43 protein-coding genes and 11 pseudogenes (1 of these 54 running past the window's edge) are annotated in these 57,671 nt (G+C 37.4%); 37 read left to right on the forward strand and 17 right to left on the reverse strand.

Features of this window, described 5'->3' with window-relative positions:
* A partial coding sequence (locus HX13_RS15920) for a DUF6909 family protein (protein WP_410493147.1) occupies positions 1-784 on the reverse strand: 784 nt, incomplete at its 3' end.
* 302 nt (positions 785-1,086) lie between these two features.
* Between HX13_RS15920 and HX13_RS15925 the strand changes: the two genes are divergently transcribed.
* Together HX13_RS15925 and HX13_RS15930 are read left to right on the forward strand one after the other, a co-directional pair.
* Positions 1,087-3,282: a glutamine synthetase III gene (locus HX13_RS15925; protein WP_050021912.1), complete on the forward strand. Its 2,196-nt coding sequence runs from the start codon at positions 1,087-1,089 to the stop codon at positions 3,280-3,282.
* A gap of 337 nt (positions 3,283-3,619) precedes the next feature.
* Positions 3,620-4,330, forward strand: coding sequence for a C40 family peptidase (locus HX13_RS15930; RefSeq protein WP_050021949.1), 711 nt, complete (start codon positions 3,620-3,622; stop codon positions 4,328-4,330).
* A 502-nt stretch (positions 4,331-4,832) separates the two neighbouring features.
* Here the strand turns inward: HX13_RS15930 and HX13_RS26080 are convergent.
* From HX13_RS26080 to HX13_RS15960, 7 genes are all read right to left on the reverse strand, one after another.
* A complete protein-coding gene (locus HX13_RS26080) occupies positions 4,833-5,075 on the reverse strand; it encodes a pentapeptide repeat-containing protein (RefSeq protein ID WP_316931330.1) in 243 nt (80 codons plus the stop codon).
* On the reverse strand, positions 5,068-5,403 hold the full coding sequence (locus HX13_RS26085; RefSeq protein ID WP_316931331.1) for a pentapeptide repeat-containing protein: 336 nt from the start codon (positions 5,401-5,403) through the stop codon (positions 5,068-5,070). Before HX13_RS26085 ends, HX13_RS26080 begins: the two co-directional genes overlap by 8 nt.
* Positions 5,404-5,493: 90 nt before the next feature.
* Entirely contained in the window at positions 5,494-6,723 is a 1,230-nt protein-coding gene (gene rodA, locus HX13_RS15940) for a rod shape-determining protein RodA (protein WP_050021913.1), read from the reverse strand.
* Positions 6,720-8,690: a peptidoglycan D,D-transpeptidase FtsI family protein gene (locus tag HX13_RS15945; protein WP_238555420.1), complete on the reverse strand. Its 1,971-nt coding sequence runs from the start codon at positions 8,688-8,690 to the stop codon at positions 6,720-6,722. Before HX13_RS15945 ends, rodA begins: the two co-directional genes overlap by 4 nt.
* A 54-nt stretch (positions 8,691-8,744) precedes the next feature.
* Complete coding sequence (locus tag HX13_RS15950; protein ID WP_050021915.1) at positions 8,745-9,251, reverse strand: hypothetical protein; 507 nt, start codon at positions 9,249-9,251, stop codon at positions 8,745-8,747.
* Positions 9,244-10,098: a rod shape-determining protein MreC gene (gene mreC, locus HX13_RS15955; RefSeq protein WP_050021916.1), complete on the reverse strand. Its 855-nt coding sequence runs from the start codon at positions 10,096-10,098 to the stop codon at positions 9,244-9,246. Before mreC ends, HX13_RS15950 begins: the two co-directional genes overlap by 8 nt.
* 28 nt (positions 10,099-10,126) lie before the next feature.
* Positions 10,127-11,152, reverse strand: coding sequence for a rod shape-determining protein (locus HX13_RS15960; protein WP_002982450.1), 1,026 nt, complete (start codon positions 11,150-11,152; stop codon positions 10,127-10,129).
* Positions 11,153-11,618: 466 nt separating this feature from the next.
* Here HX13_RS15960 and hemA point away from each other — a divergent pair, with 466 nt between their 5' ends.
* The 5 genes and pseudogenes from hemA to hemE all read left to right on the forward strand — a co-directional run.
* Entirely contained in the window at positions 11,619-12,893 is a 1,275-nt protein-coding gene (gene hemA / locus HX13_RS15965; protein ID WP_050021917.1) for a glutamyl-tRNA reductase, read from the forward strand.
* Positions 12,880-13,789 (forward strand): annotated as a pseudogene (hemC, locus tag HX13_RS15970) (hydroxymethylbilane synthase). The gene hemA and the pseudogene hemC overlap by 14 nt, the downstream one beginning before the upstream one ends.
* A gap of 63 nt (positions 13,790-13,852) precedes the next feature.
* Positions 13,853-14,353 carry a uroporphyrinogen-III synthase gene (locus tag HX13_RS15975; RefSeq protein WP_238555421.1) on the forward strand — a complete coding sequence of 167 codons (501 nt, stop codon included), beginning with the start codon at positions 13,853-13,855 and terminating at the stop codon, positions 14,351-14,353.
* Positions 14,334-14,537, forward strand: a complete 204-nt coding sequence (locus HX13_RS24585; RefSeq protein ID WP_238555422.1) for a hypothetical protein — start codon at positions 14,334-14,336, stop codon at positions 14,535-14,537. Before HX13_RS15975 ends, HX13_RS24585 begins: the two co-directional genes overlap by 20 nt.
* Positions 14,538-14,595: 58 nt before the next feature.
* A pseudogene (hemE, locus tag HX13_RS15980) lies at positions 14,596-15,624 on the forward strand (uroporphyrinogen decarboxylase); the annotation flags it as partial.
* Positions 15,625-15,717: 93 nt separating this feature from the next.
* Here the strand turns inward: hemE and HX13_RS15985 are convergent.
* The 5 genes and pseudogenes from HX13_RS15985 to HX13_RS16010 all read right to left on the reverse strand — a co-directional run bounded on the left by HX13_RS15985 (position 15,718) and on the right by HX13_RS16010 (position 21,748).
* Positions 15,718-16,938: an aminotransferase class V-fold PLP-dependent enzyme gene (locus HX13_RS15985; protein WP_050021918.1), complete on the reverse strand. Its 1,221-nt coding sequence runs from the start codon at positions 16,936-16,938 to the stop codon at positions 15,718-15,720.
* A 272-nt stretch (positions 16,939-17,210) separates the two neighbouring features.
* Positions 17,211-17,852: a 50S ribosomal protein L25/general stress protein Ctc gene (locus HX13_RS15995; protein WP_050021920.1), complete on the reverse strand. Its 642-nt coding sequence runs from the start codon at positions 17,850-17,852 to the stop codon at positions 17,211-17,213.
* Positions 17,853-17,908: 56 nt separating this feature from the next.
* Positions 17,909-18,847: a ribose-phosphate pyrophosphokinase gene (locus tag HX13_RS16000; protein WP_050021921.1), complete on the reverse strand. Its 939-nt coding sequence runs from the start codon at positions 18,845-18,847 to the stop codon at positions 17,909-17,911.
* An 85-nt stretch (positions 18,848-18,932) separates the two neighbouring features.
* Positions 18,933-20,483, reverse strand: a complete 1,551-nt coding sequence (locus HX13_RS16005) for a G-D-S-L family lipolytic protein (RefSeq protein WP_050021922.1) — start codon at positions 20,481-20,483, stop codon at positions 18,933-18,935.
* A 9-nt stretch (positions 20,484-20,492) separates the two neighbouring features.
* A pseudogene (locus tag HX13_RS16010) lies at positions 20,493-21,748 on the reverse strand (OmpP1/FadL family transporter).
* Positions 21,749-22,026: 278 nt separating this feature from the next.
* Between HX13_RS16010 and HX13_RS16015 the strand changes: the two are divergent.
* The 7 genes and pseudogenes from HX13_RS16015 (at position 22,027) to HX13_RS16040 (ending at position 30,779) form a co-directional block, all read left to right on the forward strand.
* On the forward strand, positions 22,027-23,397 hold the full coding sequence (locus HX13_RS16015; protein ID WP_050021923.1) for a stage 0 sporulation family protein: 1,371 nt from the start codon (positions 22,027-22,029) through the stop codon (positions 23,395-23,397).
* Positions 23,390-23,854, forward strand: a complete 465-nt coding sequence (locus HX13_RS16020) for a gliding motility lipoprotein GldH (RefSeq protein ID WP_050021924.1) — start codon at positions 23,390-23,392, stop codon at positions 23,852-23,854. Before HX13_RS16015 ends, HX13_RS16020 begins: the two co-directional genes overlap by 8 nt.
* Before the next feature lie 6 nt (positions 23,855-23,860).
* A pseudogene (locus HX13_RS16025) lies at positions 23,861-26,240 on the forward strand (transglycosylase domain-containing protein).
* A 75-nt stretch (positions 26,241-26,315) separates the two neighbouring features.
* Positions 26,316-26,534, forward strand: a complete 219-nt coding sequence (locus HX13_RS24590) for a hypothetical protein (protein ID WP_238555424.1) — start codon at positions 26,316-26,318, stop codon at positions 26,532-26,534.
* Entirely contained in the window at positions 26,497-27,858 is a 1,362-nt protein-coding gene (locus tag HX13_RS16030) for a protein adenylyltransferase SelO (protein WP_238555425.1), read from the forward strand. Before HX13_RS24590 ends, HX13_RS16030 begins: the two co-directional genes overlap by 38 nt.
* A gap of 81 nt (positions 27,859-27,939) precedes the next feature.
* Positions 27,940-29,265 carry a T9SS type A sorting domain-containing protein gene (locus HX13_RS16035; protein WP_050021925.1) on the forward strand — a complete coding sequence of 442 codons (1,326 nt, stop codon included), beginning with the start codon at positions 27,940-27,942 and terminating at the stop codon, positions 29,263-29,265.
* A gap of 74 nt (positions 29,266-29,339) precedes the next feature.
* The gene (locus tag HX13_RS16040) at positions 29,340-30,779 is read left to right on the forward strand and encodes a DUF6080 domain-containing protein (protein WP_238555426.1); all 1,440 of its coding nucleotides are present in this window, start codon (positions 29,340-29,342) and stop codon (positions 30,777-30,779) included.
* On the opposite strand, the gene HX13_RS16045 is transcribed toward HX13_RS16040, so the two are convergent.
* Positions 30,674-31,231 (reverse strand): SPOR domain-containing protein, encoded by a 558-nt coding sequence (locus HX13_RS16045; RefSeq protein ID WP_050021926.1) that lies wholly within the window; start codon positions 31,229-31,231, stop codon positions 30,674-30,676. The genes HX13_RS16040 and HX13_RS16045 overlap by 106 nt on opposite strands.
* 184 nt (positions 31,232-31,415) lie before the next feature.
* Here HX13_RS16045 and HX13_RS16050 point away from each other — a divergent pair.
* From HX13_RS16050 to HX13_RS16120, 17 genes and pseudogenes are all read left to right on the forward strand, one after another.
* Positions 31,416-32,781, forward strand: a pseudogene (locus HX13_RS16050) (c-type cytochrome).
* A 23-nt stretch (positions 32,782-32,804) separates the two neighbouring features.
* A pseudogene (locus HX13_RS16055) lies at positions 32,805-35,868 on the forward strand (TAT-variant-translocated molybdopterin oxidoreductase).
* Positions 35,869-35,893: 25 nt separating this feature from the next.
* Positions 35,894-37,291: an NrfD/PsrC family molybdoenzyme membrane anchor subunit gene (nrfD, locus tag HX13_RS16060; protein WP_050021927.1), complete on the forward strand. Its 1,398-nt coding sequence runs from the start codon at positions 35,894-35,896 to the stop codon at positions 37,289-37,291.
* A complete protein-coding gene (locus HX13_RS16065) occupies positions 37,278-37,799 on the forward strand; it encodes a DUF3341 domain-containing protein (RefSeq protein WP_050021928.1) in 522 nt (173 codons plus the stop codon). The genes nrfD and HX13_RS16065 overlap by 14 nt, the downstream gene beginning before the upstream one ends.
* Before the next feature lies 1 nt (position 37,800).
* The gene (locus tag HX13_RS16070; RefSeq protein ID WP_050021929.1) at positions 37,801-38,487 is read left to right on the forward strand and encodes a c-type cytochrome; all 687 of its coding nucleotides are present in this window, start codon (positions 37,801-37,803) and stop codon (positions 38,485-38,487) included.
* Positions 38,488-38,495: 8 nt separating this feature from the next.
* Positions 38,496-39,827, forward strand: a complete 1,332-nt coding sequence (locus tag HX13_RS16075; protein WP_050021930.1) for a hypothetical protein — start codon at positions 38,496-38,498, stop codon at positions 39,825-39,827.
* Positions 39,828-39,977: 150 nt separating this feature from the next.
* Positions 39,978-40,439 (forward strand): hypothetical protein, encoded by a 462-nt coding sequence (locus HX13_RS24595; RefSeq protein WP_238555427.1) that lies wholly within the window; start codon positions 39,978-39,980, stop codon positions 40,437-40,439.
* 151 nt (positions 40,440-40,590) lie between these two features.
* Entirely contained in the window at positions 40,591-40,995 is a 405-nt protein-coding gene (locus tag HX13_RS24600; protein WP_238555428.1) for a hypothetical protein, read from the forward strand.
* A 267-nt stretch (positions 40,996-41,262) separates the two neighbouring features.
* Positions 41,263-42,472, forward strand: a pseudogene (locus tag HX13_RS16085) (hypothetical protein).
* Positions 42,473-43,010: pseudogene (locus tag HX13_RS16090) on the forward strand (adenine phosphoribosyltransferase). It begins immediately after the preceding pseudogene.
* 158 nt (positions 43,011-43,168) lie between these two features.
* Positions 43,169-43,878 (forward strand): annotated as a pseudogene (locus HX13_RS16095) (tetratricopeptide repeat protein).
* Between the two features lie 3 nt (positions 43,879-43,881).
* On the forward strand, positions 43,882-44,400 hold the full coding sequence (ribH, locus tag HX13_RS16100) for a 6,7-dimethyl-8-ribityllumazine synthase (protein ID WP_050021931.1): 519 nt from the start codon (positions 43,882-43,884) through the stop codon (positions 44,398-44,400).
* A gap of 211 nt (positions 44,401-44,611) precedes the next feature.
* Positions 44,612-46,692: pseudogene (locus HX13_RS16105) on the forward strand (LTA synthase family protein).
* 87 nt (positions 46,693-46,779) lie between these two features.
* Positions 46,780-46,947 (forward strand): bacteriocin-like protein, encoded by a 168-nt coding sequence (locus HX13_RS26430; RefSeq protein WP_410493149.1) that lies wholly within the window; start codon positions 46,780-46,782, stop codon positions 46,945-46,947.
* A 709-nt stretch (positions 46,948-47,656) separates the two neighbouring features.
* Complete coding sequence (locus HX13_RS16110) at positions 47,657-47,860, forward strand: hypothetical protein (RefSeq protein ID WP_050021932.1); 204 nt, start codon at positions 47,657-47,659, stop codon at positions 47,858-47,860.
* Complete coding sequence (locus HX13_RS16115; RefSeq protein ID WP_128572447.1) at positions 47,853-48,680, forward strand: GLPGLI family protein; 828 nt, start codon at positions 47,853-47,855, stop codon at positions 48,678-48,680. Before HX13_RS16110 ends, HX13_RS16115 begins: the two co-directional genes overlap by 8 nt.
* A 48-nt stretch (positions 48,681-48,728) precedes the next feature.
* Positions 48,729-49,586 carry a neutral zinc metallopeptidase gene (locus tag HX13_RS16120; RefSeq protein ID WP_050021934.1) on the forward strand — a complete coding sequence of 286 codons (858 nt, stop codon included), beginning with the start codon at positions 48,729-48,731 and terminating at the stop codon, positions 49,584-49,586.
* Positions 49,587-49,672: 86 nt separating this feature from the next.
* Here the strand turns inward: HX13_RS16120 and HX13_RS16125 are convergent, their stop codons facing one another.
* A complete protein-coding gene (locus HX13_RS16125) occupies positions 49,673-50,518 on the reverse strand; it encodes a GLPGLI family protein (RefSeq protein WP_050021935.1) in 846 nt (281 codons plus the stop codon).
* Positions 50,519-50,788: 270 nt separating this feature from the next.
* Between HX13_RS16125 and HX13_RS16130 the strand changes: the two genes are divergently transcribed.
* From HX13_RS16130 to sufD, 6 genes and pseudogenes are all read left to right on the forward strand, one after another.
* Positions 50,789-51,118 carry a HesB/IscA family protein gene (locus HX13_RS16130; RefSeq protein ID WP_050021936.1) on the forward strand — a complete coding sequence of 110 codons (330 nt, stop codon included), beginning with the start codon at positions 50,789-50,791 and terminating at the stop codon, positions 51,116-51,118.
* Between the two features lie 174 nt (positions 51,119-51,292).
* Entirely contained in the window at positions 51,293-51,424 is a 132-nt protein-coding gene (locus HX13_RS24605; protein WP_238555429.1) for a four helix bundle protein, read from the forward strand.
* A gap of 137 nt (positions 51,425-51,561) precedes the next feature.
* Entirely contained in the window at positions 51,562-53,010 is a 1,449-nt protein-coding gene (gene sufB, locus HX13_RS16135; RefSeq protein ID WP_050021937.1) for a Fe-S cluster assembly protein SufB, read from the forward strand.
* 3 nt (positions 53,011-53,013) lie between these two features.
* Positions 53,014-53,520, forward strand: a complete 507-nt coding sequence (locus HX13_RS16140; protein ID WP_050021938.1) for a GNAT family N-acetyltransferase — start codon at positions 53,014-53,016, stop codon at positions 53,518-53,520.
* Positions 53,521-53,538: 18 nt separating this feature from the next.
* Positions 53,539-54,282 (forward strand): Fe-S cluster assembly ATPase SufC, encoded by a 744-nt coding sequence (sufC, locus tag HX13_RS16145; protein WP_050021939.1) that lies wholly within the window; start codon positions 53,539-53,541, stop codon positions 54,280-54,282.
* A 100-nt stretch (positions 54,283-54,382) separates the two neighbouring features.
* Positions 54,383-55,691: pseudogene (sufD, locus tag HX13_RS16150) on the forward strand (Fe-S cluster assembly protein SufD).
* 72 nt (positions 55,692-55,763) lie between these two features.
* Here the strand turns inward: sufD and HX13_RS16155 are convergent.
* Both HX13_RS16155 and HX13_RS16160 read right to left on the reverse strand, forming a co-directional pair.
* Positions 55,764-56,687 (reverse strand): DUF3078 domain-containing protein, encoded by a 924-nt coding sequence (locus HX13_RS16155; RefSeq protein ID WP_050021940.1) that lies wholly within the window; start codon positions 56,685-56,687, stop codon positions 55,764-55,766.
* A gap of 968 nt (positions 56,688-57,655) precedes the next feature.
* Positions 57,656-57,671: the end of a DUF5991 domain-containing protein gene (locus tag HX13_RS16160; protein ID WP_050021941.1), read on the reverse strand. The gene runs 500 nt beyond the window's last position; the window shows 16 of its 516 coding nt (coding positions 501-516); its start codon lies beyond the right edge, outside the window; the stop codon is at positions 57,656-57,658.

The following is a 57,671-nucleotide window of genomic DNA, read 5'->3' on the forward strand; positions in this document are numbered from 1 at the left end:
AAACTTCTTTTACTTTATTGGCCCATTTTTCACCAAAGTAATGGTGTCCCACCCTTTCCTTTAATATGGCACTAAAATAAATTTCTCTTTCTCTGGCACCTTTTGCGTCTTCAAGGCTTACCTTTCCCAGATTGTAGATGATTTTAAATAGACGGTCAGGGTTATTATCATCTCCAAAGGTATTATAAGCCCTCAAGGTTTCATCAAAAGATCTCCCGATTAAAGAAGAAAGATGGATAAGAGCAACCTCTTTTTCTTTCCTGCTGAATTTTTTCTCTCCTTTTACTACCTCTTCAATAATTTTAAAGGCCCTTGTTGGTTTCCAGTTTTCATCCTGGATGAAAGCCAGATTACGGATTTTATCCGCTTCTATAAACAGGAATGTCAGGTGGGTAAGTATGTCATAAATTTCGGAACGGCCCAAAAGAACCTCAATATTCATCTGGTGTTCGTCTATTCTATAACAGTTTCTTCTTCTTTTCTTTGGAACAATAGGTTCGAAACTTCCTTTATCAAACCCTTCATCTGATGTAAGATGAATAAAAGCGCATTCTTCAATCCCCTCAGGAAGTCTGTCTAAAACATACATCAAACCGTCAAGCTCCAGTTTATTCGGAATATTCATTGTCCCGTAAATCTCCGGATTGATGGTTTTTAACAAGCTCCTGATACTCTCTCCTGAAACACCCGCTGGCTTGAAAAATCCTCTATAAAATAAATGTCTCATAGAGATATATAGTCTTTCAATAGCCTCTGTTGTTTCTCTTGCTCTAGAATTTGTCATAAAATAAATTTCACACAAATATACAAAATCTTTGAGCATTTTATTTTAACTATCTTTTAATAAGTAGCTTAATACGTACCGTATTCTACCCTCCATACAATAAATGTATTTGATGTCATGCCCCTTTAAAATCTGACCTGGACAGTAATTTTTTAAGTTCTGCATTATGATCACCCCTATTGAAGAACACCAAACACACGTTTAAATAATGTAAATTTTAATTAGACCCCTTATTTTTTTAGGGTCAAAATGATTTTGTTTTGTTTTTTTTGTAAATTTGCCCTATCAAAATCAACCCAAATATGTCAACCTTACGATTCAAAGCATTAGAAACCCTGCCATTTAAGGACTTCAGAAAAGATAATTCTGTTGAAATCCCGGCAAAACTATCAGAGCTATTCTGCAAAAATGTTTTCTCTGAAGAAACGATGAGAGAATATTTAACGAAAGAGGCTTTCAGCTCTATTATGGACGCGATCAAGAAAGGAACTAAAATCCAGAGACATATCGCAGACCAGGTAGCCGTAGCAATGAAAGACTGGGCAATGAGTAAAGGAGTAACGCATTATACTCACTGGTTCCAACCTTTGACAGGAACTACAGCAGAAAAGCACGATTCATTCTTTACCCCGATTGAAGGTGGAAGAGCCATTGAAAGATTCAGCGGGAATATGCTGATTCAGCAAGAACCTGATGCTTCTTCTTTCCCGAACGGAGGAATCAGAAATACATTTGAAGCAAGAGGTTATACTGCCTGGGATCCGACTTCTCCGGCATTCATTATGGGAACTACATTATGTATTCCATCCATATTTATCTCTTATACAGGAGAAACTTTGGATTATAAGGCCCCACTTCTGAGAGCTTTGAACGCTGTAGATGAAGCAGCAACCAGCGTAATGCAGTATTTTGATAAAAATGTAACGAAAGTAACCCCTACTTTAGGTTGGGAACAAGAATATTTCCTTGTAGATTCAGCATTATACCAATCCCGTCCGGACCTTGTTCTGACAGGAAAGACTTTACTGGGACATTCTCCTGCAAAAGGACAACAGCTGGATGACCACTATTTCGGTTCTATCCCGACAAGGGTGATGAACTTCATGAAAGAGCTGGAAATTGAATGTATGAAACTGGGTATCCCTGCAACTACAAGACACAACGAGGTTGCCCCTAACCAGTTTGAACTTGCTCCAATGTTTGAGGAAGTAAACGTTGCTGTAGACCATAACTCTTTATTGATGGACATCATGGCAAGAGTAGCTCACAAACACCACTTCCATATTCTTTTCCACGAAAAGCCATTCGCCGGAGTAAACGGAAGCGGTAAGCACAACAACTGGTCTTTAGCTACTGATACTGGTGAAAACCTGTTAAGCCCAGGAAAAAACCCTAAGAAAAACCTTCAGTTCTTAACGTTCTTCGTGAATACCATTAAGGCTGTTCATGAATATGCAGATCTTTTAAGAGCAAGTATTGCCTCTGCAAGTAATGATCACAGACTTGGTGCTAACGAAGCTCCACCGGCAATTATTTCCGTATTCATCGGAAGCCAGCTGTTCAGTGTTTTGGAAGAACTTGAAAAAGTAACAAACGGAAAATTATCTCCGGAAGAAAAAACAGAATTGAAATTAAATGTAGTGGGGAAAATTCCTGAAATCCTACTAGATAATACGGATAGAAACAGAACCTCTCCATTTGCCTTTACAGGAAATAAATTTGAAATCAGAGCCGTAGGATCTTCTGCCAACTGTGCGGAATCTATGACGGTGATGAATACCATCGCTGCTAAACAGCTTAATGACTTCAAAAAAGAAGTAGATGCTCTTATCGAAGGAGGATTAAAGAAAGATGAAGCCATCTTCAATGTATTAAGAGAATACATCAAACAATCCAAGAATATAATGTTTGAAGGCGACGGGTATTCTGATGATTGGGCTAAAGAAGCGAAGAAAAGAGGATTAAATAACCTTAAAACCACTCCTGAAGCTCTTAAGCAGGAAATGGACAAAAAATTCTTAGACCTGTATGAAGAGATGGGAATCTTCACCCACAGGGAAGTGGAAGCAAGAAATGAAATCAAGCTGGAAAAATACTCTACCGTTATTGATATCGAAGCAAGAGTTTTAAGTGATATCGCAAGAAACCATATTATCCCTTCTGCTTTAAACTATCAGAACAGATTGATTGAAAACGTTAAAGGTCTTAAAGAGATCTTTGGAGATAAAGAATTTAAACCATTGGCAAAAGAACAAATGAGTTTAATTACCAGCATTTCCGAAAATGTTTCTAAAATTAAGCTTGGAGTTGAAGATCTTATTAAAGCCAGAGAAGCGGCAAAAAGCATATCCGACAGCCAGAAGCAGGCAGAAGAATACTGCAATAAAGTTAAACCATTATTCGACGGAATCAGAGAAGCATCAGATGCTCTTGAAATGATGGTGGATGATGAGCTTTGGCCTATGACAAAATACAGAGAAATGTTGTTTACAAAATAGTATCTGTAAAGTTCCATATTAGTTTAAATTCCTCGGTTTTCCGGGGAATTTTTTTATTTTTTTAACAACCCTGAAATTTAGAGTTTTAATTGAGAATCTCCGGTTTATAGAAGAATATCTACATATTTTGTTAAAGAATCTTAATAAAAAAAACCGCTTACTTGCCAAAAAAAGGCAGTTGCGGTTTATTTTTCTTTAACATACGTAAATAATATGTTAAAGTGTGTTAAAGTCAGATCCTGATAATAATCATATCAAGGGTCTTTTACTCGGAATCTATACTTTTGTAATGCTTTTGAAAATAAATATTCCTTTTAACACGGTTAATCAAATATATATGAAGAAAAGAGTTTTGTTTTATTTAGTTGCTATTGTTACTACAGTGTCAATGCAATCGTGTGCTACGAATTATGTAGTTTCAAAACCAGCAACTTACGCTAAAGAATACAAAACAGATGCCAAACTAGCTTCTATTGATAACAAAAAACTAGAGCAGGATAAGCAAAAATTGATCGACTCTTTCCTTGCGGAAAAGGCTGCTTCTATAGCTAGTGCTAAAAAGGCAATTAAGAATTCCGAGATTGCAAAAGCAATCAAATACAACAAAACAATTGATGGTATCCTTGCAGAAGCTGAAACATACCTGGGAACTCCTTACCGATATGGAGGGACCACCAGAAGAGGTATAGATTGTTCAGCTTTCGTTCTTTCTGTATTTGGAGCTGCAGCAGGACTTAATCTGCCAAGAGTGGCCGCTTCTCAGGCTCAGGAAGGCGAAAGAATAGAAAAAGGAGACCTTCAGAAAGGAGATTTAATCTTCTTTTCTCATGGAAGAAGAATTTCTCACGTAGGTATTGTAGAAAGTGTTTCTGAAGATGGTGAGGTTAAATTTATTCATGCAGCAACGTCAAAAGGAGTTATGATTTCTTCATTAAATGATTCATATTGGGGTCCTAAATACAGATTTGCCAAGAGAGTAATCAACGAAGAAGGAGATGCTTATAACAATTTAGCAGCAACAACTCCAGCTACTTCAGCAAATTTTTAATTTTTAAATAATTGATTTAAATAATGAAGCCATCAGATTTTTGATGGCTTTTTTTATTGTTTATAAGTTAGGCTATAGACCGTCTCTGTTGTACTGGATCAAGCGCAAAAGTCGGGGGCATATAATATTTAGATCTATTTAATTTTTAAAATTCACGCAAAGGTTTCTTTTTGACTACTCTTTATTTTAAGTAAGCTAAGAAATGAATCGATCTTTAATCGATTCTGATGAAGGGAACACTTTGTATGCGCTTGGTCAGCAGCTATGCTACCTTCTTTTGCCTACTTGAAATAGAACATTATTTTTTTTTAAACTTTGCGTGAAAAACGATCTCAATAATTTTGATGCTAATCAATAATGGACAGAATTTTTTATATTTAGGCCAATTTATTATGTTCCCAATTTTTGAGACTGATCTGTTGAACTGTTATACATCCCTTTATTTCTTGCAATTTTGTATGAAGTTTAAATATATGCCTCCTCCAACTCGCACCTGATCCATTTACTTCTCTATTTCTATATCCAGCTTATACAAGAGCCCGTACACTTCAGAAAGTGAAAATTTGGCCTTTTTGAGCTTATTTGAAGCCGGATCTATACAATAATTGAAGGAAGATCTAAAATCAGCTTTTTCGAGGACTGTATCATCAAAAACAGCACCCGAAAGATCACAATTGCTGAAAACAGCGTTAGAGAGATCCGATTCCGTAAAATCCACTTCAATCAGTTTAGAGTTTTTAAACACCGTTTTTTTTAATGGAAGTCTGATAAAAGACCGAATTATTCAGTGCACTGTCTTCAAATGTGAAGGACATACCAAAAGCATTACAATCGGTAAACTGGAGACCAAACATTTTACATTCTTTAAAGAATACATCACGGAAAGCTGTTTTAACCAGTTTCGCCATGCTGAGGTTACAGGTTACAAAATCACAACCGTTAAAACTAAAACCGGAAAGATCCATGTATTCAAAATTGCAGTTCCTGAAAGTACAGTTCTCATACTCTCCTTTTTCCAGCCGGGAAAGATCTGCATTGTCAAAATCCTGGTCCTGAATGTAAACTTCTTTCATTTTGTATGTTTGTCAATAGGTATATTGTCTGCCATCCTGCAGGATTCCACAGAGTAAATTTGGTTTTACCGTTTGCCTTCAAGAGACGAATTACACCAAGCTGTTTTTGTCAGAATAATTAAGTTTAAAGAAAATAAAAGTCATCATGGAAAAGGCCAGCAAAGAACTTCCTCCGTAACTGAAATACGGAAGAGGAATTCCTACGGTTGGAAAGAGCCCCATAACCATCCCTAAATTGATTGAAAAGTGCATCAGCAGAATGGATGCAAAGCAATAGCCAAATACGCGGTTAAATGTAGATTTCTGCTTTTCCGCCAGATAGTAAATACGTCCTATATATACCATATAGCACAATACCAAAAGCGCACTTCCTACAAATCCCCATTCTTCCCCTACGGCGCAGAAAATATAATCTGTCTGCTGCTCAGGAACAAATTTCCCCTGGGTTACAGATCCTTCACGATATCCTTTCCCCCACATTCCTCCTGAACCGATTGCTGTTTTAGAATACAACAAATTATATCCTGAAGTATCTCTGAATGCTTTTTCTCCTTTATAAAGAACCTCAATTCTTTCTCGCTGGTGCTTGGGAAGCTTTTCTAAAATATAAGGCGATCCAAATGCCAGGGCACATAGCAACAGAACAGACCCTGCAATCCCCGAAATAGTAATAACATCCCAGGACATCCTATGATAATTCATAGCGATCAGAACTCCTATAATCAGCAGAATCGCAATCACAACGTATACAGGAGGAACTGCCAGCGACACTAAAAATACGGCAGCAAAAAGAAATCCAATCCCAAACAGGAGTCCATTAAGCCCTTCCCTATACAATGCAATAAAGAACGCAATGAATACAAGCATGGAACCCACATCCGGAATAGCTAAAACCACTACAGCCGGAATCCCTATAATTGCTAAAGAAGTCCAGAGAGACTTTTTATTTTTCAGGTTAAAATCCGGCCCTGAAACATAGTTGGCAAGCATAAGCGCTGTCCCTATTTTAGCAAATTCTACAGGCTGCATCGTAAAACTTCCGAATTTATACCAATTCTTTTGTCCCAGGATCTCTTTTCCAAAAGGAAAAAGCCCTATCAACAGTAAGACTCCGCCAATATAAATAATCCCTGCCATATTCTCGAAGAATTTACTTCTTCCAACGAATATTACAAGGCCTACAAACAAAGAGATACAAAAGAAGATAAATTGTTTCTCCCCAAGTTTCTGGTCAACACTGTAAATATTTGCAATCGCAAAAATGCAAAGCAGGAAATACAGCCCAAGGCCCAGTTTATCTATTCCTTCCATCCATTTCATTGCTTCGCAGATTTAGTGTTTTTGGTTTCTTCTTCTATTCTTTGCTTTAATTTGGCTTTTTGTTGTTTAACAAATTCCAAACTATCCTGTACTTTTTTGCGTTTAATGGAATCGGTTTTAGGGTCTACATACAGGCCTTTGCGTTTAAGATCTGCAACCCATTGCCTTTTATATTCAGGCATGAAGCTGGCACTGGTCATTTTCTTATAAAGATGCTCCCTCTTCAGGTCTCCTGTAATATATTTTTCAGCAATCACCGTACAGGCAGGTCCTGCCCAGGTTGCTCCAAAACCAGCATGCTCCATTACGGCGGCCACAACAATTTTAGGCTTGTCGGCCGGAGCAATCAATACAAAGATTGAGTTATCTTTTCCTTGCGGAACCTGTGCTGTTCCTGTTTTAGCCAGTTGGGTAAAATCATTTGATTTTAAACTTCTGGCAGTACCTCTCAGCACCACGGCTTCCATTCCTTTCAAAACAGGTTCAAAGTGCTTAGGATCTACCAGGGTTTTATGCTTTACCTTGAATCTTTTATCAGGATTAGGCTTACCATCAATTGCTTTTACAATGTGAGGTGTATAATACCATCCTTTATTGGCAATAGCTGCTACAGCGTTAGCCATCTGCAGCGGGGTAAGCATTACATCTCCCTGTCCCATTCCATTAAATACAGCTCCTGTGGCCAAAGGGTCCCAGTTTTTAAAATCTTTTTTACCACTGTATTTATTTAAAGCTTTTTGTCTTTTTTCGTAAAATTCACCACTTGGGATTCTTCCTTTGGCTCCGGAAGCCAGATCATTATTTAAAAATACTCCTACTCCAAAACTATTCATGATGGCTTTCCATTCATCCACTCCTTTGGAAGGATTTCCCGGATATTTGTTCATAATAGCCAGATAGGCATGGGAAAAATAACAGTTACTGGATACCTGGATGGAAGGAATCAAAGGATCGGCACCTCCATGCCCTTTAATTCTTAAGCCTTTATAGTAGAATCCGCCTCCACAAGGGAAAATCGTTTTTTCATCCATCACTCCCATCTGCATTCCTGCCAAAGCAGTCAGCAATTTGAAGGTGGATCCGGGAGGATAAGCCGCCTGTACCGACCTGTCAAACATTGGCTTATTTTCATAAATCGTATCTTTATTTAAGGCATAGATATTCTTGGATTTATAAGGACCGGTAAATAAATTAGGGTCAACATCCGGACCTGTGGCCAGCGTCAGGATTTCACCGTTATTAGGATCAATAGCTACAATAGCTCCGTGTTTGTTTACCAACATTTCTTCTGCCATCCTTTGAAGATCATAATCAATGGTCAGAGTAATATCTTTTCCCGTAACAACATCTTTATCCAGTGTCCCGTTTTTATAGGACCCGATACTTCGAAGTTTGATATCCTTTTGGATATATTTTACGCCTTTAATCCCCCGAAGCTCTTTTTCATAAGATTTTTCCACTCCTTTTTTCCCAATGAAGTCACCTGGCAGATAATAAGCAGAATCTTTTTTGATTTCCGCATCATTTACTTCACTGGTATATCCCAAAAGGTTTCCGGAAGTAGAGACTTCATACTGCCTCTGAGGACGTTGTACAATAGTAAAGGCAGGATATTTGAAAATAATTTCCTGGACTCTCGCAATGTCTTCTCTGCTGAGGTCCTTCAGGAAAGTCATCGGAGTCAGCTTAGAATAATATTTTTCTTTCCTGATCGTATTGATCCTATTGATAAAGTCTGCTTTACTGATTTTCATCAGGCTACAGAATCCCAAAGTATCGAAATCCGGCTTCATCAGGGCCTGAGTAAAAGAAATTTCGTAAGCAGGTTGGTTTCCTACCATGATTTTACCGTTCCTGTCAAAAATAACTCCACGCTGAGGAATGATATATTCAGTTTTAATAGAAGTATTGGCCGCATTCAGTGCATAACGGTCCGTAAACAATTGCAAATACGCCAGCCTCGCCACAAAAATAAGGGCGATAACAACAAGGATGGAAAAAAATTTTTAAATAACGTGTGTTCAAACTTTCTGTTTGATTTTAAATATTAATGCGTAAATAACTATAAATATAAACGAAATTACACTAGTTACCAATACATTAAATAATATTTCAAAAAACCTACTCAACTTAAAGAACTCAATATACTGTACCAGAAGCTGATGCAGGAAAATACTTGAAAATAAAAACAACAAAAACTGAGCCCATTGCAGGGATTGAAAAGAGAAAAAATCTGTTGAAGTATCTGTTGAAGTCCTGAATATCAATGTCCTGAAGTAAGCAATCAGAGTGGTTGCAAATGCATTAATTCCCCATGAATAAAGAAATCCGTCAATTGATAGTCCTATTAAAAAGCTTAACGCCAGGAATTGAAACTTATTTCTGAAGAAAGGATAAAACATGACGAATACGGGATATAATACCGGAGTATATTTCCCGAAAATAGTAATCCTGTTCAATACAAAAATCTGTAATGCAACAAGAAAAATCATGATCAATATGTCGGTAAATAAAGTCCTGCTAATCATTTTCCTTTTTTATTACAGCTTGCATAGTATCCTGAATCTTCTGTACTTCGGCCTTTTTAAGATTCTTTACTACGTATACTTTATTCAACGCTCCCATCTTTTCACTCAGTTCCACGGAAATATCCCAGAATCCTGTTTTGTTATCTACAGAGTATCCTGCAATGGTTCCGATCATCACACCTTTAGGGAAAATAGCAGATTTACCGTCTGTCACCACAGTATCTCCAATTTTCAATGCTACATATTTCGGGATATCGGCGAGGTGCATCACCCGGGAATTATCTCCGTTCCACGTTAATGTTCCAAAATAACCTGAGTTTTTAAGAGAAGCATTAATTCTGATCTTATTGACACTCAATACAGACTGAACAAGTGCATAACTGTCTGTAGCATTGATAACAATCCCTGCGATACCTTTTGGTGCCATCACTCCCATTTGAGGAAAGACCCCGTCCCTGCGGCCACGATTGATCGTAAAATAATTGTTTCTTCTGTTGATGCTGTTGGAAACAATTTCTCCATCCACAAAAGTATAAATCTGACCTCCTCCTATGGTATCATGAACCTTTCTAAAAACCGGCTTTTTTATGCCTTCTTTGCCATAAAGCTCCAGCATAAGTGCTTTATTCTGAGCGACAAGATCCTCATTGGTCTGTTTAAGCTTCAGGTAAGAAACCCCTTCATCAATATATCCGGAGACCCATGAATTAAACGCGGCTGTTTGCCCCGCAATCCAGGATCTTTGCATGGCATTTCTGGAGAATATCAGAACCAGAGCAATAATTTGCAGGAATATAAAGAAGACGAAAAGAGTGTTCTTCGAAAATAATCTCAGCAAAAATCCCATTCAGATATAGAGTCGTAAAAAGTTAAAATTATTTAATTAAGAAATTGAATTTATCCATATTCTTAAGAGCAATACCTGTTCCTCGAACCACAGCTCTCAACGGATCTTCAGCTACAAATACAGGAAGTCCTGTTTTTTTGTGAATCCTATCCGCAAGACCTCTCAATAGCGCACCTCCCCCGGCAAGATAAATACCTGTTTTATAAATATCAGCAGCCAGTTCCGGTGGAGTAAGGGAAAGTGTTTCCATTACGGCATCCTCAATTCTGATGATTGATTTATCCAATGCACGGGCAATCTCTTTATATCCAACCATAATTTCTTTTGGTTTACCTGTAATAAGGTCTCTACCCTGTACCGGGATATCTTCAATATCCACGTCAAGGTCTTCTACAGCAGAACCTACTTCAATTTTAATTCTTTCAGCGGTTCTTTCTCCAATATAAAGATTATGGTGAGTTCTTAAGTAATAAGCAATATCGTTGGTAAATACGTCACCTGCAATTTTCACAGATTTATCACATACAATACCTCCTAAAGCCACTACAGCAATTTCTGTGGTACCACCGCCTATATCAATGATCATATTTCCTTCAGGCTTCTGCACATCGATCCCAACTCCTATTGCTGCAGCCATTGGCTCATAAATCAATCGTACTTCTTTTGCGTTGACTTTCTGAGCAGAGTCTCTTACAGCTCTTTTTTCAACTTCAGTAATACCAGAAGGAATACAGATTACAATTCTCAATGCAGGCTGTATGAATTTACCTTTGATACCAGGGATTTTCTTGATAAATTCCTTGATCATATGTTCAGAAGCATGGAAATCTGCAATAACCCCATCTTTCAATGGACGGATTGTTTTGATATCCTCATGAGTTTTACCTTGCATATGCTTTGCCTGTTCACCTACAGCAATCGGCTTACCCGAAGAACGTTCAATTGCAACAATTGACGGTTGATCTATAACAATTTTATTATTATGGATGATAAGGGTATTAGCAGTTCCCAGGTCTATCGCAATTTCTTGCGTAAACATATCAAATAAACTCATATTTCTCTTCTGATTTTAAGTTTACAAAGATATAAATTTAACACTACTAAAGAAATTTCACAACAACATAATTTGGTTAAAATTTTATTAAAATTTATAATTCTTTATTAACTTTTACTTTAGACATTTACAGACTTTGAGTTCAACTAAAATTAACAGGGTAACAAAAGGACGAAAAAGCGGAATCTCAAAACGGTGAAAAGGCGGGCAAAGAAGACCGGCTGTACAAAAAATATGCTAAAAAGCACTTCCTATTTTTTTCAATGAAAACAGCAAAGTTTTATACATTTCAGATTATTTTTTAATTTCTTTAATTACAACACCTTGAAATGGCTCTTTTAAACACCACCAGAATTGTTATTCTTGCTGTATTTTGCCCTTTACTCCTTATAGTTTTTTACGATAATTATCATATACAGTATCAGAAGACCATTAATTAAAAAAAAGCGTAAATTTGCCACTGCTTATGTTACAGTATTCCAACATCCATCAAACATCAAATTTTGCCGTGCTTTCTATAAGCTACGAAAAAGCTGATGTAGAAACGAGAGGAAAATTTGCATTCTTTGATGAAAACATTAAAAGCTTTGTTTCCCGGGTCCATCAGAAAGATCTTGGAGATGCATTTGTGGTTTCCACATGTAACAGGACTGAAATCTACACTACTTCATCCAATTATCTTTTAGTAGCAGAAGAATATTGCAAAACCATTGGAGTAAATCTTACAGATTTTCTTCAGTTTGCTAATATCCTGACTAAAGAAGAGGCTTTAATACACCTTTTCAGAGTAGCTGCGGGGCTGGAAAGCCAGATCATCGGGGATTTTGAGATCATCGGCCAGATCAAAAAAGCATACAACCGCTTCAAAAAGGAAAGGCAAAACTCCAACCCTTACCTGGAAAGAGCAATTAATTCCGCCATCCAGATTTCCAAAAGGATAAAAAATGAGACAGGGATTTCCAATGGAGCAGCTTCTGTTTCCTATGCTGCAGTTCATTACATCCTGAACAATCAAAAGAGAATTGCGGAAAAGAATATTCTTCTTCTGGGAGTAGGTGAAATAGGACAAAACACCGTTGAGAATCTTGTAAAACACGTTTATCAGCCAAAGATTAAAATTGCCAACAGGACACAGGAGAAAGCTGAAAAAATTTCTCAAAAATATAACATTCCTCATGTTGATTACTCTGATTTTGATAAGGAATTAAAAAATACGGATATTCTTATTGTGGCAACCGGAGCCAAACACCCCATCATCAATCAGTCCCACTTCCCGAATGGAAAAGAAACACTGGTTATTGATCTTTCAATCCCGCATAACGTTGAAAAGAATGTTACGGAAAATGAAAATGTAACCTTAATTGATGTTGATGAGCTTTCAAAACAAATCCAGGAAACCATTCAGCAGCGGGAAAAAGAAATCCCAAAAGCAGAAAAAATCATCAAAGAACTGATGAAAGATTTTATGGAATGGGAGAAAAAAAGAAAATTAGCACCAAACATTCACCATTTCAAAGCTGTTTTAAAGAATATGGAACGCAATGAAATGCATAATTTTTATAAGAAGAATAAATATATAAACATCACGGATATGGAGCTTTCTGATAAAATGATCCAGAAAATTACCAACCGTTTTGCAAAATATATCATTGATAATCCTTTAAAAGCCGAAGAAATTAGTAAATTAATGCACGAAATATTAGTTGAACAACCAAACAACGAATTCAATGAAAAGCATTAGAATCGGAACAAGAAATTCCGCACTTGCACTTTGGCAGGCAAGAGAGGTTGCGAGGCACCTTCAGAACAACAATTATTTAACGGAAATCGTCCCAATCGTTTCTTCGGGTGATAAAAATCTTAATCAGCCGCTATATTCTTTAGGAATTACCGGAGTCTTCACAAGAGACCTCGATGTTGCCTTATTGAATGACGAAATCGATATTGCTGTACACTCTCTAAAGGATGTTCCTACCCAGTTACCTCAAAATATTGAGTTGATTGCCTATTTGGAAAGAGATTATCCTCAGGATATTTTAATCAGAAAAGAATCTTCAAGAAATAAAGAATTCCACGAACTGAAGCTTGCGACAAGCAGCCTGAGAAGAAGAGCGTTCTGGCTAAGACATTACCCTACTACTGAATTTTCTGATATCCGCGGTAATATCCAGACCCGTCTTCAAAAACTCGAAGATGGAGATTTTGATGCTACAATCCTGTCATTGGCAGGGATCAAAAGAATGAAAATGGAAACCGATTATGAAATGCTTCCATTAATGATTCCGGCTCCTTCACAGGGAGTAATTGCCGTTGCCGGACACTCCGGAAAACCTGAGATTATCGAAATACTAAAACAGATCAATCACAAGCCTACCCAGATCTGCGTAGAGATTGAAAGAAACTTCCTGAGCACATTGGAAGGAGGCTGTACTGCCCCTATCGGAGCCTTTGCAGAAATCATCGGACCTCAGATCCGTTTTATTGCGGCGCTCTGTTCCCTGGATGGTAAAAACTGTATTGCAATCGATGAAAACTTCGAGTACAATTCTGAAGAAAAATTTTGGAGAAAAGTTTGCAAAAGTTGTTCTGGAAAACGGAGGTAAAGAATTAATGGCAGAAATTAAAAGCCAGATCTAAACCTATTTAGATTTTAAATTCAAACTTTCTCACCACACCTTTTCATTTTTAATTTTCAAAGACATGAAAATCTTATTTACCAAAAATATAGACCCGGTAATAATATCCAAAGCCCTAGGAGAGGATATTACGGCTGACTGTGTTGAGGTAATTAAGACAACACCTATAATAATCCCCCCGTTTGACCTGAAAAATTATTCATTAATTTTTACCAGTGTCAACGGAGTGGCAGCTTTCTTCAAAAACCGCTTCCGCCCAAACGAAGATTTCACGGCTAAAAACTACAATAAAATTTATTGTGTAGGAGATAAAACAAAGAAGGCATTGAGAAAAAACGGGTTTGGAACATTTAAAGTCCTGAAAAATGCAGATGTTCTCTCTCAGTTTATCATCGGGCATTGCCAGCATGAACAGTTTCTCCACTTCTGTGGCAATCTTGCCATCAATGTCCTGGATAAAGATCTGCCGTTACAGAATATCAAATACAAAAAAGTCACCATATATAATACGGAGGAAATCAATCCTTTAATAACTGAAAAATATCATGCTGCAGTATTTTTTTAGTCCGAGTGGAGTTCGTAGTTTTGCAAAGCAGAATTCTCTGGAAAATATGAAGCTTTTTTCCATTGGAGAAACTACATCCGGAGAATTAAGAAATTATACGAAAGGAAAGATCTTTACTTCGGAGGACAACAACCTGACTTCTATCTTTGAGCTGATAAGAAAAGAAGCCTGGAGTAATGATTAAAAACTGGTATTGCCATAAACATTGACAATATTATCAGTTAGTTTAAAATAGATTATGATTAAAAAACGACCTATATTTAAAAGCGCTTCGCGGAGACACCGTTGAACGACCTCCTGTCTGGATGATGAGGCAGGCGGGAAGATATCTGCCGGAATTCATTGCCCTGAGAGATCAGTACGATTTCTTTACAAGATGTCAGACCCCTGAACTTGCTGCTGAAATCACATTACAGCCTATCCGTAGATTTCCTTTGGATGCTGCGATTCTGTTTTCTGATATCCTGGTAGTACCCCAGGCAATGGGAATTGATTTCAAAATGAAAGAATCTGTTGGTCCATGGCTGGATACTCCGATCAGGACAATGGAACAGGTTCAGAATATTGAAACTCCGGATGTGAATGATACTTTAGGATATGTTTTTGATGCTATTGAGCTTACATTACAGAAATTAGACAATGAAATTCCGCTGATCGGTTTTGCCGGTTCACCATGGACCATTCTTTGTTATTGCGTGGAAGGAAAAGGAAGCAAAGCTTTTGATATTGCCAAGTCTTTCTGTTTCCAGCAACCTGAAGCAGCTCATCTGTTACTTCAGAAGATCACTGATACTACAATCGCCTATTTAAAAAGAAAAGTAGAAAAAGGGGTATCTGCCGTTCAGATTTTTGATTCCTGGGGTGGGATGCTTTCTCCAACAGATTACCAGGAGTTCTCGTGGCAGTACATCAACCAGATTGTTGAAGCGCTAAGCCCTCTAACCCATGTAGTAGTATTCGGGAAAGGATGTTGGTTTGCACTTGAGGATATGACCATGTCCAAAGCTTCTGCACTTGGCGTTGACTGGACTATTAAACCGGAATTCGCAAGAACATTGACTAATCATACAATGACACTGCAGGGAAATTTTGATCCTGCAAGACTTCATTCTACTCCTGAAACTATCAGGAAAATGGTAACCGAAATGATTAGCCGGTTCGGAAAAGACAGGTATATTGCCAACCTGGGACATGGAATCCTGCCTAATGTTCCTGTAGAAAATGCGGAGGCATTCATCAGAGCGGTTGTTGACTGGAAACCTAATCTGTAAAAAAAAATCAGTCTTCACCTCGAAAATATAAGATAATCCAAAAGCCCTATCATTGCTGACAGGGCTTTTTTATATATTTGATTTAAAGTATTACTAACTCAACATTCGCTGTGCTTTCTTAACTCCTTCCACCAAAAGATCAATTTCCTCAAAGGTATTATAAACCGCAAAACTTGCCCTTACGGTACCTGCAATATTAAAAAAGCTCATGATAGGCTGTGTACAATGATGTCCTGTTCTTACTGCAACTCCCATTTTATCAAGGATCATCCCTACATCAGAGGAAATTCCTACTCCTTCAAGATTAAAAGAAACAACACCTGTTCTCTTAGCTTTCTCACCATAAACTTTAAGTCCTTCTATCTCCAAAAGCTGTCTTTGAGCATATTCTAATAAAGCATTTTCATGATTTTGAATATTCTGACGTCCTACTTTATTCATAAAGTCAACAGCGGCTCCCAAAGCAATATTCCCGCCTACATTAGGCGTTCCGGCTTCATATTTAAACGGAAGCCCTGCATAAGTAGTTCCGTCAAAAGAGCAGGTAGCAATCATCTCACCTCCTCCATGGAATGGCGGTAGCGCTTCAAGTATTTCCTTCTTACCGTACAATATACCGGTTCCCATCGGAGCATACATTTTATGGCCGGAGAAAACAAAGAAATCACAGTCCAGTTTTTGAACATCAATATTGAAATGTGGTGCAGATTGAGCACCATCAATCACAATATAAGCATCTGTATTTGCTCTTGTTTTGGCAATAATCTCCTCGACAGGATTTACAATTCCCAATGCATTGGAAACCTGGTTTACCGAAACCACTTTTGTTTTTTCACTTAAGAACTCATCAAGATACTCCAGCTGAAGAACCCCATTCTCATCAATAGGAATTACACGAAGCTTCGCACCGGTTCTTTCACAAAGCATCTGCCATGGAACGATATTGGAATGATGCTCCAGATATGATATAATGATCTCATCATCCTTTTGTAATTTTTGTGTCAGAATATAAGCGATAAGATTAAGGCCTTCCGTGGTACCTTTGGTAAAAATCACTTCAAAATCATGCTCTGCATTAATAAACTTCTGAATCTTTCTCCTTGAAAGCTCCATTGCTTCTGTGGCTAATTGGCTTAGGGTATGAATTCCTCTATGCACATTAGCATTAATCTCGGTATAATATGCATGACAGACTTCTAAAACCGAATCGGGTTTCTGGGAGGTAGCTGCATTATCCAGATAAACCAGGGGTTTACCGTTCACTTCTCTGTCCAATATAGAAAACTGGCTTCTTATTTCCTGAATGTCAAACATTTTATTTATTTTTTTTAAATTAACAGGTCCTTATTTAGAACCCTTCAAATTTACGGCTTTTTTTCCGAAAGGAAGCACAAGGTTGGCTAGTGATCATTATCAGCTGATAGAAATATTCGATAGTATATGGCGAAGAAAACTGATAAAGCAAAGTAGCAAAAACAAGCCGTGTAAGGCAGACCGCCCATTTGCTGAATGGTTTTCACATTTCTAATAATAAAAAAAACCTGCCAACAGATTGACAGGTTTTTATATCTTTAAATAAGCAATACTTATTCTGCTGCAGTTTCTTCTGCTGCCGGAGCTGCTCCTTCTGCTGCAGTTTCTTCTTCATCTTCATCATCCATTGCTGCTGCACCTCCTTTCATTGCATTTCTAGACATCTTAACAGCAACTACTACTGCATTGTCCGGGTGCATGAAAGAATATCCTTCAGTTTTGATATCACCGATGTAAAGTTTGTTACCAATTCTTAATGGAGTAACATCTACAACGATTTCATCTGGCAAGTTAGCAGGAATAGCTTTTACTCTCAATTTTCTGAAAGACTGACGTAAAACACCACCAGCTACAACACCTTTTGAACGTCCTGTAACTTTTACCGGAACTTCCATGATAACAGGCTTATCATCAGCCAGTTGATAGAAGTCAGCGTGAAGAATTCTGTCAGTGATTGGGTGAAACTGAATATCCTGAAGAACAGCTGGAATTGTTTTTCCGTCAACCTCAATAGATACCGTGTGTGCTTCAGGAGTGTATACTAATCCTTTGAAAGCTTTCTCTTCAGCAGAGAAGTTCAAAGGGGCTTCACCTCCATAAACAACACAAGGAACTAATTCAGCATCACGTAAAGCTTTTGTAGACTTTTTGCCCACGCTTTCTCTTTTTGTACCTTGAATTGTAATAGATTTCATTTATAAAAAATTTAAAAAATTGTTTTTAATTTACTTTGCAAATCGCTAGAAACCAATCAGATAACAAACTTACTGCTAATTGATTTATGCTCATGAACCATGGTCATAACGTCTGCAAATAATGGGGCGCAAGATAGCACTTTTATTTTAGATGACAAATTATTTTTAACAGGAATTGAGTCAGTTACAATAACTTCCAGAATTTTTGAGTTCTCAATATTCTCGTAAGCCTTTCCTGAAAGCACTCCGTGAGTCGCCATCGCTCTTACAGTCTTTGCTCCTTTTTCAATCAGGATATCTGCTGCTTTACAAAGCGTTCCTGCGGTATCAATCATATCATCGATAAGGATAACGTTTTTACCTGTCACATCTCCAATAAGGAACATTTCTTCCACAACGTTTGCCTTTTTTCTTTCTTTGTAAGCAATTACTACTTCTGCCCCAAGGTGACCGGCATAGTTTTTCGCTCTTTTTGCGCCTCCCATATCCGGAGAAGCAATCGTAAGATCCTCAAGATTCAGAGATTTGATATAATCTACAAAAATTGTGGAAGCATACAGATGGTCTACAGGGATTTCGAAGAATCCTTGAATCTGATCCGCATGGAGATCCATTGTCATAATTCTTGTTGCTCCTGCTGCAGTCAGAAGATTAGCAACCAGCTTAGCCCCGATTGGTGCTCTTGGTTTGTCTTTTCTGTCTTGTCTTGCAAGCCCGAAATAAGGAATTACTACAGTAATGCTTTTTGCAGAAGCTCTTTTTGCTGCATCAATCATTAGAAGAAGTTCCAAAAGATTGTCCGCAGGAGGGAACGTAGATCCGATTAGGAAAACTCTTCCCCCTCTTACAGATTCATCCAAAACAGGCTCAAATTCCCCGTCACTGAACTCCTGAAAGTTGATTTTCCCTAATTCTTTCCCATAATGCTGGGCAATTTTTTCTGCCAAGTCCCTGCTGGTTCTTGTACAAAATAGATAACTTAACTGATCGGCCATTTTTACTTTTTAAAAGATTTTGCAAATTTAAAAAAAAACCACAAGAATTACTCTTGTGGCTTCTAAGTTTTTATTTTATCAATGATTAAGGGAATTTAACTCCTGAATATTTGTTCGCTTCTACCAGAGGTAAAGTCGATCTATATTTCGCATTAATAGATTTAATAAATTCATTGGCAACGATACCATAGCCTCGTCCCGTCAAATGAACGCCATCCAGGGAGAAGGCTCCGCCGGTTACGAATTTGGCGGTATACCTTACACCATCAAATACAATTCCGGACTGACTGTTCAGCTCAACCATTTTCTTGTTGGCATCCACAAATGCTAACCCGTAGGAATCTGCAAGCGATTTTATAGAAGCATTGTAGGCATCTGTTGCCGTTTTTACATAAGCAGCCTCTGTTTTTGTTAATACATGCTGGTTTTGTAACGGATAAGAAATTCCATAAATATTTACCGGAGCCGGTGCACCTGGCGCGGTGCTGTTAATCACAGAACTGGTAGAAAGAAGGATATAATCCTCAGACGTTGCTTGTCTTGCCTGTCCGAAGATCTGTCCGAAAACCGTTGCTGTCGGTAAACCTAGAGACGGAGTTAAAGCAGCTGTTAATTGCACTGATAAATCCTGCAGAGCAACATCTTTAATCAGAACCGGATTGGGAGCAGTAGTAGAAAGTAAATTAATTCTATCTCCGGCTCCAAAAGCAGTAAGCGCTTGTTTTAAAGGTCCATATAAATTAGTATTAAGAGTTGCTAAATTAGCTCCTAAAGCCGCAGGTGTTAAAGGGTTATAGGGCACCGTTGTAAAATATGGAACTGATGTGACATAAGGAATATTGGCAATCACACCTTTTGTAGTTCCTACGCTTTTAAGACCATCTAAAACCGCTTTTATAGAACCTGCCACAACAGCAGGATCAGAAATATCATTTGATTTATAATTCGCAACATTAGTATTTCCTGTCTGAACGGTAGCAGGAGTATAGGTAGTAACACCTCCTACTGTCTGTGAATTGGTTCCTCCGTTAGTTGCATAGGATAATACATCATTATTTCCTATCCACAGAGAGAAAAATGTTGCTTTTTGAGCCATGGCATCAGCTAAAACACTGGTTGTTGCTGAAGAAGCAAATCTTACAAAATAAGGATTAGCCGTTCCCGTTGAAAGTCCAGCCTGGCTCCCATACCCAGGGGCAACCAAATGATAAGATTTTGCTCCCGGAACCCCCATATTCTGATAAGAGCCTCCGTTAGGTAAAATATCCAATGCTGCTGCCGGAGCGCTTGGTACTGGAGATAAAGCCCCACCAACAACCTGAAGCGTCAATTTTCCTGAAAAACCAGGAAGACCGATAAATCCTCCCACATCATTCGGCATCAGAGGCTGTTTGAATTCTCCTCCTCCAGCAAGTTTCATCTGCGTGGCAATCATACTTGGATAAGATTCATTCTGGCCGCTGCTGTATAACGCATTATCACGATACCCTGAAGTAAGTGAATTTCCTAAAGAAATATATTTTGAAAAGTCTGCATCTCCTTTTGTAACCGGAATATCTTTCACATCCGTATCGAAATCCGTATTACAGCTTGTTACTGTAAAAAGAAGTGCAGAAACTGCAATTGTCGATATTATAATTTTTTTTCATAGTCTTTTAAAAATTAAAAAAGGATTATAAGATAAACCTAGACCAAAGTAAAACGCTCTTGCTTTTGCCTGTCCGTAGAATCCAAGGTTAGCGTTGTTCACATTTCTATATTGAGGCATAGCATATCCTCCCGCAATATCAATTCCGAATTGCTTCAGCTTAAATCCTACCCCACCTGTAATCACATAGGTATCAAATGAAGGGGTTTCCGGAATAAAGTTTTCGTTGGTATAAGGTGATTCATCATAATAAGCACCTAATCGTCCATAGATCATATTGCTGAATGCATACTGGGTCCCCAGTCTGAATGTTTTTGAATTTTTAAAATTCTTAGGATTCACAAGAATCGTCGGATCTGCCTGATTTCCAATCGGTGCATTGGCAAAATCTAAAGTCAGCCTGCTGTATCTTTCCCATCCGTGATAGTTGAAATCTGCAGAAACCTGCCATTTCGGAGTTACTTTATAAGTTAACCCTATTGTATATTCTTCAACCAGTGGAAGTGTTGCCGAGAAAGCATCCTGTCCGGCAGCGTTGAGTTTCAGCTGGGAATAAACAGACTGCGACGGGAATTTGAAAGTCGCTGTACCGTTTTTGGCTTTCATATCCACCGGTGAACGGTAAGCCACACTTACATCCAGCTTAGGATCAGGCCTGAAGTAGAATCCGAAACCATATCCGTGTCCGGTTGCTTTTTCATCATTGATATTAACCTGACCGTCGAACTGCGTTACCGCTTTATCCCAATCTACCTTTCCTCTCGCATAGATATAGCTTGCACCGAAAGATAACCATGGAGCCAGCTTCACAGAAACCATGGGCTGAAAATAATAACTCTTCAATTCCATTTTTTGTACCATTTCCTTACCTTCCCAGTTTTCAGGCCATTGAATGGTACTTCCGAAAGGCGTTGAAAAGCTGAAACCTACTGATAGGTTTTCCAGTGGTTTATAAGTAATCGCTGCATAGATAGGAGTCCCTAAAGGGTTATCCGTTTCTGTACTTTGTAACGTATTTAAGTTTTGAAAAGTAACTTTATTACTTGCACCAAACCCTCCTGCTACTATACTCAGCTTGGAAGGGATAAATGACATACCCGCCGGGTTAAAGAATGTCACACTCGCATCTTCGGCATGAGCACTAGTATGCGCCATTGCCAATTGCTTTACCCCTTGCAGAGATACCCTGAAGCCTCCTGCGTAAGATAAAAAACGCCCGCCAATAAAGCAGTTGATACTAATATTTTTTTCATAGACTATTATTATATAATCCAAATATAAAATTATTTTGAATAGGTCTGTTAATATTTCCCAACATTTTAAACAATATCTTAAAAGAAAATTATGTTTAAAATAATACTTCAGGAAAAGTTTTATACAAAAGCATCGTTATTAAACATTTGTGGGTATTCTAAAGTCACATTTATTGGAATGTTTAATGTTAAACAATGCTGTTATGGAATATTTAACTATTTTAGAATTGCATAAAGATAAAAATACATAAATTTGCAAGATTATAAATAATAGTAATATGAGTTGTGGATGTAAAACATCCGGCGATTCTGCACATTCTTGTGGTCCTAAGAAAACCGCAAGTGGCTGTGAAAATGTAAATACCTGCGGGAATAGTTATAAATTAAGTGTTTTTGACTGGCTTTCTAACATCAACAACCCTGCACCAAACAGGTGTGATTTTGTAGAAGTTAGGTTTAAAAATGACAGGAAATCTTTTTATAAAAATGTAAATAATATCCCTTTACATATAGGCAGCGTAGTTACAGTAGAATCAAGTCCGGGACACGATGTAGGCGTTGTAAGCCTTACAGGAGAATTAGTAAAGATTCAGATGAAAAAGAAAAAGTTTTCTGAAGAATCTGCACTCAAAATATACAGACAGGCCAACCAAAAAGATCTTGAGGTATGGCAGGAAGCAAGAAAAAAAGAAGACGGCGTAAAGCTTGAGGCAAGGAAAATTGCTCAGAGACTGGGCCTTGAAATGAAAGTTACTGATGTAGAATATCAGGGAGATGCTTCAAAAATCACTTTTTATTATACTGCTGACAACCGGGTAGACTTCAGACAGCTAATCAAGGATTACGCCGGGTCTTTCAGAACGAAAATCGATATGAAACAGATCGGTTTCAGACAGGAAGCAGCCAAGGTAGGAGGCATCGGCTCTTGTGGACGTGAACTTTGCTGTTCCACGTGGCTTACTGATTTCAGATCAGTAAACACAAATGTCGCAAGATATCAGCAATTAAGCATCAATCCTCAGAAGCTGGCGGGGCAATGCGGAAAACTCAAATGCTGTCTTAACTACGAACTGGACAGTTACCTGGATGCACTAAGCCATTTCCCTTCCTCCTCTACAACACTGGAAACAGAAAAAGGAAAAGCATTCTGTATCAAAATAGATGTTTTCAAAAAGAAAATGTGGTTTGCTTACGTAGAAAACTCTATTGCCTGGTATGATTTTGATATTGATCTTGTCAAAAAGCTGATTTCGAAAAATAAAAGAGGTGAAAAAACCCCTCCTTTGGAAGAATTGAAGCAACCTGAATCTTCTGTGCAAAGTATTGACCTTATTCAGGAGAATAATATGGATCGCTTTGAAAAGAAAAACAGGGGAAATAGAAACAAAAACAATCAAAACAGGCAAAATAACAATCAGCAGGGACAAGGACAAAAAAGAAACAGACCGGAGAGACAGGAACGGACTGAAAAATCTGAAAATCCTAATCCTCATACAGGGAACCAGAATAAACAACAAAAGCCTCAGCCTCAGCCAAAAGCCGCTGTAGAAAAGGCAGAAGTTAATACAGATGCTGATAAAAAGCCACAAAACCCGAATAAGAAAAAGTTTAAAAAGAAATATCCTCCAAAAAAAGATAAAAATGCATAAAATTTTAGGATTATTTTCCCTTATCTTTTTCTTGGGCTGTAATTCTTCCCAGGGAGAAGACATTATCATGAATTCTGTTGATAATAAATGGAATAAGAAAAGCGAGCAAAAATTTAATCTTGAAATTTCAGATCCGCAGAATCCTAAAAATATTATATTTGTCGTAAGAAACAATAATGATTACCCCTATAGCAATATAAGGTTAATTGTTAATTTCACCGACCTTCAAAATAAGAAAAAGGAGACGGACACTTTAAATTATATCCTGGCAAAACCAAATGGAGAATGGCTTGGTACAGGCTTTGGTGACACAAAAGAAACATTGTTTCAATATAAGTTGAAGTACAGGTTTCCTGCAAAAGGAAAATATGAAATCGGCCTTATCCAGGCGATGAGAAATGACAACCTTCCGGGAATAGAAGATATTGGAGTAAAAATAGAAACGGCTAAACCGTAACCATAAATGGAAGAAAACAAAAAAAATGCAGGAAGTAAGGGGAAAACGTTTCCTCTGCCTCCCAAGAAAAAGAAAGATACCTCTTGGAAAAAATGGGTCTCATTTATTTGGATTGGACTCATTGCAGTAGTTTTAGGAATTTCAGGACTTTTCTTTGCTGTTTCTCAAGGATTTCTTGGGGAAATGCCGGATGTAAAGGAACTTGAAAATCCGGACATCTTTGTCGCTTCTGAAATTATCTCTTCAGACGGGGTTACTTTAGGTAAATTTGAAAAAGAAAAAACACAACCTATAGTTTATAAAGATCTTCCTCCCTATCTTATTTATGCTCTTCAGGCTAAAGAGGACGAACGTTTTAAAGAACATTCAGGAATTGATTTATATTCCGTTGCCAGAGCCGTAGCATACGGTGGAGGACGTGGTGGAGGTTCCACCATTACCCAGCAGCTTGCCAAACTTCTTTTCACAGGAAATGCTTCTCAGAACAAACTTGAAAGAGGTTTCCAAAAACTTAAGGAATGGGTAGTGGCCGTAAGCCTTGAAAAAAGATATACAAAAGAGGAAATCATCACTCTTTATTTTAATAAATTCGACTTCCTTTTCAATGCCAATGGTATTGAAATGGCGTCCAGAGTGTATTTTAACAAAAAAAACTTCAGAGCTAACGCTGCCTGAAGCTGCTACTTTTGTAGCAATGCTTGAAAATCCCAGAAAGAACAATCCTTACAGGTATCCTGAAAAAGCAAAGGAAAGAAGAAATGTAGTATTGGACCAGATGCAGAAAACGGGCTATATTGATGCTGCAACCTATGAAAAAGCAGTCAATACACCTGTTGAGGTAGATTTCCACCCTATTAAAAGTATTACTGACGGATATTCTGCATACTATAAATTCTATCTGAGAAAAGAGATCGACAAATATCTTGAGGCCAACGAAAAAGAAACAGGCAAGAAACTGAATCTTTATAAAGACGGACTAAAAATATATGTGACCCTTGATTCTAAAATGCAAAAGTATGCTGAAGAAGCAATCAAAGAGCACTTAACTGATCTCCAGAAAAGATTTGATGCGGAACAGAGAGGCAGGAAAAACAGACCTTTCTATTACCTTACAGACAAACAGATTAATGATGTAATGGTTCAGGCCATGAAAAGGACCGGCCGCTACAAATTACTGAAAGCTGACGGTATGCCTGAAGACTCCATCATGATGGAATTCAAGAAACCGATCAAAACATCAAGATTTACATGGAACGGAGAGGAAGAGGTTGAAATGTCACCTTGGGACTCTATCAGATACCATAAACAAATTGCTCAGGCAGGACTAATGTCAATGGTTCCGGGAACCGGAGAGATCAAAGCATGGGTAGGTGGTATCGACTGGCAGCACTTCCAATACGATCATATCAAACAAGGTAAAAGACAGGTAGGATCTACTTTCAAACCTTTCGTATATGCAACTGCCATTATGAAACTGGGAATGACACCTTGTTCAACCGTTTCCAACGGGACCTACGATCACAAAGGATGGCATGTACCGGGAAGAGGAGGAATGCTTACGTTAAAAGACGCATTGGCACACTCTCAAAACCCTGTTGCTGCAAGACTTATTGAAATGACGGGCGTAGATGCTGTTATTCAAACTGCAAGAGATCTTGGTGTCACAGAAGATATTCCAAGAAACAACACTATTGCCTTAGGTTCATCAGATATCACTATTTATGAGATGCTTGGAGCCTACAGTACTTTTGCTAACTATGGTAACTATAATAAACCGGAAATGATCTGGAGAATTGAAGACGCCAACGGAAGAGTCATCAAGGAAGTAAACGTAGAGCCGAAAGAAGTAATGAACCCTATGTATGCCTACACCATGATTGAACTCATGAAAGGTGTTGCGCAATACGGAACCGCTTCCGGTGAACTGGGAAGAAGAGGAATTTCAAAAGCAGTAGAGATTGCTGCCAAAACAGGTACCACTCAAAATAACTCTGACGGATGGTTTATGGGAATCACTCCTAAATTAGCAACCGGAGCATGGGTTGGATGGGAAGATAGAGCAACCCACTTCTATGGTACAGGTGAAGGACAGGGAGCCAGAATGGCATTACCAATCTGGGCCATCTTCATGAAGAAGGTCTGGGCGGATAAGAGCTTAGGAATTACACCTGATGATAAGTTTACCAAACCTTCTGACTGGAAAGACGGATGTTCAAACCTTAAAGGCCTTGGAGGAGGATATGGGGATGACGGAAGCCTTCAGACCATCGATGAGATTAAAAATCCAAGACCGATAGACCCTACTCCTAAAAAACCGGTAGAAAAGAAAGAAGAAAACATTAATGAAAATCTTCACTCGAATGATGAGATAGACTTCAATAAATAAATTCTCTTTTAACAATATATAAGACCTTTCAATAATCTGGAAGGTCTTTTCTTTTATTATTAATACCTTTGAAGTATGAATATCGAACGCATCAACCAACCTTTCATAAGGAAATTCCCAGGAGATTTTTCCAATAATCCCATGCAAAGAAATACTCCCAAAGTAGTTTTTGCCACCGTCAACCCTGCAGGATTTGATCATCCTCAATTAATTGCTTTTAACGAAGCGCTTTCTGAAGAAATAGGATTAGGAAAATATGAAGAAAAAAGACCTGGGCTTCCTGGTAGGAAATGATCTTCCTGAAAATATCCAACCCTATGCAACAGCTTATGCCGGTCATCAATTCGGGAACTGGGCAGGCCAGCTTGGAGACGGAAGAGCTATTTTTGCGGGAGAAATCATTAATGATACAGGAAAGAGAACCGAAATACAATGGAAAGGCGCAGGTGCAACCCCCTATTCAAGACATGCGGACGGCAGAGCTGTATTAAGGTCTTCCGTAAGGGAATATCTGATGAGTGAAGCCATGTACCATCTGAGAGTTCCTACCACAAGAGCATTAAGCCTTGCATTTACAGGAGAGGATGTTGTACGTGATATGATGTATAACGGAAATCCGCAACTGGAAAAAGGAGCCGTTGTCATCAGGACTGCCGAAAGTTTTCTCCGTTTCGGACACTTCGAGCTTATGTCTGCCCAGAGAGAATATAAAACCCTACAAGAACTTGCCGACTTTACTATTGAAAATTACTATCCCGAGATCACTTCGACTGATCAACAGAAATATAAAGATTTTTTCGAAAGTATCTGTATACGTACCGCCAATCTCATTATCGAGTGGTTCAGAGTAGGATTTGTACATGGAGTGATGAACACAGACAATATGTCTGTTTTAGGGCTTACTATTGATTATGGGCCCTATTCAATGATGGATGAGTATGATCTGAATTTTACTCCTAATACCACAGATCTTCCCGGCAGAAGATATGCCTTCGGGAAACAAGGCCAGATAGCCCAATGGAATCTCTGGCAGCTGGCCAATGCCCTTCACCCTTTAATTAAAGATGAAAAATTCCTGGAAGATACTTTGAATCATTTTGGCTCCTATTTCTGGGAAAACCATGATAAAATGCTTTGCCAGAAATTCGGATTTGACCAGCTTCGAGAAGATGACGAAGAATTCTTTACCAACTGGCAGGCTTTAATGCAGGAGCTACAGCTGGATTATACCCTGTTCTTCAATGAACTGGAAAAGTTATCTGATAATACTCATAGCCCGGAATACTTTAAGCAGCTTTCTTACCTTCCATGGGATCAGGAAAAGCAAAGAAAACTTGAAAACTTTTTTACATCCTATCAAAACAGAATAAGTTTAAATGTAATTTCAAAAGAAGATTCTCTGATGATAATGAGAAAAGCAAATCCCAAATTCATTCTCAGGAATTACCTGCTTTATGAATGTATTGAAGAGATTAGCCAGGGCAGCACAGAAATGCTGGAAAAGTTAACGAAAGCATTGGAAAATCCTTATGAAGAGCTATATCCTGAATTTTCCACCAAAAGGCCAACCGGCTACAATGGCATTAGCGGATGTTCTACTCTTTCCTGCAGTTCCTGATAAAAATATATTTTATCAATCAATTTATTGAATTCTTGTTACCGTATTTTTATTTTTATTAAATTAGCAAAAATCTAAAACATGAAAAGAATTCTACTCTCTATTACTGCCTTATTTATAGGCTCATCTGCATTTTCTCAATATTGGGGCACTCAAAACTCCGGGTTTGCGGCTCCATCAAGAGGAATTAGCGGACTCGAAGTATATGACGCCAATACCGTTTGGGCATTTGCCCTTGATGGAATAAGCACAACCACCAATGTACAGGAGTTTACAAAAACCTCTAATGGTGGTACCACATGGACGGCAGGAACCATTAATATCGGTAATCCTGCTTTAAGAATTACCAACATTTCAGGAGTAAGTGCTACCACAGCCTGGGTAGGAGCATTCAATAACAGCACCGGGATCGGAGGGGTCTGGAAAACCAGTGATGGAGGAGTAACCTGGGTGAACCAAAAAATGTTGAACACCCCCGGTGAATCCTGGACCAACTATGTTCATTTCTTCGATGCCAACAATGGCATTGTCGGAGGAGATCCGGAAAACGGAGAATTCGAAATTTACACAACGTCTAATGGAGGCACTACCTGGACAAGGGTTCCTGCTGCTAACCTTCCGGACCCATTAGTTGATGAATATGGATATAACAACGGATATTATGCGGTGGGAAATAATATTTTTTTCTATACAGACCAAGGCAGAATCTATAAATCAACAGATAAGGGTCAGACGTGGACCGTACTGGCAACCAACACACTCATCAGCGACTTTGGCGGAAGCGCAGAAAGCGGAGATATGGCCTGGAGTGATGCCAACACAGGAATCATTCTGAAAAGAACCACAACCACCTTAAATCTTTATACCACAACTGACGGAGGTGCAAACTGGGCTCCCGTAACTTTTACAGGAATCACAGCAGCTAACAAAATCAATGACATAACTTATATTCCGGGTACCAATATTCTTGTCGCTACAAGTTCAGATGCTACCGCCGGCGGTTCCTGGAAAAGCACCAACAACGGAGTTACATGGACAGCCCTTGATACAGGTGTACAACACCTGGGCGTAAGATGTTCCGACGCAAACACCTGTTACTCTGGAGGATTTAGTACTTCTGCAACGGTTGGAGGAATGTTCAAATCTCTTCAGACACTTTCTACAGGCGAAGTTAAAAACATGATAAAACATGCTATTTCCATTTATCCTAACCCTACAAAAGGTGAAATTACCATTAGAACTGATAAAAAAATAAAGAAGACCTCAGTTCTTGATATGTCTGGCAAAACCGTTACTACGAACGATTCCGGAAATGCAGATATTTCCTCACTTCCAAAAGGTACCTATCTGCTAAAGGCAGACTTCTCAGACGGAACTTCTACAACAGAAAAAGTAATAAAACAATAACAACGTTAATACAATCTTCATAACCACCAGTTTTGGTGGTTTTTTTGTTTTACTTTTGCAAAAAAATACAACCAGTGCCTTTTATCAAAACAAAAATCATTAATTTTTTTAAACTGATTTTCCCTTCCACTTATTCCGAGCTGGCTGTTTTCCTGTTTTTTATAACCTGTTATGGAATTTTAGGCTCTTATATTGCCTTTCATTACAGAATTATATTTGACAGCAGAATTCCATGGGATGCTTATTTCAGCTTTGACAACAAATCTATTCTTATGACAGGAGGAAGCTTTGAAAGACATCCTCTCTCCTATTATTTTTTCAACTGGATCCGGGAATTTGCCCTGTTCATTTCAGATGGGAAAACGGATGTTACCTTCAGATTAACCCTGGCGTGGCTCAGCAATCTTATGATTAGCCTTACTATGGTACAGGTTTTTAAATATTTAAAAAATATCATCCGCCTTCCTCAAAGGGTAAGCGTTCTTATTATCTTATTCTTTGGTATTTTTTCAACCAATATTATTTTGTCCTTTACCCCGGAAAACTTCACCTACACTCTGTTTTTGCTGACTTTATACAATTATTATGCAGCCATAAAGCTCAGAAAAGAAGAAAAGACACCTGCAACTGCCCTGTCACTGGCTGCAATTACCATTGGAGGGCTTACTATAACCAACTTTGTAAAAGTTTTCATCCCGGTACTTTTTGAAAAAGGGCTTTTTAAGAATTGGAAAAGATCAGGCAATGCTGTTATCAGGGTATTTATTGCAACGGTTTGCTATGTATTACTGTATCTGAACAGGATTGATTTTAAATACGAAAACATCTTTTCGAAAACCAACCAGCAGTATGAAAAGTTCTCCAATGTGGAAACCATGCCGACATGGGATATGATTATGTCTTTCTTTTTCGGAGGAAACATTTTATTTCCAGGGTTTATTATGACAGACAAACACAACATGAAAGGTTTTGCCTACAAAGGTCTTTATATGGATCTGTATTCCTCGGCATTTTCTTACTTGTTTATTGTCATACTATTGATCCTGATCTCATGGAGTTATCTCAAAAATTTCAAAAACAAGTGGGTACAGGTTATTATGATTTCTTTTTTCATGGATATTATCATCCACTGCATTATGCGATTTGGTTTGCATACTTCGTACATCTATGGCGGTCACTTTGTTTTTATTTATCCATTGATGATAGGATGGCTTTTTTTATGCCTACAAAACATCACCCAAAATCATGTCACTCCTGACTTTAACGATAAGCCTGCTATTCATATACCTGTTCTTCAACAATGGTTTCAGAATGTCGGAGTTCTTCTGGTTTATGGAAACCTATTACCAATAAAAAAAGCTGAGAAAGTAGTTCCCAGCTTTTTATTTATTTTTTTGATAAAAGAATCTTATTTAGCTTCAGCACAGAAAATTCTATACTGTACTGCAACAGCAGATTTGAAATATTCTTTGATCCTGGAAAGGTCGGCTGCAGCACTTTGCTTGGTAAAATAGCTTCCTGCCAAGATCTTATAATTAGGACGCAAAGAAGCGTCTGTTTCTACTTTCAGATTAGGGAATCTTTTTCTAAAATAAGATTTCACTTCATTGGCTTCTTCATTACTTTTTACAGTTGTAATTTGAATTTTATACCCTAAAATTCTAGGATTTTTTTTGCAAATTTCGGCATTGGTAAGTTCCCTGCTCGGCACATATATTTTGGCAGGTTTCGTCACCCCGCCTGTGGAAATAGTATTATCGTTATTGCTGAAATCTCTGCCGGAATTATTGGTGACAACTTTAGAACATTTTCCTTCAATTCCTTCCAAAGCAGCATTAATTTTTGAATCCATTGTCATGACAAGCTCTGTTCCTGAAAGCGTATCTTTTTTAACAACCTGCTGTGCTTCAATATTATAAAATCCAAATAATGATAATATCGAAAATATTTTGATCAAATTTCTCATTTAAACTTGTTTCCGCAAATTTATACAAATTAAAAAACTATACCAAACAGGTTATTTAGAATCAATACAAATTAAACGTAAATGATATTTTCCCTTTTGCATATGCCGTTAAATTTCTGTTAAAAATATTATTTTTGCGGAATTGATTGAATGTTCAATAATTTACTAACATAAGATAATTTAAATGATTAGTTGGAGAAAGCATTATAAAAAAAACGTTGATCGCAATAGGCTTATTGCTATCAACCAGTGCTTCATTTTACGGGCAAGACGGCGATCCTAAAAACGGAGAGAAACTTTTCAAAGCGAATTGTACTGCATGTCACGCGCTGGATAAACAAGTGATAGGACCTCCTTTGAAAGGGGTTGTGGAACGTGTAAAGACAGAAGGTGGTGTAGACAGGGATTGGCTTCACAAGTGGATCAAAGACAACAAAGCTCTTAGAGCTTCAGGAGACAAATACGCCAATGAAATTTTCGAAAAGTATAATAAAACTGAAATGTTGCAGTTTCCTAATCTTACCGAGAAGGATATTGACGACATTTTAGCATTCACAACTAATCCGCCAGAGCCGGAACCAAAGAAGGATGATGCGAAAGCTACTGCTGATGCCGGTTCTACTACTGCAGCTCCTGCAGACAAAACTACTACAAACATTGTAATCATTTCACTTTTAGCGATCGCAGGATTGTTAGTCTGGATCTTAGTTAAACTAAGACAGCTGGTAACACTGGGTCAGTCTGAAGAATTAGCGGGTCTTAATGAAACAAGAGTTCGCTCATTCAAGGAAATGTATGAGAAATTCCACTATGTAGGTAAAGCATTATTGGCAATTCTTGCTGTTTTAGCGGCTTACGGAGTATGGAACTGGTTAATGTGGATCGGGGTATACAAAGGGTACAAACCAGAACAACCTATCTACTTCTCTCACAAAATCCATGCTGGAGAACAAAAGATTGACTGTCAGCTTTGCCACTCCAGTGCCAAATACGGAAAAGTATCTGAAATCCCTTCTATGAACGTTTGTATGAACTGTCACAGAACAATTTCTGAATACAACGCGGATCATTACATGGAACCTGGAAAAGATAAGGCTTTCTATGACGGAGAAATCCAGAAGATCTACGCGGCAACAGGTTGGGATCCTGCAAAACAACAGTACACAGGAAAAACACAACCGGTTGAATGGACAAGAATCCACAACATGCCGGACTTCGTTTACTTCAACCACTCTCAGCACGTAATTGCTGGTGAACAGGCAATCATCAATTCTTTCAACAAAAAGAACCCTAACAACAAAATTGATGTTGTATGTAAAGCTTGTCACGGAAAAATTGATACAATGAATGTTGTTCAGATGGCTAACGACTTTACTATGGGATGGTGTATCGAGTGCCACAGAACTACTGAGGTTGATATGAACAACGGTTATAATAAAGAGTACTTCAAGAATCTACATGACAAGTTGAAAAAACAATATCCACAAGATGGAGGTAAAATCACTGTAGATGCAATTGGAGGTCTTGAGTGTGGTAAATGTCATTATTAATAACTAAAAAATTAGAAGTATAAATGGCTTCAAACAAAATACAATTCAGAAGTATTCATGAACTTAAAGATCCGGCTTTAAATAATAAGCTGGCTCAGAAAGAGTTTCAGGAAGAAATTCCGGTAGAAGATTTCCTTGGAGATGCTGAGAAAAACGGATCAAGTACTTCAAGAAGAGATTTCTTAAAATTATTAGGATTCTCTACAGCAGCTGTAACATTAGCTGCCTGTGAAGCTCCGGTAATCAAAACGATTCCTTACGTGGTAAAACCACATGATATTATTCCGGGAATCCCCAATTATTACGCTTCAACATTCTTTGATGGTTTCGACTTTGCCAGTGTTTTAGTAAAAACCCGTGAAGGTAGACCTATCAAAATAGAACCTAACCCGGCTGGTGGCGACTTAGGTAAAACTAACGCAAGAGCTCAGGCAAGTGTACTTTCTCTTTATGATAATGATAAAGTAAAGCAGCCAAAATTAGACGGGAAAGACGAAACTTTCGATAAAGTAGACAGTTTTGTTATCAAAGGTTTGGAAGAAGCTAAGGCATCAGGCAAAAAGATTGTGGTTTTATCACACTCTTTTGCTTCACCTACTTTCAAAAAGTTATTCGCTGAATTCAAAGCAAAATATCCTACTGCAGAATTAGTAACTTATGATGCTTTCCCTTACTCTGCACAACTGGATGCAGCTCAGGAAGTATTCGGACAAAGAGCTTTGCCTGTTTATGATCTTAAAGGATCCGAATTGGTAGTTTCTTTCCAGGCTGATTTCTTAGGAGATTATAATGCTTCAAGCTTAGAAACTTCTTATGCAGCTGCTAGAAAACCGGGACCAAACATGTTGAGACACATCCAGGTGGAATCCAATATGTCATTAACGGGTGCTAACGCTGATTCAAGATACAGATTAAAACCAAGTGCAGTAAACAAAACATTAGTGGAGGTTTACAATGCAATCGTAGGTGGCGGAACTTCAGATAAGACAGCTACTGAAATTGCCAACGAACTGAAAGCAAAAGGAAGCAAAGCTGTTGTTTTCGCAGATGGTTCCAAAGGAGCACAGGTTTTAGCACACTTAATCAACCAAAAACTAGGTTCAGTAGCTTTCACAGGTAAGGCTAACTTCCTTAAAGAATTTGATGGTGCAAGATACCAGGAATTCCTGGGATGGGTAAATGGTGGCCAGGTTGGCGTATTGATCGCCAACAATGTAGACCCTATCTACTCTCATCCAAAAGGAGAAGATTTCAAAAAATCTTTGTCAAAAGTTCCTTATGTAATTGCTGTAGCAGATAAAAAGAATGAAATGTACAAAGCAGCGAAAGCTGTAATTCCGGTAGCCAACTGGCTTGAGTCTTGGGGAGATATCGAACCACAGACAGGAGTATATTCATTAATGCAGCCTACTATCCAGAAAATCTACAAATCAAGACAGATTGAAGAGTCTCTATTGGTGTGGAAGAATGGTAAAAACAACGCTGCGAACAACTACTATGATTATTTAAAAGCAAATGCAGCTTCTCTTTTAGGAGGTACTTCATTCAACAAAGCATTATATAACGGTATCAATGCTTCTACTAATTCTACAACACTGTCTTACGCTGGTGGAAACGCTGCACAGGCTGTTGCTGAATTAGGGAACTTCAAACCTTCAGAATTAGAGCTGGTATTGTACACTAAGACATCTATGGGAGATGGTACTCAGGCCAACAACCCTTGGCTACAGGAGTTACCAGATCCAATCACAAGAATGTCCTGGGATAATTATTTAACAATTTCTCCAAAAGATGCAGAAAAGTTTGGAATCGATAACGATCTTAATGCGAGAATGCAGCTGGATGGTTCTATCGTAAACCTTACTGTAAACGGAGTAACCATAAAAGACGTTCCTGTATTCGTACAACCGGGACAAGCGGAAGGATCTGTAGGTCTTGCCCTTGGTTATGGTAAGAAAAACTCAGGAGCTACGGCAGATACCGGTGTAAATGCTTATCCGTTATTTGATGGTTCTAACCTTGTTGTTTCAGGTGTTAAGATCGAAAAAACAGGAGAAGAGCATGAGTTTGCAGGTATCCAGCTTCAAAATACATTAATGGGCCGTTATGAAATCGCTAAAGAAGTTCCTTTAGCAGACTTTATCAACGTAGCTTTCGATGATGAGCACAAAGGGTGGAATAAACCTTTGGAATACCACACGATCAGTGGGGCTCTTCCAGCAAGAAAAATTGACCTTTGGGATGCATTTGATGATACGGACGGACCTCACTTCAACTTATCAATTGACCTGAACTCTTGTACAGGTTGTGGAGCATGTATTATTGCCTGTCAGGCTGAAAATAACGTTCCTGTAGTAGGTAAAGCGGAAGTAAGGATGTCCAGAGATATGTACTGGTTAAGAATTGACCGTTACTATTCTTCAAGACAAACTGTAGAAGTATATGAAGGATTAAAAGAAGGAATGGCTGTACCAGAATTATACGGTACTGCATTCAATAAAGAAGGTGGAGCATTGAACCATCCTGCTGATAATCCGGATGTAATCTTCCAGCCGGTAATGTGTCAGCACTGTAACCACGCTCCATGTGAAACTGTATGTCCGGTAGCGGCTACTTCACACGGTAAGCAAGGTCAAAACCATATGGCTTACAACAGATGTATCGGTACAAGATATTGTGCAAACAACTGTCCGTACAAAGTAAGACGTTTTCAACTGGTTTACTTATAACCTAAATGACAAGTTCGATTTCAACATGAACAATGATTTAGGAAGAATGGTACTTAACCCGGATGTAGTTGTAAGAACCAGAGGGGTAATGGAGAAATGTTCAATGTGTATCCAAATGACTCAGAATACTATTCTTGAGGCTAAGAAAGAGGGAAGAAAAGTGAAGGATGGTGAATTCCAGACTGCTTGTTCTAAAGCTTGTTCTACTGGTGCAATGACATTTGGAGACATGAATGATAAAGATTCTGAAGTAAGAAAGCTATATGCTTCAAACAGAAGATATTATTTACTGGAGGAGATCGGAACAAAACCAAATGTGTTCTATCACACTAAAGTAAGAAACAGAGTAGAAAAATAAAGTTTAAATAATAAATAGGTAAAAAATGTCAGGACATTACGAAGCTCCGATAAGGGAACCTCTAATTATTGGTCACAAAACTTATCACGATATCACAGAAGATATTGCACGACCTATCGAAGAAAGAGCAGGTAAATTATGGTGGATCTCATTATATGCTGCCTTAGTTCTATTCATCTACGGGTTCGGATGTATCGCTTATACTATCGGAACAGGTATTGGAGCATGGGGGCTTAATAGAACTATTAACTGGGGTTGGGATATTACCAACTTCGTATGGTGGGTAGGTATTGGTCACGCCGGAACCTTAATCTCAGCGGTATTATTATTATTTAGACAGAGATGGAGAATGTCTGTAAACAGATCTGCAGAGGCGATGACGATCTTTGCGGTGGTACAGGCGGCAATCTTCCCGGTAATTCACATGGGTAGAGTTTGGGTTGGATATTGGGTATTCCCATTACCAAACCAATTCGGTTCTCTTTGGGGGAACTTTAACTCTCCTCTACTTTGGGACGTATTTGCAATCTCCACGTATTTCTCAGTATCAACTGTATTCTGGTTCATGGGACTTATCCCTGACTTTGCAATGATCAGAGATAGAGCTAAGACTCCTTGGACGAAGAAAATTTATACATTCCTTGCATTCGGTTGGGGTGGTAAAGCAAAGCACTGGCAAAGATTCGAAGAACTTTCTTTGGTTCTTGCAGGTTTGGCAACTCCACTTGTATTCTCAGTACACACTACCGTATCCTTCGACTTCGCGACTTCAGTAATTAAAGGATGGCACTCTACAATCTACCCTCCTTACTTCGTTGCCGGTGCGATCTTCTCAGGATTTGCAATGGTACAGACCTTATTGTTGGTTGCAAGAAAAGTTTGTCACTTAGAAGAATATATTACCATGTATCATATCGAAATCATGAACATCGTAATCATCTTAACGGGTGGTATGGTAACTGTAGCTTACGCAACTGAATATTTCATCGGATGGTACTCAGGATCCAGATTTGAAGACTTTACGTATCTTTCTCCGGGTGCTGCTGTAGGTCCTTACTGGTGGGCATTCTGGTCATTGATCATCTGTAACCTTGTTGTTCCTGCTTCTTTCTGGTTCAAGAGACTAAGAACGAATATTATCTGGACATTCATCGTTGCATTGATCATCAACATCGGTATGTGGTTTGAGCGTTTTGATATCATCGTTATCAACCTTTCAAGAGACTACTTACCAGGATCATGGACAATGTTTAAACCAACGATCATTGATGTGGGGGTATACTTAGGAACAATCGGATTCTTCTCTGTATTATTCTTATTATACGCAAGAACATTCCCTGTAATTGCACAGGCTGAATTAAAATCGATTTTGAAAATCTCAGGTGAAACTTATAAAGCAAAAGAAGGAGATGAGCACCACTAAAATTGTATACGGACTTTATGCGGACGACGACGATTTGATGAACGGCGTTAAAGCATTCAACGATAAAGGAATCAAAATAAACGAGGTTTATACTCCGTTTCCGGTTCACGGACTAGATAAGGCTTTAGGGTTAAAGAAAACCAGAATTTCTGATGCTGCTTTCATCTACGCTTGTTATGGAGTTACCATTGGTGCTACTTTAACATGGTACGTAATGAACCACGACTGGCCTCAGAATATCGGTGGTAAACCAGCATTTGACTGGGGACACAACATGCCGGCATTCGTAGTTCCAATGTTCGAATTAATGGTATTCTGTGCAGCTCACATGATGTCTTTAACTTTCCTGGTTAGAAACAAAATGTATCCAGGAGCTCCAGCTCAGAACCCGGATCCAAGAACTACTGATGATAAATTCATGATGGAATTTGTAACTGATGATGTAGAATCTGTAAAGCAGTTACTTATTGAAACTGGAGTTGAAGAAATAACTGTTAAAGACGCTTAAAATGAAAAAGAATGTATTAAGAATTACAGCAGTTTTAGGTTTAACAACAGTTTTACTTAACTCTTGCGGACCAAAGGAGAACACTCCATTGGTTTATTTTCCGGACATGTATTTTCCGGTAGCCTACGATCCATTGATGAAAGCTCAGGATGCTTATTCAGATCATGAAAATGAAATTCCCGCTTTCGTTAAAAATAATGGAGCAACAGGTCTTTCTCCTGTAGAAGGATCAGTTCCTCAGAATAAAGATGGAGTTTTTGAAGAAAGCTTACTTCCTAAGAATGTAGATGAATACAACGCGGGATATGATGCTTCCAAGAAACTGACAGTATCTCCTCTGAACCCGGCTAATGCAGCCAAGGATATTGAAAGAGGTAAAGTATTGTTTGACCACACCTGTGCTGCTTGTCACGGAACAGGAGGTGATGGACAAGGACCTATCGTGCAAAGCGGAGCATTCTCCGGGGTACCAAACTATGCTGACAGAGAGCTTACTGTAGGATCTGTTCATTATGTATTAACAAACGGTAGAAACGCGATGGGATCTTATGCCGGACAGCTAAACCCTGGTGATAGATGGAGAGTGGCTATGTATGTGATGAGCGCTTTCAAAAAAGGAGCAGCAGCACCGGCAGCAGCTACAGCGGCGGCACCAGCGACTGAAACAACTACCGAAACTAAAAAATAAGAAAAGAAATGTATAGTTTTTCACCAAAATTAAAATCAACTTCTATAATACTTCTTGTTGTAGGTTTAGTTCTTTTCGGTATTGGTTTCTTTATGAACAAAGGAATTTCTACTGAGCAGATAGAACACATGATGGAAGCTGTTCATGCTTCCGGTCATACAGCACCTACACACTCAAGTGAAATGGTTGGACCTCAGGATCACGCAGCTCACCTTGAGCATGCTACCATGCAGGTACACAACCAGCCTTTAGCAGCAATACATTTTGTAGCTGTATTTTTCTTTGGAGTAAGCTGCTGCGTATTATTCTTCTATTCTATTCAGCACGCTGCCCACGCAGGATGGCCAATCATCATTACAAGAGTAATGGAAGCTATTGCTTCTTACATTCCTTACGGTGGTGCAATCTTAGTAATCCTGATGATCTTAAACATCACTCATAATGGTCATTTATTCCACTGGATGGACCCTGAATTGACAAATCCGGATTCTCCGCATTTTGATGTGATCTTATTCGAGAAGAAAAAATTCTTAAATATACCTTTCTATGCAGTAAGAACTTTGATCTACGTGATCGGTGCTTCATTCTTTGCCTGGAAATTAAAGGCTCAGTCTAAGAAAGTAGACGAAACTAAGTCTAAAGTAGAGTATCAAATGCTTTACAGATGGTCAGTAGGATACATCGCTTTCTTCGGATTTGCATCTGCAGCCTGGGCTTGGGACTGGTTGATGTCTATTGACCCTCACTGGTATTCTACAATGTATATCTGGTATTCAATGGTTAGCTGCCTTTCAAGTGGTATTGCTGTAATCATTCTGTTAAGTGTTTATCTTAAGAAAAATGGTTTCTTACCACAGTTCAATGACAACCACTTACACGATTTAGGAGTATTCCTTTTCGCTACAAGTATGCTTTGGACGTATACATGGTTTGCTCAGTTCATGCTTTACTGGTATGCTAACGTACCGGAAGAGGTTAATTACTTCTTCGGAAGATTCCAGCACTACTCTCCTACTTTCTTACCAATGCTGATTATCAACTTCTTATTACCACTATTGGTATTAGTAAGCAGCAGCATCAAGAGAAACTATAAAGTAGTGACTACAATGGCTGTAGTAGTTCTTTTAGGACACATTCTGGATTACTTCAACATGGTAATGCCTGGAACCGTAGGACCATACTGGAAAACTCCTGAAGTATTCTTATTAATCTTAGGAGCGATCCTATTCGTAGCCGGATTATTTATGTTTACTGTACTTTCAGCTTTATCTAAACTGAAATTAATTCCTACAGGAAACCCATTCTTACACGAATCTGAAATTTATGAGTATCCTTTCTAAGGGCTTGTAACAAAATAAAATTCTAAAAGACTGATTGTTAAACGATCAGTCTTTTTTTGTACAATGATGTGGACAGGACGCCCTTTTAGGTTACTTTCATCCCTTTACATTAAAGTCTGGTTTAATAGTAAACACCAAACAAATATTGCCATGAAAAGAATATACCTGTTTTGCATCATGCTCATCCTGGTCTCTGTTTTCGCAAACGCTCAAACCATTACTTTCATCTCTGAAAAGACCAATAAACCTCTTCCCAAAGTTTCCGTATTTGGAAAAGACGGAAATATTCTTGCCTATTCCGATATTGACGGGAAAATTGAAAAGCAATCACTATCTCCTTCTCAGGAAAAATTCCAGATCGTTTATAACAGTTTTCCGGTGGCTAGCCTTTCTTATTCGGATATGGATAAAGACGTGATCAGGATTAATGATCAGTTTAAAGAAATTGAAACCATCATTATCAAGAATAGTAAACCTGCCAAATATATTCATATAAAAGGAAACTTTAATGCCTATGTAACGATGAATAACAGACTAAATAGCTATACGGACGGGGTTATAACGTATATTTTTGACAACAAAACAAAAAAAACTGAAGAGTGCAAATATTGAACAATACAGGATATTTCATTTAGCAGAATGCTAAAAATGAAAAAAAAAAATAGTATCCTCGTGGGACACCAGCAGCTCTCTACGACTGCCAGAGCTTAAGTACGTAGGAAATCCTGAAGAGTATAAGACAAAAAGAAATGTCATAAAAGAATTGAAAGGAGATCATAAAGATCAGCTTGAAGTAACAGGAGAAGCTCTACAGCAAAAAGAATTCTCTATTTTCGGATTCAGGATCTTTGATCTCAGGACCATCCTTAATATGTCTTTTGAAAAAAATTCAGAAAAAAGCCTAAAAGATTTTTTAGAATACAACGAGGTTATTTCCTTAAAACTAAAACACAAAAGCGAAACCGACTATAACCAGATTATTACATACAATAATTTTTATCCTGCTGAATTAAGCTTTAGTGATGAAAAAGATATTGAAAAAGTAAAATTCAATAAAGATTACAGCAATTATAAAACCCAATTCTGGAATTCTTCTTCCTTTCCGAATATGCAGTCCATTTTCAGCAGCTTTTTTAAAGATGATCTGAAGGAAAAGCCTAATAAATAATTGCCACAAATCCTTTCTAAAATTAAGATTAAAACTGAATGCTGTAACTACTATTAGTCATACTAAACTTTTATATGAGCGCCACACTTGTCATCTTCGTATCTGAAAAATAATAAATCTTTTCAGGTCACTATGGTTTCTGCAATTATTCGCATCTTATCTTCTGATCTATAAATCTCAGGCACATACTCCTAAAAAAACATAAAATAAAAATAAAAACTTACTATTAATAAAGGTTTTACTAAATTTGCAACAAACCAAATAAAAATGAAAAAGTTTTCTTTTCTACTTGTTTTCAGCCTGTTGCTTTTTACAGCATGCAAGAAAGATCATGTAGATGCTACGAATACTAAAACACTGCAGTCAAGTATCAATGACATGACTTCCAGTCTACCTACCATTAAGCAGATTAAGTTTAATGAAGCTCTTTATATCCTTAAAACATTTGGTGTAGAGGCTGATGGTGATATCAACGAGCTAAAAGCCCTTGGAAAACTGATCAACGGGAAAAAAAGTTCCTGAAATCATGGCTCTGGCAGACGAAGTTGCAAAGAAAAATGGAATCGAATGGGCCAGTACTGCCCCACCATCACTGGGAGAAATGAATATCTTCGGAGATGACAAAGCTAAAGAAACGGACCCAAATGATGTAAAAGCAGGCGCTTTAAGCCTTGTTACGAGACCTACAGGTGATGACGGAACAGGCTCGCCTACAGCTATTCAGATTATTCCAAGACTGGTGGATGCTGCCGGAAATCCCATATCTTTTACAGGCGCCGGGCTGGAAGCTACCCTGGAAGTTTTCAGTAACGGAGTAAGACTTTCTACTGCGAAAAATCTTATGCAGGATAATAATTTTAAAGGTTTTAACCTTAAGTTCTCTTCTATTCCTGCTTCAAAAGTAGTGGATAATAAAATTGACATTACTGTTTCTGTAAAAACAACTGCCAAAACATTCAAAATGTCAAAAATCGGGCTAGATGTTAACGCTGCCGCTTTAAAAGTACCTGCAGTGCCAAAAACAGATACTACAGCCGTCGCCCAACAGCCAAGTGCAGTGGTGGATCCTAATAATCCGGCAACCACTACAACACCTTCCACAACAGAACCTGGCAATACTAATGCTCCGGCAACTCCGGCGACCCCGAAACAGCCGTCTACAGATCCTAAAAATACGGTAAGCAAGTTTTTGAATAATGTAAGCTCACAAAATTTAAAAGCAGCGTACGATGCATCCAACAACCCAAGCTGGGGAAGCTACGAATCGTTCTCAAATCCTAATTCCGGCTTTGGAGCGGTGAAAAACGTAAGTGTGAAAAACATTACCACAAGTGCTGCCAATGCCAATGGTGCCAGTGTAAACGCTACTTACGATGTAACAGACAAAAACGGAAAGACAACTTCTTTGAAAGTAACATTCGGACTTAAAAATGTAAACGGAGACTGGAAAATTTCCAGCTATAAAATAAATCAATAAATGGCTTCAGCAGAACTGATCAAAAAACTTGAAAATACCATTGAAAATATTCCTGATTTTCCAATTCCGGGAATACAGTTCAAGGATATATCGCCTATTTTTTTAAATCCGAAACTTTACGAAGAAGTAATTGCAGACCTTGCCGCCTTCAGTAAAGGAAAAGTAGATGCGGTTTGCGGAATAGAAAGTCGCGGTTATCTGTTTGGGATTGCTATTGCAGTCGCTTTGGAGGTTCCGTTTATCCTGATCAGAAAAGCAGGAAAACTTCCTCCACCTATCATTTCGGAGAAATATGACCTGGAATATGGGAGTGCTGAAATAGAAAACGCGCGAAGGACAGATCAAAAAAGGACAAAGAATTTTGATTCATGATGACCTGCTGGCCACAGGAGGAACTACAGAGGCAGCAGCCAAACTGGTAGAGAAACAGGGAGCAATAGTATCTCAATTTAGCTTCCTGATTGGATTAAAAGGGCTAAACGGAGATGAAAAACTGAAAAAGTTCGGTGCTAATGTTTACCATATCTTAGAGTATTAACCAATACCAATAATAAATTAAATGCTCCGCAAACTATGTTTTCGGGGCATTTTCGTATTTATATTTAATAAATCACAACATTTACAGAACAATGCGCTAAAAGTATTTTGTAAATCATTCAGAAACAATTAAATTTGCAATTCAATTTTTAAAAACTTATGGCAAAATTGGGAAAGAGTGCTCAGAATGAGCAAGAAGGTAAAGAAACTGTTGAGTTCTTTAAGGACCTTGACAGAGAGGCTTTAAATACTGAGAGATTTCTTGAAAAATATTCAAAGCCTTTAGGTATTGCATTTGGAGTCTTGTTATTGGGCGTTTTTAGGATTCTTTGGATATAAGCAATTTGTAGTTGCGCCTAAAAATGCTGAAGCTGTAAAAAGTTTCCTGGCTGCTCAGAAAAACCTTTCGGAAGGGAAAGATAAAGAAGCTTTGGGCGGAAAATCAGCTGCAAACCCTGGTTTTGTTGGTACATATAACGATTATTCAGGAACAAGTGTTGGCCAGCTATCAGCGTACAATGCCGGTTTATTGAAATTTAAAGAAGGAAAATTCCAAGAAGCTTATGACCTGTTAGACAAGTTTTCATCAGACAACAAAAACGTTGGTAGCGATGAAGTACGGAGCTATGGCAGATGCAAAATCAGGCCTTAATAAAAATGATGAGGCTTTATCTTTACTAGACAAAGCAGCCACTGCTTCTGATGATCCTTATACAACGTATTACTTCACAAGAAAAGCAGGTATTCTGGCTTTAGGATTAAAGAAAAATACAGAAGCTAAAAAATATTTCTCTACCATTGATGAGAAATATCAGGATTATGACAACGGAATGTCTGATTCTTATATCGAAATGACTAAATATTATTAAAAAATGGCAACAGTTAATCTTTCCGATTACAAGCCACTTCATATAACAGATGCCGAAGATTTTTCTATCGGCATTGTTTTTTCTGAGTGGAATGATTTTGTAACGTACAATCTTCGTGATGCAGCCCTGGAAATCCTTGAAAAAGAAGGAGTGAAACCTGAAAATATCAAACTTTTTCCTGTTCCAGGAGCATTTGAGCTGAGCTATGCAAGCATGCAGCTTTGCAAAGAAAGAAAGTTTGATGCAGTAATTTCTATCGGATGTGTAATCCGCGGAGAAACACCTCATTTTGATTATGTATGTTCAGCAGTAGCACAAGGAATTAAAGACTGCAATATCATGACTGATACCCCTACTATTTTCTGTGTATTAACAGACGACAACAAAGAGCAATCTATTGCAAGAAGCGGGGGCGACCTTGGTAACAAAGGAGTGGAAGCAGCAGTGACCGCCTTACGAATGATAGATTTTAAAAAGAAATTATCTGATAAAAAAGGAAATATTGGTTTTGGACATTCTTAATCTTAAACCAATGCAACGATAACAGGAAGACTATCTCAATTTAGAGATGGTCTTTTTTTATCAGCATTATCCGGTAAATTGACTATTGTCCCTTCTTATTTCTTTTTGAAACCATTAAAATCTTCTTAATAAACCGTATGTTTTTACTTTTTTATGTCAAAAGTTGAACACAAAAACTATCTTTGTGAAACTAATATAGACCGTTCAATACATGTTTTTAAGAAAAATAAAACCGTTCCTGTATTTAGGAGTATTCTATCTTATTATATCGTTGATAATAAGAACAGTATTCTTTTTCCATCCCATTACCACAGCCAGTTTTAGCTTTTTTGAAGTAATAAAAGTGCTTGGTATAGGCCTTTTGAATGATATAATGGTCTTCATACTGGCCAGTACGTTTCTGGCGCTCTATTTTTTATTCCTTTCCAATTCGAAATATAAAAAGCCTTATGGTTATATTATCTTCGGGATACTGGTTCTGTTTTTCCTGTATATCTGGCTTGTTCCCAATAATATTTTTAAGCAGTACGGAGGCTCAGTTACTGAAATAGCGTTGGCATTTGTAGGGATAAAAACATTTTTATTTGGAATCATGCTTTTCCTTCCTACCCAAAGAATCAAAATCCGTAACGTATTGTATTTTATCACATTATTTCTCTACGTTCTTTTAATCATCTTCAATGGAGTAAGTGAATACTTTTTCTATAATGAGTTTGGTGTACGGTATAATTTCATTGCAGTAGACTATCTGATTTATACTAATGAGGTAATTGGGAATATTATGGAAAGCTATCCTGTTGTCCCATTATTCTCAGCAATAATGATTGTTACCCTGGCTATCACATGGTTTATCTATAAAAAAAACAAAAGATGAGCTGCTGGAACTTCCTGATTTCAAACAAAAAATGGTCTTACTGGGCACCTTTATGGTCCTTTGTGCGCTCAGCCTTTTGGCAATACCTTCATTAATGCAGATCAAATCAGATAATGTTTTTGCCGATGAAATTGAGGCCAACGGATTACCTAAGTTTTACTGGGCATTCACCCATAATGAGCTGGATTATTTTCAGTTTTATTTGCAGATCAATCAGAAGCAGGCTGAAAGTAATTTCTTAAGCCAGTATTCGCAGCCTATGTTATCAAGGAATATTGTTTCGGAACAGCCTGAACTTAAGAAAAATGTGGTTTTGATTTCCATCGAAAGTCTTTCCGCAGATTTTATGGAGCACTACGGAAATAAAGAGAAAATTACACCGTTCCTGGATAGTCTGGCTGATAAATCACTGCTCTTCACCAATCTTTATGCTACGGGAAACAGAACCGTGCGTGGACTGGAAGCTTTAACGCTATGTATTCCTCCTACGGCCGGAGAAAGTATCATTAAAAGGAATGATAATAAAAATAAATTTACCACGGGAAATGTCTTCAAATCCAAAGGCTATGATGTAAAATTCTTATATGGCGGTTACAGCTATTTTGATAATATGCAGGATTTTTTTGGAGGGAATGGCTATGGTATTGTAGATAGAAATAGCTTTAAACCGGAAGAAATTACTTTTGCCAATGTTTGGGGTGTTGCCGATGAAGATATGGCCAGAAAAGCCATTCAGGTAATGAATGCTGAAGCCAAGTCAGGAAAACCGTTTTTCAATCACTGGATGACGGTTTCCAACCACAGACCCTTTACCTACCCTGATGGAAGGATTGATATTCCCGGAACGGCAAAATCCCGTGAAGGAGGAGTAAAATATACAGATTACTCTCTTAAACTGTTTTTTGATATGGCAAAAAAACAGGATTGGTATAAAAATACGGTGTTTGTAATCATTGCAGACCATTGTGCTTCCAGTGCCGGAAAGACAGAGCTTCCGATGGATAAGTACAGAATTCCTGCTATGATCTTTTCGGAAGGTTTTATTCAGCCGCAAAAGTTTGATACGCTGATGTCCCAGATTGATGTCATGCCTACTCTATTAGGCTTATTGAATTTCAGCTATACATCAAAATTTTTAGGGCAGGATGTTTTTACAAAAGAATTTCAGCCTAAAGCCTATATTGCAACCTATCAGGATCTTGGATTTGTAAAAGACGGACGTTTTAACTATCATTTCCCCGGTAAAAAAAGTAAAACAGTATTCTCTGGAGCAGGAAAAAAGTGATCTTGCCCCTGAATTTAAGCTTTATTATAATGAAAAACTGCTGAAAAAAGCAGATCAGAAGCTGGTAGACGAAACCATTTCCGCTTACCAGTCTACATCGTATTGGTTAAAAACAAAACAGTTGAACAGGTAACAAAACATAATAAAAATATCACCATTTGATGATATTTTTATTATATTTGAAAGCAAACAAAAAAAACTTAACCAAAACTAATTGTTAATGAAAAATCTAAAACAAATTTCAAGAAGAGAATTAAAAACTGTAAAAGGAGGGACTGAATTTAATTGCCATTGTGCACCAGCGGGATCGGGAAAACCACCTTTAGACACTATAGCACCTGATGCTGAAACTTGTTTCAACATATGTGATAACTATAGGAATTCTTAATTTCACAAGTTAAATTTTATACTTTATATATGAAGTATTTATTTTTAAATAAGAGGATATCCTGTATCCTCTTATTTTCATTTTGCGGACTAAAGGCACAGGAACTTACCCTTATCAATAAGACTGATGATCTTATTATAGTAAAAAAATGAAAAAAAAAGAAATATCAATAAATAGCCATAGCAAAAAAGAAATTAATGAAATAAATAAGATCACTATCAATATCGCTGATAAGCTTTTTTCGAAATATTAATTTATTTCTTGAGCCAACAGAAAAAACTAAATATTACCATTGAGAAAGATCAAAAAATTTGTTTACACAGGAGATCAGGCCATTATCCACGAATACATCAATGAAACACTAACTAACAAAACATTTTGGAAAAACGAATGTCTATTATAACATTGAGGATAAGAAAAACATTGAAGAATTAAAAAATTACTTCAGAAATGCTTCTTGCAGATATCTTAAAGAAGTGCAAACTATCGAATATTCTTATTTCTCCGGATGACACAGACTCTGTAAAAAGATTAAAAAAATTATATAAAGTATCAGTGGCTCTATACTTTATTTCTAACCTTTGACAGATCCAATTTAGATCAGGCATTTAAAAAAGAAGCTATTAATTATTATTTCAAAAAATATATAGAACCAGATATTACAAAATACAGCTGCGATTATTCTCTACGTTATCTGGTTATTAAAACGTTGGCAAAGAATAAGACTTTACTGCAAGCTGAACTTCCGATCTATCCTATTGTAGAACATACAGATGATGATAATGTTAACAAATACCTGCCACGAAACTGCCAAAAACAATATTTTCAGGAAAAATATAACTACCTGGACCACACCAACGGGCACAATAAAGAGTATTATAAAAAAGTTTTAATTGAAAAGTTTAATGAATAGTAGACCTATAATGAAGCCTGTTCTTATTTTTTTTCTACTGTGGTACCCTTTTGGTTATTTCTTTGCGCAGAGTTATGAGATTACGTATGAAGTAAAGTTTAAGCCACAAAAAGAGAACAATACATTCGTAAAAGAAAATATGATCTTAAAAATCGTTAAGGACCAAAGCATTTTTTATAATCTTAATAAAGCTACAATTGACTCTTTGATCAGTCAAAATAATATTGTTGCTGTAAAATCCATTGCAAGTCCTTTACTCAGGCTTAAAGTTTCCAAGCATCTCTCTAAAAATATTCATACTGTAGGAGGTACATTTAATCAGTTCAAGTATTGGTATAATGAAAAGAATCTGCAATATTATGATCTAAAAAAACACGAAAATTATAAAAGCTATTCCACCAACGAGGCTTATGCTGATTTTGGGCAAAGAAAATGGCATATCCTATACACTACAGATGTTCCCATCAATGATGGTCCTTATATTTTTTCCGGATTGCCCGGACTGGTGCTCAAAGCAGAATCGGAGGATGGAGAATATAGCTTCGAAATGACAGCAATAAAAAAAACAGATAACTTATTCATCCCGGAAGTATATAAAGAAAACATTAAAAAAGAAAAATTAAGCAAGATTATCAATGATTTTATAGAAGACCCGGCCTCTCACCGTATTATTTTCAGTAATGACTCGGGAGATAGTTTTACTTATGATTTCAAAGGAACGAAAGACAAAAACTATAAAGAAACGAATGAATATATCAAAGGACTTATTCAAAAATTTAATAATTATCCGGATAAAGACATTCCGATTATAACATTTTAATTATTGTATGTTTTAATTTTATAAATTTACGTCACAAAAACATTTAGTATGAGATGGACAGACGACAGAGGCGGAAACGTTGATGACCGCCGTGGCTCCGGTGGCGGAGGTATGATTGTAGGTGGAGGACTTGGAACTTTAATTATAGCTGCAATCGTTTTCTTTCTGGGTGGCGATCCGTCCGGCATTTTAAATTCCGGCAGCATACAATCCTCCGGGAATACCGGCGAGAAAAGAGAGCTTACCGTACAGGAAAAAAAGATCGGGGAAATGGTTGATATGATGGCCGGATGGAATACCCAAACCTGGAGTCAGATCTTTAAAGAAAACGGGATGAGTTTTTCTAAACCCACAATTGTACTTTTCGAAAACACAACCAGCTCTGGATGTGGCACAGCACAATCTGCCATGGGACCATTTTACTGTCCTGCCGATCAGAAAATCTATATGGACATGGAATTTTTCGGTGAGCTTCAGCAAAAATTCGGAGCTCAGGTTACTGAATTTACTGTAGCCTATGTTCTAGCACACGAAATGGGTCATCATATACAAACTCTTCTAGGAACTACCCAAAAAGTAGATGCTTTAAGAAGAAGCGGAAGATATTCGGAAGCTGAAATGAACAGGGTATCTGTTGCCACAGAACTTCAGGCAGATTTCTATGCCGGAGTGTGGGCGAAAAGAACCAATGACAGCAAACATATTCTGGAGCCCGGAGATATTGAGTCTGCCATAGATGCTGCTGAGGCTGTTGGGGATGATAATATTCAGAGAAGAGCACAGGGATATGTGAATCAGGAAAGCTTTACCCACGGATCTTCTGCACAGCGTAAAGAATGGTTTATGAAAGGGTATAATACCGGTGATATCAGACAAGGGGATACCTTCAACCAGCTTTTAAAATAACCTTGCTAAGGTAAACTGCTCAAACCTGTTAGGTTTGATAAACTAAATATAAAAAATTCGGTCTCAAAATGAGACCGAATTTTCATTTATTGCAATTCGATTGGATTAGAATTTTTCTTAGCTTCTTCTTTAACCCTCTCCTCCATTCTTTTTCTTATATCGGCAGGGTTCTGATTTCCGCCAGAGCCTCTTCCACCTCCGATTCTCATTGGAGCAGATATACCTCCTGCCCCCTGAGTCATAAATGACATAGGATCTGTTCTGAACTTTTGCTGCTGTTTTACAAAATCGGTTCTTTTTACTTTTAAAGTATTTCCAAACTGGTTCAAAGTCGGAAATTCTGCAATTTTATAATTCTTCATCAGATCAAAAGAATAATCTCCTTTATCATCCTCTATTTTTACAATTAATCCAGGAAGTCCGCCAAACTTATATGGTCCGTCCTGATAAGGAAGATCTGTTGTAAACCAGGCTGTCCATTTTCTTCCTGCAAAATCTGTTTCAGCTCTTTGAACTTTATATTCCCCTATTTTTCTTGTTTCGGAGGAAATTTTCCAACTCACGGGCCGGTCTTCTTCATAAGAATACATATCCCTTCCGATTCTGTCTTTAAAATACGTTTTCTGATTGGTTTTATCCTTTTCTACGGAATAGCTGATATTGGTTCTCAGACTTTCCATCTGATCCCTGTTGATACTTCCTCTTCCACCACCACCTTGAAAAGCCTTTTGCATAATAGAATCTCTTTTGATCCTGTTTTCTGAATAAAAAACTGATTTCTCGGGAGAGATATCCAAATAAGCGTTTTCTGTTTTTATTTCACTTTTATTTTCTGCATTGGGTTTCATAGTTACCTGATACACGAACCGATTGGTCTGTGCCGAGACATGCTGGATGAAAAGCGCCAAAGCAATAATACCTAATTTTCTCATTATTATTTCTTTTATTGGATAGCAGCCTGGCATTAAAAGACAGGTTGCTTGTTTTACCCCAATTTTCTTTATAGATCACAAATGCATTTCAAGGTTAAATCAAAAACAGGGCTATTCATCTGTAAAAGAAATTTTTATACTGATGAAGTACCTTTTATACAACAAAAACAGTCCTATTAAGATCATAATCATTAAAATAGATATCTTCGATTTGAGATTGCGGAAATTAGTTCGTATTTTTGCATCATTAAATCATTCTAAATAAATACAATGATAAAAGTATCAGACCATGCAAAGGAAAAAGCCATCCAGTTAATGACGGAAGATGGTTTTAACCCTGCTGAAGATTATATACGGGTGGGGGTGAAAAGCGGCGGATGCTCTGGTTTAGAGTATGTTTTAAAGTTTGACAACCAAAAAACAGACACAGATCAGATTTTTGAAGATAATAACATTAAAATTATTATAGATAAAAAATCCATCCTCTATTTAGCAGGAACAACTCTTGAGTATTCAGGAGGATTGAACGGAAAGGGATTTGTTTTCAACAATCCGAACGCATCCAGAACATGTGGGTGTGGTGAATCATTTAGCTTGTAGCTATTAAAAGATTAAATGATTGAAAAATTTAAAGATTAGTAATGGCTGCTGAATTTGAAAATTTTGAAGTTTATCAACTTACAGTTACTCTAACTAAGAATATCTTTAATCTTTTAAAAAAAAGACAAGTTTAAAAAAAAGTTTGAACTGACAAACCAAATCAAAAGAGCTGTTTTGTCGGTTTCAAATAACATTGAAGAGGGAAGCGAGTACAATAATAACACACAGTTTATTCGATATTTAAAATATTCTAAAGGAAGTTGTGGAGAAGTAAGAAATATGTTACATCTTTGCTCGCTGTTATGATGAAGATACGAACCAGTTAATTAATGATTGTAAATTAGTTTCTAAACAATTATCAAAATTTATTGATTATCTCTCTAAAACTGATACTAGGGAACAAAGCTAATTTTTAATCATTTAATTTTTTAATTATTTAATTAATGTCAAAATACACTGAAGACGATTTAAGAGTCGATCTAGAAAATAAAAAATATGAATTCGGTTGGGAAACGAAGATTGATTATGAAGACTTCCCGACTGGTTTAAATGAGGATATCATCCGTGCCATCTCTGCTAAAAAAGAAGAGCCGGAATGGATGACTGAATGGCGACTGGAGTCCTTCAAGATCTGGCAGAAAATGACAGAACCTACCTGGGCCAACATCAAATATGAAAAACCTGATTTTCAGGCAATCCGTTATTATGCTGCACCTAAAGTAAAGCCTGAACTTGCCAGCCTTGATGAAGTAGATCCGGAATTATTGAAAACCTTTGAAAAGCTAGGAATCAATATCGAAGAGCAGAAAAGACTTTCAGGAGTGGCTGTAGACATCGTAATGGACTCAGTTTCTGTGAAAACCACTTTTCAGGATACCTTGGCAGAAAAAGGAATTATTTTCTGTTCTATTTCCGAAGCGATTAAGAATCATCCTGATTTAGTAAGAAAATACCTTGGAAAAGTAGTTCCCAGAGGTGATAACTTTTATGCAGCATTAAATTCCGCAGTATTCTCTGACGGAAGTTTCTGTTATATTCCTAAAGGCGTAAAATGCCCGATGGAGCTTTCTACATATTTCCGTATCAACCAGGCAGGAACAGGGCAGTTTGAAAGAACACTTGTAATTGCCGATGAAGGAAGTTATGTTTCTTACCTGGAAGGCTGTACAGCACCATCAAGGGACGAAAACCAGCTCCATGCTGCAGTTGTGGAATTGATTGCGTTAGACGATGCAGAAATTAAATATTCTACGGTTCAGAACTGGTATCCGGGTAATGAAGAAGGAAAAGGAGGAGTGTTCAATTTTGTCACAAAAAGAGGTCTTTGTGAAAAAAACGCAAAAATCTCATGGACGCAGGTTGAAACAGGTTCTGCTGTAACATGGAAATATCCTTCTTGTATTCTGAAAGGAGACAATTCCATCGGAGAGTTCTACTCTATCGCAGTAACGAACAACCACCAATATGCAGATACGGGAACAAAAATGATTCACATTGGAAAAAATACCAGATCTACAATCATTTCAAAAGGTATATCTGCAGGAAAATCCCAGAATTCATACAGAGGACTGGTAAAAGTAATGCCTTCTGCAAAAGGAGCCAGAAACTTTTCACAATGTGACTCTTTATTAATGGGTAATGAATGTGGAGCACACACTTTTCCATATATAGAAATCAAAGATCCTAGTGCACAATTAGAGCACGAAGCAACAACTTCAAAGATTGGGGAAGATCAGATTTTCTACTGTAACCAGAGGGGAATTGATACGGAAAAAGCCATTGCTCTGATTGTAAACGGGTTCAGTAAGGAAGTATTAAACAAACTTCCAATGGAATTTGCCATTGAAGCACAAAAACTACTTGAAATTTCATTAGAAGGATCAGTAGGATAAAATATGATAGCTACAGAAAGATTAATTGTAAGAAGACCTGCAAAAGAAGATTTTGAAAAATTCTTTGAAATTAATCATGATCCTCAAACCAATATTTACAATCCAGGTGGACCCATGAGTTTTGAAAAAGCAGAAAGCACATTTGCCAGGATGCTTGATCATTGGGAAATACATAATTTTGGAGGTTGGGCGATTGTTGAAAAAGATCATCCTGACAACATAATTGGTTTTGGAGGGCTAAGCTATAAGCTCTACGGAGAAGAAGAAAAATTGAATTTAGGCTATCGTTTTGCCTCCCGGGCATGGGGGAAGGGATACGCCACAGAATTCGCAAAGAAAGCTATAGAATACGGGCTTAATGAGAAGAATAAGGAAGAAATATTCGCTATTGTCCGTCCCGGCAACATAGCTTCTGTTAAAGTTTTGGAAAAGGCAGGTATGATCCGAATCGGGACGCTTAATGATGTTCCTGGTCAGCCTGAAAGTTTAGTATATAGAATTCAAAAATAATTTGTTTAAGCAAATAAAATGTTAGAAATTAAAAACCTTCACGCCAGAATTGAAGATGGCGCAGAAATATTAAAAGGGATTAATCTTGAAATAAAGCCGGGTGAAGTGCACGCTATCATGGGGCCGAACGGAGCCGGTAAATCTACCCTTTCTTCCGTAATCGCAGGTAAAGAAGATTACGAAGTAACAGGTGGAGAGATTCTTTTCGAAGGAGAAGACATCATTGAAGATGCTCCTGAAGACAGGGCACATAAAGGAATCTTCCTATCGTTTCAGTATCCGGTAGAAATTCCCGGGGTGTCTGTTACAAACTTCATCAAAGCTGCTTTAAACGAAACCAGAAAAGCAAACGGATTGGAGGAAATGCCGGCAAAGGAAATGCTTGCATTAATCCGTGAAAAATCTGAAAAGCTTGGAATCAAAAAAGATTTCCTTTCAAGATCACTGAATGAAGGATTCTCAGGGGGTGAAAAGAAAAGAAACGAAATCTTCCAGATGATGATGCTTAATCCTAAACTGGCTATCCTTGACGAAACCGATTCAGGATTGGATATCGATGCATTAAGAATCGTTGCAGATGGGGTAAATTATTTTAAAAACGAAGGAAATGCAGTTCTTTTAATTACGCACTATCAAAGACTGTTAAACTATATTCAACCTGACTTCGTTCACGTTTTAGCTAACGGAAAAATCATCAAAACAGGTGATAAATCTTTGGCATTAGAGCTTGAAGAAAAAGGGTACGACTGGCTTTTAAATTAATTGAAGATTAAAGCCGATAAAAATTAAAAAAATAAACGCAATCTTTGTCATTCTGTAGGAATCCAGCATTCTTATACGTGGCAGAATAAACGTTCAGAAAATGAGTTTAAACGAACAAATTTTAAATAATCATAACGAATTTCTAAGCACACTTCGTCATCGCTTTTTGGATGAAACGAGAGTTCAGGCTTTAGGAAAGTTTGCAGAAGCTGGTTTTCCGACAAAAAAAAGACGAAGAATATAAATATACCAATCTAAAGGAGATCACGGAAAAAAGCTATAACTTTTTCCCGAAAGAAAACCACAACATCACTAAAGAGCAGTTTGATGAACTGCATCTTGGAGAGGAAAATTTTGATTGGATTGTTTTCGTAAATGGTAAACTTCACAAAGAACTTTCAAAAGTTTCTATTGAAAATGTAGAGTTCCTTTCATTCAATTATGCATTGAATGATGACAAACATAAAGAGATATTTGAAAAATATTTTAACACAATTGCTTCCAAGGACCTGGCTTTTACCAACTTAAACCTTGCATACTGCAAGTACGGTTTCTTTTTGAAAGTTCCTAAAAATGTAGTGATTGAAAAGCCAATCCATATTTTTTACATTTCTCAGAATCAGGAAGAAAATACATTCTACAACACAAGAAATTTATTGATTGTAGAAGAAGGAGCAAAAGTAGAGGTAATTGAAAGTCACCACAATTTCGATGACACCTATGTGTTAACTAACTCTGTGACAGAGATCTTTACCTATCCCAATGCAAAAGCGGACTGGCACAAACTTCAGAATGACAACAATACTTCTTACCTTGTAGACCATACCTTCGCAAAACAGGAAAAAGACAGTTTAACTACTGTAAACACATTCTCTTTCGGAGGAAAACTGGTAAGAAATAACCTGGATTTTATTCATAACGGATCCAATATCAATTCATTTATGAATGGAATTACGATTATTGGTAAAGATCAGTTGGTAGACCACCATACGGCCGTTCACCATAACTTCCCGAACTGTGAAAGTTATCAGAACTACAAAGGCATTTTTGACGGTAATGCACATGGTATTTTCAATGGGAAGGTTTTTGTTGATAAAATTGCTCAGAAAACCAACGCTTACCAGCAGAATAACAACGTTTTATTAAGCGAAGGTGCAAGTATTGATACCAAACCTCAGTTGGAAATCTTTGCCGATGATGTAAAGTGTTCTCACGGTTGTACGGTAGGTCAGCTGAATGAAGATGCGTTATTCTATTTAAGAGCAAGAGGAATTTCTAAAAAAGAGGCTCAGGCTTTACTTCTATATGCCTTTGCCAATGATGCAATGCAAAACATTGATATCGAACCTCTTAAAGATAAAATTTCAAAACTTTTGGCTGAAAAGCTTGAGGTGGATATAGAATTTTAAGACTTACATATATTGATACACAAAAGCACTTCTAAATGAAGTGCTTTTTCTATGGTCTCAACTAACCGAGTTCTATTTTTTCAGCCAGCTTTGATTGTCTTTATTGTCTGAACGTTTCTTTCCGTTGTCTATATTATAGGCAAAACCTACTCCTAACGTTTGTTTCAACTGTGTTTTCCAGATCTGATTGTGATCATACAGCAAGTCTAATGTGATATTGGAAGAAATATACTTATTGATCTTCATATTCAAAACGGCTCCATAAGCAAGTACCAATCTCTCCGGATGATCCAGGTAGTTTGAGAAAACAGAAGCAGTATTGGTCAGGTTAATATTCTCCATAATTTTTACCTTATAGATCGCTGTTCCCAGAAAACCAAACTGGAAAAGAGAAGAGTCTCCATCATTTTTAAGCCCGTAAGTACCTGCTTTCTGAAGGTCTTTATCCAATACAAAAGTCCATCTTGCGTTAGCCGGACGTAAAGTTACTGTAAGATTGTCATTGGGACGGTATGTAACCCCTGCACCAAGATTCAGATAACCCGGGGCAAAGAAATTGGAGATCTTTTTTGCATCAGGATTATTACCGTCTTCATACCCGGGAGCAAATTGGGTTTGAAGGCTTGCACCACCTGACAAATACCAATGCTTGGCAAATTCTCTCCCATAGTTTGTGGAAAGGTTAATAACATCCTGTGTTTTTCTTACCCCTGTACCTTGGGTATTATTCTGCCCGTAGCCAAGAATAATGATGTTTTCCCAAAGGTCTTTTCCTTTTTCATAGGTAAGGTTGTAATTTACACCGGCAAGCCAGCCTACATTGTTGGCTCCCCCTCCTACCCAATTTGAAAAGGCAGCCTGATTAAGCATTAATGTGTTTTGACCCTGAATAGACCAGGCTTTAGCGGTATCCTTTACAGGAGCTTCAGTTTTAGTTTCCTGGGCACTGACAATAACTCCCAAAGACATGGAAGTGAGTAATAAAAGTTTTTTCATAATTAACGATTTGCTGCAAATGTATAAATAATAATTTACGCCAATACAAAATTCACTCTGAAATGAATTTAAAGCTTTGGAACAAAAACCCACAACTCAATGAAATTAAATTACTTAACCATTCATATTAACGAATTCAAACTTAAAAGAACTTATAATTTGGATTGAGAAGAATATTCATTTTTCATCCTGAAAATAATATTCATATAATTTTTCGGCTCCTCCTTGATCCCAAACAATTGCAAAATCTTCTAGACCATCAAAATTAAAATCTTTTACAGAAAAACTGTCACAAGGTAAGTTACTGTAAGTTGCCCACGAATTTGGTTCAAAATGAATCTCCTGTGATTTTCCACTTTTTTTATTGGTTACAATAACCCATGCTGAAATTGGATATGTTTGTTCTTTTTCATTTTTATATTCTCCGGCTTCTAGAACAAAATTGTGTTTATCCGAAAGGTTATTAAAATCACACGGTTTAGCTTTTGGCTGACAAGTTTTACTATTAATACTTTTTTAATTTTTTTTCTGCAATAAAAAAGTTTGGGCTATCCTTATTAAAATTGGTATGATATGATACCTTTATTCTTGTCGACCCAGCTTAAAATATAATAAGAAGATTCTTGTTTATCTATATAGAAAAAAAGTTTGATTTTCTTTCTCTTTAATATGATCAATATTAAAATCTGAATCCTCCATAGGAGTATGGTCATAGATTTTATCTTTATTTATTTCGAAAAACCTATCACTATCAGTGCAATAATAATATTGGTTGCCTTCTTTATTAATAGAAAGCCATTTACCAATGTATAAATTATTACTTACTTCTTCTGAATTTCCACTACTGTTCGTTTGTTTTTTTTTCCTCTTTGGATTGACATGAGTTTATTATAGAGAGGAATAATCCTATATATGATAATTTATTTAATATATTTCTCATTAATTAAACCTCTTTGTATTTTACCTATTTAATCTTTTTTTGTC

The organism is Chryseobacterium sp. P1-3 (assembly GCF_000738495.1).
Taxonomy (GTDB): Bacteria; Bacteroidota; Bacteroidia; order Flavobacteriales; family Weeksellaceae; genus Chryseobacterium; species Chryseobacterium gallinarum.

Coding starts and splice junctions, on each gene's coding strand:
- HX13_RS15925 (WP_050021912.1), top strand. CDS start 1,087: ATGTCAACCTTACGATTCAAAGCATTAGAAACCCTGCCATTTAAGGAC.
- HX13_RS15930 (WP_050021949.1), top strand. CDS start 3,620: ATGAAGAAAAGAGTTTTGTTTTATTTAGTTGCTATTGTTACTACAGTG.
- HX13_RS26085 (WP_316931331.1), bottom strand. CDS start 5,403: ATGAAAGAAGTTTACATTCAGGACCAGGATTTTGACAATGCAGATCTT.
- rodA (WP_050021913.1), bottom strand. CDS start 6,723: ATGAAATGGATGGAAGGAATAGATAAACTGGGCCTTGGGCTGTATTTC.
- HX13_RS15950 (WP_050021915.1), bottom strand. CDS start 9,251: ATGATTAGCAGGACTTTATTTACCGACATATTGATCATGATTTTTCTT.
- mreC (WP_050021916.1), bottom strand. CDS start 10,098: ATGGGATTTTTGCTGAGATTATTTTCGAAGAACACTCTTTTCGTCTTC.
- HX13_RS15960 (WP_002982450.1), bottom strand. CDS start 11,152: ATGAGTTTATTTGATATGTTTACGCAAGAAATTGCGATAGACCTGGGA.
- hemA (WP_050021917.1), top strand. CDS start 11,619: ATGTTACAGTATTCCAACATCCATCAAACATCAAATTTTGCCGTGCTT.
- HX13_RS15975 (WP_238555421.1), top strand. CDS start 13,853: ATGAAAATCTTATTTACCAAAAATATAGACCCGGTAATAATATCCAAA.
- HX13_RS24585 (WP_238555422.1), top strand. CDS start 14,334: ATGCTGCAGTATTTTTTTAGTCCGAGTGGAGTTCGTAGTTTTGCAAAG.
- HX13_RS15985 (WP_050021918.1), bottom strand. CDS start 16,938: ATGTTTGACATTCAGGAAATAAGAAGCCAGTTTTCTATATTGGACAGA.
- HX13_RS15995 (WP_050021920.1), bottom strand. CDS start 17,852: ATGAAATCTATTACAATTCAAGGTACAAAAAGAGAAAGCGTGGGCAAA.
- HX13_RS16000 (WP_050021921.1), bottom strand. CDS start 18,847: ATGGCCGATCAGTTAAGTTATCTATTTTGTACAAGAACCAGCAGGGAC.
- HX13_RS16015 (WP_050021923.1), top strand. CDS start 22,027: ATGAGTTGTGGATGTAAAACATCCGGCGATTCTGCACATTCTTGTGGT.
- HX13_RS16020 (WP_050021924.1), top strand. CDS start 23,390: ATGCATAAAATTTTAGGATTATTTTCCCTTATCTTTTTCTTGGGCTGT.
- HX13_RS24590 (WP_238555424.1), top strand. CDS start 26,316: ATGAATATCGAACGCATCAACCAACCTTTCATAAGGAAATTCCCAGGA.
- HX13_RS16030 (WP_238555425.1), top strand. CDS start 26,497: ATGAAGAAAAAAGACCTGGGCTTCCTGGTAGGAAATGATCTTCCTGAA.
- HX13_RS16035 (WP_050021925.1), top strand. CDS start 27,940: ATGAAAAGAATTCTACTCTCTATTACTGCCTTATTTATAGGCTCATCT.
- HX13_RS16045 (WP_050021926.1), bottom strand. CDS start 31,231: ATGAGAAATTTGATCAAAATATTTTCGATATTATCATTATTTGGATTT.
- nrfD (WP_050021927.1), top strand. CDS start 35,894: ATGTCAGGACATTACGAAGCTCCGATAAGGGAACCTCTAATTATTGGT.
- HX13_RS16065 (WP_050021928.1), top strand. CDS start 37,278: ATGAGCACCACTAAAATTGTATACGGACTTTATGCGGACGACGACGAT.
- HX13_RS16070 (WP_050021929.1), top strand. CDS start 37,801: ATGAAAAAGAATGTATTAAGAATTACAGCAGTTTTAGGTTTAACAACA.
- HX13_RS16075 (WP_050021930.1), top strand. CDS start 38,496: ATGTATAGTTTTTCACCAAAATTAAAATCAACTTCTATAATACTTCTT.
- HX13_RS24595 (WP_238555427.1), top strand. CDS start 39,978: ATGAAAAGAATATACCTGTTTTGCATCATGCTCATCCTGGTCTCTGTT.
- ribH (WP_050021931.1), top strand. CDS start 43,882: ATGGCAACAGTTAATCTTTCCGATTACAAGCCACTTCATATAACAGAT.
- HX13_RS26430 (WP_410493149.1), top strand. CDS start 46,780: ATGAAAAATCTAAAACAAATTTCAAGAAGAGAATTAAAAACTGTAAAA.
- HX13_RS16115 (WP_128572447.1), top strand. CDS start 47,853: ATGAATAGTAGACCTATAATGAAGCCTGTTCTTATTTTTTTTCTACTG.
- HX13_RS16120 (WP_050021934.1), top strand. CDS start 48,729: ATGAGATGGACAGACGACAGAGGCGGAAACGTTGATGACCGCCGTGGC.
- HX13_RS16125 (WP_050021935.1), bottom strand. CDS start 50,518: ATGAGAAAATTAGGTATTATTGCTTTGGCGCTTTTCATCCAGCATGTC.
- HX13_RS16130 (WP_050021936.1), top strand. CDS start 50,789: ATGATAAAAGTATCAGACCATGCAAAGGAAAAAGCCATCCAGTTAATG.
- sufB (WP_050021937.1), top strand. CDS start 51,562: ATGTCAAAATACACTGAAGACGATTTAAGAGTCGATCTAGAAAATAAA.
- HX13_RS16140 (WP_050021938.1), top strand. CDS start 53,014: ATGATAGCTACAGAAAGATTAATTGTAAGAAGACCTGCAAAAGAAGAT.
- sufC (WP_050021939.1), top strand. CDS start 53,539: ATGTTAGAAATTAAAAACCTTCACGCCAGAATTGAAGATGGCGCAGAA.
- HX13_RS16155 (WP_050021940.1), bottom strand. CDS start 56,687: ATGAAAAAACTTTTATTACTCACTTCCATGTCTTTGGGAGTTATTGTC.